We start from the raw sequence: 57,261 nt of genomic DNA on the forward strand, positions 1-57,261 counted from the left end.
GCACCGTCTGCCCCTGGAAGATGCGCAGGTTGCGGTCTCGCTTCATCGGCCACAGGTCCGGCTCCACCGTCAGCTGGTAGACCGCGTAGCGGGTGCCCGTCAGCTCAACGGCGCTCACCGCCACGCGGGTCACCTTGCCGTTGATGTAGCGGGAGGTGAGCAGGCTCTGCGTCGGGATGGTCACCGTGACCGGCTGCCCGAGCAGTTTGCTGCGGTCGATGCGCGCGTCCGTGCCGAGCAGGGTCAGCGTCAGGGCGAACGACTCGGACATCGCCTCGCGGCCGGAAAGTTTCCAGAAGAGCAGCCCCTCAACCGGGAGCTGAACGGTAATTCGGTTGAGCATAATCGTTAATCCATATGGCTTATGCGATGAAAAGTATTACGGCAACAGACAAGCATGAACAGGCGCTGTTCCGGTCAATGCTCTGCAGGGTCGGCGGGCTGTTTTTTTATGATAAAGATGAGCGTTCCTATTTTTAGTAATTCAGAAAATACAAACAGCACAATATTTAGGGGAAGAATGCTTAACCCAGTACCGACAATAACAACAGGGAATAACGTCACTGAACAACTTACAGTGAGAACGCGCAATGCTTCCTGCGAAAGGGCAAAACGGACAGCGTATCGGTGGTTTGTGAAAAAAAACCAGGCGGAGAAAAACATCGAAATGGGCAACAGAAAATATGCGAGATAGAAGATTCCTGTCAGAATGCCATTTACCCCTCCAGCAATGACCATAAAGACGATCATCCCCAGATTTCCTCCGGTGGCGTCCCACCAGGACTCAAGCAAACGTAAAGGCCCCATCGAATAAAACACAATCCCGATGATATCCATCACGCCCCAAAAATAGAAAACCTTTTCTTTTGAGATCATCAACGCCAGCCTTACTTCACGGGTGCAGGAGGCCATTTACCGCCATGCTGAATAAGCGCATCTTTGATTTCAGTCAGTTTTTGATATTCGTCACTGCCCTCTTTCGCCCGGTTCAGATAACGCTGCAGCTGGTTGGCCATTGTCCAGCCATTATCCGCCTTGATCTCAGCGTTTGCGCCACGCTCCAGCAAAAGCAGGACATGGTCGTAAGAGTGAAAGTCCAGCGCGGCGATCAGCAACGTATTACCCAGTGAATTGGTAATATTGATGTCTGCTCCACCGTCAAGCATCGCTTGCAGCGTATCGGTGTTTTTTGCTTCGAGGGTTTCGAAGATAATCGGTTCCCCAAACGTTTTATCCTTCGCATCCGGCGATAATCCGCCTTCCAGCATCGCCTTTATCCAGACCCCACTATCTGCTTTCAGCACATATTCGGCCGGACTACTCTCCCCCTCAGGCCTTGGCTGGAGCGGATCCGCCCCCGATTTAACCAGAGCGGTAATAATTTTTAGCTGATCCGGTGTTTTTTTATCGTTAATTGCGTTCATCACCGCCCAAAACAAAAGCGTCATGTCCTCTTTACCGGGTTTATTAAGGTCTGTTTGCGACGCTAATTTAACAACCTCATCCCTCTCACCGGCTTCAATTGCACGCGCTACGGTGAGCTGCTGACCGCTGAAATAATTGTCTGGTTTTAAATCCATATTTTGCTTGCACCCCTGAACCATTAACATTAAACAAAGCGCTATCCAGCCTGTAATCAATGATTTCACGCGCGACTCCCGATAATAGCGATGTCTTCATCCTTCTGTTGTTCAATACATTTTATCGCCTGATCGATTCCATGCCGATCGAGCGCGCCCCCCGTGCCACCCGGAAGATCGTGTGCAATTCCGGCAGCGTTAGGCATGACGGCAGAAAGTTCCTCTTTGGCTATCAGTGTCGGTATATGTCCTTTTACCGTTTTGAGATCTTCCCAAAGATTAACTTCCTGGATCTTTGTCAGCAGTTCGCCTTCAACACGGTAGGCCTGAATATTTTCGGTACTGCCTAACAAACTTCCGCCGTATTTCTCTACGGTGCCTGAATTCAGACCGGCCGCGTTGAAGGTCCATCCTGGCATACCGCTGGCCATCGCGGTAGCAGACGCTAATCCGCCTCCCAGAGAGTGGCCCGCAATGTCCACCTGTTGGCCAGATTTAGAGAGTTGTTCGCCAAGACCCACCGCTCTTTTATAATAATCTGACGCCATTCCGAGCCCTTGCGCACCATTATTTTTCCAGTCAGCCATGTTCTTCATGGGGAAAAATTCGGGTTGCCGTGACCCTCTGAAAACTAACGTTGGGTTCATCTCGCGACCAAAAACCTCAGGGTCGGGTTGATAAACGCGGGCCAGAAAATCCGGAGAGCCTGAGTTGTCGAACAGTGATTTGCTGTTTAGCCCAAGCTTCTTCAGCGCGGCCGCATCATTACTGATATCCGTCCACCCCTCCGGCACGCCCGGCGTCGTTTCCAGCGGATTTACCGTCTTGTAGACGTTCTCAGCAAGCTTCGCTTTTTCGACCGCAATATTATTCGCCGCTAACCGCTTAGCCGCTATCTGCGCATCCGGGTAGAGACTGTTGCTGCCCTTTGCAATCAGCTCCTTACGCGCCTGCCAGCGTTCGGCTTTGGTCATATTTTCCAGCTGTGCCGCATAGGTTTTACCGTCTTTGCCCGGCGTTGGCGCATCCGGCACCTGCGCCGCTTTAGACTTCACCACCTGCTTCGGCAACACCGTTGGCGCAGGGCGAGAACCATACGCTCTCACCATGGTTTCGTAACGATCGACAATCGTACTCACCGGGTACCAGCCCAGACCAACAAGGGAGGCAGCCTGCAGCTGCCCTTTGGCATTGATATAAAAAATCTCCGTTACCGATGACCAGTCGCGGAAGCTTTCGTCGATGGCCACTACCCTGCCGATATCCAAATCCTGAGCGATCAGCTTGCGCGTATCGCGGCCGGACTGATAAGGATTCGCGCCGGTGATGTTGCGCAGCAAATCGTAGCGCGTGAAGAGCGAGCGCAGCGAATGGTCGGGAACCGACATAATCCACTGCCCGGCAACGGACGGGCGGATAATTTTCGCAAACAGCGCCGGTGAAACGTTCTCATGAAAAAGATAGACAAACTTGATGTTGTACATGCGCTCCGTCCTGTTACCCGCTGGCCTACGGGTTCACCAGCCAGGTACCTGGCTTCGCAATATCCAGCGTCTGGGTACGCGTTCTTCCATTCCCTTCCAGCTCGATACGGGCCTCGCCCGCCGGCAATTTCAGCGATGCGTAACCGTTATTTCCCGGACGCAGCGCTTTCGGCTCACCGTTAACCTTCAGCGTCTCGCCGTCGAGCATGCGGATATAGACAAGCGCGACGGGGCTGGCGGCAACGGGCGGCGTACCCTGCTGTGCGGCAGCAGGTGGCGCAGCAGGCTCGTCGGCCTCTGCCGTTTCCGGTGTGGTATTCGCTGCGGCAGTGGTCCGTGCAGGGGGAGTCGCGGCAGGCGCTTGCGCCGTCTGCTCTGGCGCGCTCTGACCGCCGCCGAACAGCATCGCGCCGGCAACAACCCCAACCAGCACGCCCGCGGCTACCAGTCCCGGCAGCTTGTAGCGCCGCCAGTCCAGCGCGGAAGAAGACGTCTCCTCTTCAACCGGCACCAGCATCGTGCCCGTCTTTTTCGCGGTCAGCACGTCGCCAATTCCGGCGACGGGCATTTCGATCAGGGCCGCAAACTCCTCGATGGATTGCGGGCGATCTTCCATATGCAGCGCCAGCGCCCGGTCAATCGCCTGCAGCAGCGGAATGGAATAGCCCTGCGGCATCAGCTCCACCAGCGGTTTACAGGTGTCCTGAATGGAGCGCACCACGCTGACCGGCGGCGGAGAGCCTACGATCAGGGTACGCAGCACGGCGCCGAGAGCGTAGATATCCGTCCACGGCCCCTGCTCGCTTTCATTGTCGTCGGTATACTGCTCGATTGGCGCGAACCCCGGACGCAGCATGGTTTCCGTCTCGTCCGAGAGATTACCGATGGTGCGGCGCGCCGAACCGAAATCAAGCAGCACCGGCAGGCCGTTATCCTGAATCTGAATGTTGTCCAGCGAGATATCGCGGTGCAGATAGCCTTCATCGTGGATCGTTTTGATGGCGCCAAACAGCATCGGCAGCATGCGACGGATCCACGTCTCGTTAATCAGTTCGGGCTTCTCTTCGCGCAGGCGAGACAGCGTGGTGCCGCTGTAGAACAGCGTTCCCATGTAGGCCGTGTCGTTTTGCACCCAGAAACGCAGGACGTGCAGCAGGTTCGGGTGGTTAAACCGCGCCAGCAGGCGGGCTTCCTGGATGAAGCTGTTCAGGCCCGCGGAAAAGGCTTTGCCAAAGCGCTCGCTGCGCAGCACCAGCGTCATGTCCTCGCCGCGCACGGCGAGGGAGGAAGGCATAAACTCTTTGATAGCGATAGTGCGTTCGAGCTGGTGATCCCAGGCGCGATAGACGATGCCGAATCCGCCGCCGCCAATCACCTCTTTAATTTCAAACTCGTTGAAGCGATACCCGACCGGGAGCGCGTTTGGGACAGTCCGATTGTTATCATTATCCGTCATCTTTTACAGTTCTCTTGATGATTATTACGCGGCAAACTGACAGTGAAACTCGCCCTGCTCGCAGGTGACATGCAGACGTCGGTACTGCTCGTCGCTGCGGCTGGCGGTAAGTAATATCTGACTCATCTGAGGCAGCAAGGTGTTGGTCAGGATCGCATCCACCATACGTCCACCTGATTCCACCTCGGTACAGCGCTGAACAATCTGTTCTACAACGCTGTCATCAAACTCGGAAATAATATTGTGATTCTCTTCCAGCCGACGCTGAATGCGTTTGAGCTGCAGGCGAACAATTTGCCCCAGCATCGCGTCGCTCAGCGGATAATACGGCACCACCAGCAGACGGCCCAGCAGCGCCGGTGGGAACACCTCCAGCAGCGGCTGGCGCAGCGCTCCGCTTAACGCCTCCGGCTCCGGCATCAGTTCCGGATCGGCACACATGGCGCTGATAAGCTCGGTCCCGACGTTAGACGTCAGAATAATAATCGTATTACGGAAATCAATGTGACGACCTTCGCCATCCTCCATCCAGCCTTTGTCGAAGACCTGGAAGAAGATCTCATGTACGTCCGGGTGCGCTTTTTCGATTTCGTCCAGCAACACCACGCTGTAAGGACGGCGACGTACGGCCTCGGTTAAGACGCCGCCTTCACCATAGCCCACGTAGCCCGGAGGCGCACCTTTTAACGTCGATACGGTGTGCGCTTCCTGGAATTCGCTCATGTTGATGGTGATAACGTTCTGCTCGCCGCCGTACAGGGACTCCGCGAGCGCCAGCGCGGTTTCGGTTTTGCCGACGCCGGACGGCCCGCACAGCATAAATACGCCGATCGGTTTGTTCGGATCGTCGAGCTTCGCCCGCGAGGTTTTCACCCGACGGGCGATAAGCTCCAGACCGTGGCGCTGGCCGATAACCCGCTGGTTCAGCGTGTCGGCCAGGTTCAGCACCGCGTCAATTTCATTTTTCACCATCCGGCCCAGCGGGATCCCGGTCCAGTCAGAAACTACCGCGGCCACCACGTTTTCGTCCACCGCGGCAAACAGCAGCGGTTCGTCACCCTGTAAGGCCGCCAGCGCCTGCTGCTGCTCTGCCAGCTGGCCGCGCAGTTCAGCCGTGTCCTCGTCGCCCGCCGCAAACAGCGCGGCGCGCAGGCGGATAATCTCCTGTACCAGATTGCGCTCTTCTTCCCAGCGCCGGGCCAGGGCTTCGCGCGTGGTTTCAAACGCGTCACGCTCGGCGGTTAAGGTCGCCACGCGCGCCGGATCGCCTGCCCCGACCCGCGCCTCACGTTCAGCAATCTCCAGCTCCACGTCCAGGGCGGCCAGGTGACGCAGGCAGTCTTCCAGCTGGGCAGGCGGCGCGCTCTGGCTGACGGCCACGCGCGCGCAGGCGGTATCCAGCAGCGCCACCGCTTTATCGGGCAGCTGGCGCGCGGGGATATAGCGATGAGAAAGCTTCACCGCCGCGCTGACCGCTTCGTCGAGAAGTAAAACCTGGTGATGGGTTTCCAGCGGCGAAACGGTGCTGCGCAGCATCAGAACGGCTTTCGCTTCGTCCGGCTCGTGGACCTGTACCGTCTGGAAACGGCGGGTGAGCGCCGGATCCTTCTCGATGTATTTTTTGTATTCCGCCCAGGTGGTCGCGCCCACGGTGCGCAGCTGCCCGCGCGCCAGGGCGGGCTTCAGCAGGTTAGCGGCGTCGCCGGTGCCCTGCTGTCCGCCCGCGCCGATAAGGGTATGGATTTCATCAATGAACAGAATAATCGGCGTGGCGCTGGACTGCACTTCGTTAATTAAGGCCTGGAGGCGCGCCTCAAACTCTCCCTTCATGCCCGCCCCGGCCTGGAGCATGCCGATATCCAGCAGCCACAGCTGAACGTTTTGCAGCGGTTCCGGCACGTCACCGCTGGCGATACGCAGCGCCAGCCCTTCCACCACCGCCGTTTTCCCTACGCCGGCTTCCCCGGTCAGCAGGGGGTTGTTCTGGCGGCGGCGCATCAGAATATCGACCATCTGGCGGATCTCTTCATCGCGCCCTACCACCGGGTCAATTTTTCCTTCCCGGGCGCGCGCCGTCAGATCCTGACCATACTGCGCCAGCGTCCCCTGCGCGGCAGGTACCGCACCGGCGGGCGCCTCTACCGCGGCGGCGGCCTGCTGGCTCTCTTTGCTGCTGGCACAAATGGCGTCGAACTGCTCGATCAGCACCTCAACGTTAAGCCGGGTGAACTGTGCCGAGATGCCTTTCAGCACGTTGGCCAGATTCCATGTTTTCAGTATTCCGATCAGCAAATGACCGCCGCGGATCCGGCTGACGCCGAACTTCAGCGAGCCGTAGACCCACGCGCGCTCGACGGCGCTGTCGATATGTTCGGACAGATCGGAAACGGAGCTTGCGCCGCGCGGCAGGGCATCCAGCGCCGCCACGATATCGCGGGTCAGCTGCTGTTCATCAAGCGCAAAGTGACGGATGACCAGCTGCAGATCGCCATCCTGCTGCTGCATAAGCTGATGCAGCCAGTGCACCAGCTCAACGTACGGGTTGCCGCGCAGCTTGCAGAAGGCAGTCGCGCTTTCCAGAGAGGTAAATAACAGCGTATCCAGTTTGCCGAAAAGCACGGCACGGCTAATTTCTGACATGTTAGTTTCCATTAACAATGATTCGGTATACGAAGGATTATCGCTCTGCGCGATACACCAGATCGCCACGCGGAACAGGCTGTGGCTGAATGCCCAGCCAGGTGTTGTACCCTAATCGCCCGGTGCTGCCGAGCGTGGCGCCCTGCACCGCATCGGCGCGCAGGATCGCCCGTGTTTCCCATTCAAATTCTACCCCGACGTACTGCCGCACCCAGTCGCGCAGCTCGGTCACCCACGGTTCGCCGGGCAGAAAACGGTTGTACTCGTCGGCGCTCAGCGGCCCTATTTCCAGACGAAACTTGTGCTGCACGTCGCGTACCGCAATGCCGAGAAAGGCGGATTCGCCCATGCGCGGCAGGCGACGCCCCTCGCCCAGCTGCGCCTGCTCACGGGGGGAGAGCGGCATCCACTGCGGCACGTTGGCCACCAGCCTGACCGGGACGTTGAAATAGTTACGCAGGATTTTTTCAAGCCCTTCCGGGTCCCGCCCGTGGCGGGTCAGGTGTCCGGCGTGAGTAAAGCGGGCATGCGCGCTCAGGCTGCCTTTGGTCATCTGGCCCGGCTGGCCCATGCCGATCAGCGACGCCAGATAGCCTTCGAAGCGCTTGTTGTCATCGCGATCGAGGGAAACGGCTGGCTGCGCGTCCGCCCAGGCGCGGTAAAACAGCAGCGTCAGGCGGTGGTGAAAGAGGTCGGCAAACGCGCTGAGGCTATGGTCCTGATGATGATGGATACGCTCGCGGGCATACTCGGTCATATGCACCGGCAGCGGGCCGTTCGGACCAAACAGCCCGAAGCTGAGAATCGAAACCTCGTGCAGCCCGTTCTCTTTGCGCTGCCGGACGTCGGCAACCGTGGATGGCGCAAACCCCATCGAAGGCTGCTGACCAATGCGCAGCGGCTCAAATTTCGGCAGCGGCGCACGTCCAAGCGGATAGCGTTCACCGCCCTGGGCATCAATGCGCCTTAACAGCTGAAACAGATCGTAGCGCCACGGCGTCTCGCGCACGCCGCGCCAGAAGGCATCGGGCAGCGGCGTCAGGCGATGCACGCGAAGCGTTGCAGGGGCAACCTCACTCATACCAGCGCCCTTTTACCCATGCGCGGCGCCCAGTAGCCGATCTCGCCGCGCTGCTGGCTCTTGAGCGTGAACTCCGTAAAGCTGTTGATGGAGACCAGGCGGGCAAAGAGACGCTCCAGCACGCTGCCGAAAAGCCACGGGCTGGCACCGGAGAAGGCGCGTTCGTCCACCGTCAGGGTAATGCCAATCCCGCGGGCGAACACCACCGGGCCGGGTTCCGGCACGCGGCGGTGCACCGGCTCCAGCACGCAGTGGCGAACGCCGTCCACCTGACGGGCAACCGGCGTCTCTGCCAGGTTGGCATACAGCCCTAACAGCTGGCGCAGCGCGGCGGCGCCCTCTTCGTTTTCACTGTCCATCAGGCTGAGGTAATTCATTTGCAGCTGGCTGATAAGCCGCCAGGTGCTGAACCCTTCCGCCAGCGCCGGACGCGGCGGCGTCGGGCCTTTACGCAGGTTGAGGGTCTTCACCGGCATGGAGTCGGCCATAATGAACTGCCCGAGCTCCTGCTGGAGCATCAGCGGCAGGTCGCGGCTGGTGCACAGCACCTCGGCGGAAATGTAGCGCAGGTTGTCCTGCCACGGCGCGTGCTGCGCATCCACCAGCGAGACAAACACCTCCGAGCCGATATAGCCGGTGCGGGTACCGTAGCGAAGCGCATGCTCCGAGAGGACGCGCTGCTCGCGGCGCAGGGAAAAATAGGCGCCGTAGTTGCCCGCGTCGCCGCTCCAGGTGCTCCAGAACGGGCGAAACGTCTGGTCGTCCCGTTGTCCGTCCGCGCTGGCATAGATTTTTTTCACCGCATAAATCTCATAATCCAGCGGCCGGATGTTATCCACCACCAGATGGTATTCATGCTGGCCTTCGCTCAGCTTCTGCCGCGCAGCCACTTTCGGAAACAGGTTGATCACCGGCGTGCAGTGCAGGGCCAGATGGCTGGCGTCCACCACGCGCTCCAGCTGATCGTCGCTCTTGTCGAGCAGAATGAAGATATCAAACGCTTTTTCGTCTTCGCAGCGCTGGATCAGCTTGCCCAGCCCGCTCAGGCTAATAAAGCGAAAACGTGCCGGGAACGCAAAGTACTCCTGCAACAGGCGATAGCCGTCAAAGTTACGCAGATCGTCCGGGAGCAGCGCCTGATCCGCCTCAAAGCCCTCCTGACGCAGGGCGTCGGACGACAGCAGCTGGCGCCGGGGCTGGCTGTTAACCGTCTGGCAGACGATACCCGCATGGTGCTCCATCACCAGCTCCAGCAGCTTCAGCGCCTCTATGTCCGGGCCGCTTAAGAAGAACTCCAGACGGTCAAAATCCAGATGCCCGAGATGCTGCGGGCCATCGCAGGCAATGCGGATCCGTAACGCGCTGCTGATCCCCCTCTGGCTCAGGCCCAGCTGCGCCAGCGGCAGGTCGGCAGGCACGCCGCCCAGCTCGATGCGGTCAATTTTCAACGGCAGCAGGTTGACCTCGTGCGCCGTGGTGTAGCTACAGGTGACGCCGGTTTTTTTCAGCGCCAGGCTGTCCATCATGGTGCCGCGCGGCACGATAAAGCCTTTGCTCAGGTCGCCGCGGCTGCTGTCGGGCTGAATTTCTGCGATCGCCATCGACGGCGTGGGCGCCAGATAGTTCGGCGCAATCATCTCCAGCATGCGCTGCGAGAAGCGCGGAAATTCCGCGTCCATTTTCATCTGCACGCGGGAGGTCAGGAAGGCAAAGCCTTCCATCAGGCGCTCGATGTACGGATCCGCCACTTCGATGCCGCGCATGCCGAGCCGTCCCGCCACTTTCGGGTAGCGCTCGGCGAACTCCGCGCCCATCTCGCGCAGGTAGGCCAGTTCACGGTTGTAATATTCGAGCAGCTTGCTTTCCATAATTACCCCGCATCCTTCAGTTCAAAATGCCCGTTTTCCAGATCGACGTCCGTGCGAAAGAGAAACTCAAGCGGATACGGCACGCACCACAGGCGGCCCTTGATTTCGATAGACAGAACGTTGTGCAGATCCAGCGACGAGGTATCGGACACGCAGCGAACCTGCAGCCCCTGCGGGAGGATCCGCGGTTCAAAGTTAATAATCGCCTCGGTAAGCTTGCGCTGAATGTCATGCCATTCGATATCGGACATTCTTTTCCCGGCCAGCGGCGCAACGCCGAAGTTAACGACGGAACGGCTCACCTGCGTCAGCCCGCTTAAGTCGCTGGAGGCATCGTGGTTGATGGTATTAAACAACCACTGTAAATCCCGCAGCACGTTGCGGCGCAGCGCGGCGTGGGTGATCAGGTTGCTGTTGGCGGACTCGCGTTTCTTTTCCGGATCGTTATCGGTCAGGCGATCCAGCAGCGAGGGCTGCATTTTGTCGCGCGCCCCCACTTTCTCCTGCCTGCTGCGGGCCTGCCAGCCGCTGCGCAGCAGATCGCCTTCGCCAGCAGGATTACTCATCAGCACCATCCGCGGCAAACGTCACCAGGCTCAGGGTGAGCAGCGGGCTTTCGCTTTGCTCGCTGATCCAGGCCTTCTGTCCCATGCCTTCATACAGCGTGCCGTCATCGTCGAGGGGAAGCCATTCGGTGGTACGTCCAAGCCTGACGCTGTCGGGTGCCCCGTCAGTAAACGGATAGCGTGCCGGGATCTGACAAACCTGCTCGGTGCCGTCCGTCAGACGAACCAGCGCATGACGCCATACCAGATCGGTCACGCTGGCCGGAGCCTGAAAGCGGATGGTGTCGATGGCGCAGAACGGCACCCAGAAGTAGCGGCCATTGACCAGGGTTTCACACACCGGCCCCAGGCGGGCATCGCCGTCCATCAGCCACTCGAAGGTGTGCTGTTCGTCATTCTCAAGCGTAAGCTGGCCTGCGCCTGCCGGCGCCTGCTCCAGCGCGGCAAGGCGCAGGGCTTGCGCGCGCTCGCCGCCTTCCGTCAGCGCCTGGGCTAAGATCGCCATCCACGGCCACTGCGCCTCGGGCATCGCCGGGCGCGCCTCTCCCGCAAACACGCGCGCGCGCTGCTGTTCGCCCTGAATGGCCTGCTCCAGCAGCGTGACGGTCGGTTTTGCCTGCGGCTTTAGCGCCAGCCAGCTTTTCAGCTGGGTCAACGCGCGCGCCCAGTTGCCGCTGAGGATCAAAAACTGCACAAACGCGGCGCGCAGATCGGCATCCGCCGGGCGGGCTTTGATATCGGCTTCCAGGCGAAGCAGCGCGTCGCTAATCGACTCGCCCGCCAGATGTTGATAAAGCGTATTCATAGCCACTCCTTAATTAGCCGCGCGCCATGCGCCTACTGCCGGATCGCGAAGCTGCGGGCGCAGCGTATCAATCAGAACAATGTTCAGCTCCGCGCCTGGTGCAACCCATGCGCTCCAGGTTTTCTTCACCGCCGCAATGCGCGCCTGGAGCCTGGCGTCGTCGCTGGCGATCTCACGGGAGATCTCCACCGCCACCGTGCCGTTGCTCTTCCAGCCGTTCAGGCTGCTGTCGTACGGCAGGATCATCCAGCTCTGGTCGCTGTTCTGGGTGCTGAAGACCATGCGCTCCTTGTTGACGGAGGTGATCAGCGCGTTTTCAGGATCGACACTGTTGTTCAGGCCCATCACCGGGAAGCCGTGAATATAGGTCACCGGGATCGCTTTCTGCGTCCCGTTGCGGTTCTGGGTGACGACCGTGTGGCCGCTTAGCCAACTGCCGTTGCCGCAGCGGGTGGTGTCGGAGTCCGGGATAAACAGCGCAGGCGCGGAGGCACCGCCCTCCCAGAAGGTGCGCAGGTGGCAACCGTCCTGAAGGGTGAACTCCTGCCACGGGGAGCGATCTGCCGCCACGGTACGCGTTTCCGGGTTCTGGTCAGGCGGCAGCAGCGCGCCGGAGGTCGCGGGCGCCGTGGCCGCCGTTTCCTGCTGCTTCACCACCAGCGCCCAGTCCTGCGCTTTGGCCGCCGTACCCCGGGCGAGCGTCGTCCCTTCGGGATCGTTTAGCGTCCAGTTCAGGGTGTTGAGCCTGCTGCACTGGTGCTCCAGCAGCGAGCCCAGGCGCGGCACGAAGTTTTCCAGCACCGAAACCTCTTTCCTGCCGTTGGCCACGATACGCAGCGCAACGTCCGACTTACACCAGCTTTGCGGCGTATTGTCTTTAATGTTGTCGATCCAGATATCCAGCTTCTGCGCAGGAGACTGCACGATGCGGAAGTTTTCAGCCTGTGCGGTGGTCGCCACCGTCAGAAGAGCCAAACCCGATAGCCAAAGTTTCATATCAATCCTTGTGTGTCTAATCAGTTCCGCAGGGAAGAAATTGCGCTGCGTCAGAGAGCGTATGCAGCAAAGTGGTGTCCTGAGGGTTGCCCATCCACACCGCAACGGCGGTATAGTTATCCTGAGCATTGCCCTCCTGTTCGCCATTCTTTTGAATGATTTGGTTCATTAAGGTCAGCCACTCCTGTGGCGTATTGACCATGTGCAGCGACTGCTTCATCTGCTCTTCGCTGACGCCGTGCCAGAAACCGTCGGTGCAGAGTAAAAAGGCATCGCCGTCTTCAACCTGAACAACATCGCTGTAGCTCGCCTCCGGTCCGCCGTTCTCAATACCCAGCGCCAGATACAGCAGGTTGCTGTTGAGATCGTCGGTCTGGTGCCCGGCGTCCTTCATCTGCTGAACGAGGCTGTGATCGGTCGTGACGTGCCACAGCCAGCCGCGGCGAAACAGGTACAGGCGGCTGTCCCCGGCGTGCGCCCAGTAGGCCAGGCGGTAATCCCTGTCGATAAACAGGCTGACCAGCGTGGTGCCCATCCGGCGGTAGTCCTGTACGGCCTGCTGTTCGCTGAGGATGGTGCGGTTTGCCGTTTGCACGTAGTCACGAATATGCTGCGCGTTCAGGTGCTTATCGCCGTCGAAACGGGAAATGATGCTGTTGCGGGCCAGTTCAGCGGCCACCTCGCCGCCCGGCAGGCCCGCGATGCCGTCACAGACGACAAAGCAGGCTGAACGTTCCCCAATGGTTTCTCCCGTCTGATCCTGGTTGCTGGCGCGCGTCCCCTGGCGGGAGAGAGAAGCCGTTGCGATATTCATTTGTCTTCGGATCCGCTCTGTGAGTCTTTGTACTGATTGACCTCCATGTCATAGGCATGGAGGAAGGCTTCGCCAAACAGGGTATGGAAATCGTCTTCGATCTCCCCTGCCGTCTCGCCATAGCTGCGTACAAAATAATCCCACAGCGCGGCTTTACGGCTGCCCGGCAGCGCCAGGCGCGACGTCATCCCGTTCTGCTTCGCCTGCTCTTCGAGCTGCTCCGGGTTAAAGGATTGCAGCATGGCGGCAATGATGGCGCGGATACCGGAGATCATCCCCAGCTGGTGCGCCTGGAGATCGATCAGCGCATCGCGCACCGATTTGGTCGGCGGCATAAAGCCAGGCATCGGCGTGCCGAACATCTGAATCAGCACCGTTTTCCCGGTCGGCAGCAGCTTGAACGGGTTGTTGGCATCGTCGAGCACCATGGTCATATCGGCCTTCACGCCGCGCTTGAGGATAGAGCGCGACGAGAGCAGCGCCACGGTTCCCTGGGAGAACATGCCCAGGATCTGGCCCAGCTGACGCATATTTTCCCGATCGAACTGCGGCACCGGCTGCATTTCGCTCAGCCCCATCCCTTCCAGAAGCGCCTCCAGCAGCTCGCCCTGCAGCACCTCGCCCTTCTCGCCGTTCTGCACGGTGGAGGCAGGTGATGCAGCGTTTTTAACCGGGTCGATACGCAGGCGGCCTTTAGGCGCCTGAGCGTTGCTGCGCGCCACGGCCTGCGGCGTTGGCATGGTGAAGCCGGCGTAGTCGGTACGCGCGGGCTCTTCTTCTTCCGCGCGCGGCGCCTCCTGCGGTTCCGGGGCGAAGAGCGGAGAATCGGCAAGGGGATCCGCTTCCGGCTCGGGCTCGGATACCGGCTCTGGCTTCGGCTTATCGGCCGAGATCTCATCCGGATGCGTTAACGGCGCGCCGCCCATCAGGCCGAGCGGGTCATCATGGCGTGCAGCAGGCGCGCTGGCCGTCCCGCCAAACAGGGCCAGCGGATCGAGTTCATCCGCCGCCTCCTCCTTTGGCTGGGCAGGTTTGCTTTCGTCCGGCTGCACCAGCGCTGAAGGGGTGACATCGTCAAAGATGCTCTCTTTTTTAAACAACGCTTCATCGCTGAACAGCGTGTCCGGGTCAACGTTCTTACGCTCGAGCCTGGGATCGCTGTCGTTGAACATTGCCAGCGGATCTTCGGCGTTGCGCTCCGGGGCCGCAGGCTGGGAAAACGGGTCGTGAGAAGCCGCGGGCTGTGGTTTTGCGCGGTTACTGGAGATGCTGTCGGAGATGGAGAACTCCTGCATCAGGCTGTCCCAGATTTCCGTCGGCACGGCCGTCGGCTCGGCTTTGCCGCGCGGCGCGGCGCTTGCAGGTTTCGGCTGCGGTGCCGGAGCAGGTGTCGCCGCCGGACGCGCCTGCTGCATGCTGGCCGCCATACGGCTTACGGGCTGGGTATCGTGAATCAGTTCGCTGACTTCGATGCGATACTCATCAATACCGAGAATATCCCCATCCTGAAGCTCAACCTGACGCCCACGCTCAAGAGGAATGTCATTTAATACCACGCGGGTAACGCTGCCGCGGTTCGTGACGCGGCATTCGCCGCTGGCGTCGACGTGAACGATGGCCTGCAAACGCGAGATAGTGCGGTCATTGTCCGGCAGCACCAGATTGTTATCCGTACCGCGCCCAATGGTGCCGCCCGGGGCATAAAAATCACAGCTGCTTTGCGGCGGCTGATGACCGGGTTTCGTAGAAATAATCGTGAATCGCATGGCGTATTCCTGCTGGTATGATTAGCGCTCAAACGCTGCCGCTCTCGGAGGTGAAAACGGCGGGGTTTGGGGGTTAAGGCATCCTATTCGGTCTGCGTAATCTTTAATTGGCCTGACGCATTTTCTTCGAGCGTGAATCGGGCAGCATAACGAACAGAATCGTTTTTTCCCGAGACTTTCAGGGCGACATCATATTCCCCGGTCTGCCACGCAATACCGCTCCATTGATGACACTGCTGGGTATTCAACGTCACCACAGGGCTATACGTAGATGGCGGTGATATCGTTTTCCATTCATTCCCCGCCCGTTTCATAATGGTGGGCGAATGGCTGGTAACAGGCGCATCTAATCCGGAATTAGCAGGAATTGCGAAGCAGGGTTCGTTGTTTTTAAGCGTAACGGTAAGCGACTGGTATTGTGCGGGATGAGACACGCAGGCACTCGCCATTAACGTAACCGATAATGCACCGAATACTTTTTTCATAACCATGCCCGCCGTTCCTTAGGGTTTTTAATAAACAAAGACAATGCTTGCTGATACTTATCCCTCAGATCTGGTCCGATAATACCTTCAAAACCTGCAATATTGCGAAAATCACCCAAGCCGTAATTTATCAGAAAATAATAATCTGAAATGATTGAAGCCTGCTGCTCCATCCCAAAGTTCGAGAGTTTTTTATCCGGCGGTAACGAGTAATTATAGCTTGCGGCCCAACTGAATGCGCCTCGGGTTCGTACATTCATTCCAATCTGGTGTTGCAGCACATGAACCATTTCATGAATAAACCAGTGTTTATACCGAGGGACTTCCGTGGAGAAATCATCACGGTAATGGGGTTCCCGGAAATAGAGTTCACCATTAGGCGTCATTGCAACATTGTTAGATTGCATATTAAATGGCAGATAGCTTTTATTATGCACTTTTACTTCTGAATATTTTATGGCGTCACCAAACACGGTTCGTGCGAGGGCGATTTCGCCAATAGTCAGAGGACGAGAGCTTCCTTCCTGCAAACTTGCCATACTATCTTCCCTTCCGGTTGATAATGACCGGGGAAAACTCCCCGGCCATACGGGCAATTACGCTTCTTTGTTCTCTTTGATGTTCCAGCCAGCGCTGCTTTCAGCACCTTTACCACCGGCAGTGGTCTGCTCCCAGTACTGCTGTTTCACTTTCGCAGCCTGGAATGCATAGGTCACGCCAACGGTATCGCCGTTGTCGGCACCGGTGTACTGAACGGAAGTCACGAGAACGTCTTCCAGGGTGATGCGGGTATATTCAACCTGCTGACCACCCGCCTTACAGACGGACAGTTCAACTTTGGTCAGGTGCTTACCGCTTGCGCAGTGTTTCAGGATTGCTGTAGTGGATTTGTCGATCAGAGCGTTAACGTGCAGATCGTTAAAGTTAACTTTACCGGCACCGCCGCCGCCACCAACGCTCATATTACCCGGCTGGGACGCGCCCCAGGAGAAGGAGGTAATATCAGTCCAGCCGGTGTGGTTAGAATCTTTAGATTCGCCCGTAACACCCTCGACCTTCAGAAACATATCAATAGCCATAATATCTACTCTTCGTGGATGAACAATATTGCTTTCGAAAAAGCCCTTATATGGCAAACAGGAAAGCATGGGGCTGAATAAAACCGTCCATATTTTACCTCTGCCTCATATCAAACGACCCGTGTCATTTGACAGTCTTACATTCCCCCTGAATGAACGGAAAGAATGTGAAGTCTTTTACTACTGCGGATTATCCTGAATCCAGGTACGCTCAGGATCGCCAATGATGAGCTGCGGAACCAGTTTATTCAGTTCGTCGCTATGATAAAGACGTAGACAATTTAAGGTTACGCCTTTTACATCAGGTTTGCGCTCCGAGTGGAAACCATTAATTTGGTGTTTATACTTCCCAATGATGGCGTTAACTTTGTCAGTACCGTTTTCAGCATCAAACGGTATCCACTCAATAAATGCACTCGCACTGCGGGCCGCATCAGCAGAAAATTGACTGCCTTTATCTGCCACCTGCGCAAGGCAGCGCGCCAGGACCAAATCTTTTACCACCTGCCGGTATGTTTGCTGCTGATAAAAATCAACGTAAGGGTTGTCACCGCGAGCAGAAAAAGATAAGCAAGTAAGCAAAAGAAATGCGGTCTGTAGAAGCCTGAATATAATTATTTTAATTCCCAAAACCAGATTTCCTGACAGTACGGAAAGCAATCGGAGTTACATATAAACGAATTATTACTCAGAGGCTCGATAAGGTCGATATGACCACCACCATACCCATCAATTTTATTGAAGAAAACAACACCTTTTCGGCCCAACATTGAGCGTGCACCAGCCTCGCGGTCTTTAAAGATTTCTGCCTTGCCAAACACATGGGATTTATAAAGCTGATCGGCAAGTAATTTTGCGCCAGGCTCGATTGTTTTTCCCTTATAGGGACCGGTCTTTATGGGTAAACGCCCTGTAAATTCAACATTGCATTTTAACAATGCCAGGCTCATTCTTACCGCACAGGTATTTTCGTATGCCGGTTGTTGCTTGATAATCGTCGAATAATCGTAGCCAATTTCTGAAAATACCTGTTCACCCGAGGCAAAACCCGCGCGTGTGTGATTTGAAGAGTAATGCTGACGTTTAAGTTGTTCGTATAATGGTCTCATCTGTCACTCTCCTTTTTTGCACGGGCGTAATTCTTTCATGCCGTCAATGATGATTTTTGAAGCGCGCTCCTCGCCTTGCTGTTTCGATAAGTTCGCAAAACGAGAATAGAGAAACTCATGTATTGTATTTGGCAAAAAAGGCCTGCCCTTGCACCATGCGGTGCCCTCAGACGCGTCGACTACGCCGAGAAGATACATATTTGCCTTAATGCGTTCACGTTCATTCGTTTTCGACAGCCAGGCTTTAGCAAATCGCTCTGCACTCAGATTTAAATCGTACCCTGTTAACAGCGTCGGATCGCGTTGGAAGTTTGATGTGTCATCCTGAGGCAATGCTTCCGCTTGAGGGTATTTGTAATTTCCAGCGTCCGCGCTTGCGAGAGTAGAAACTGCCAGCAAACTGGTCGCGATCAAAAGTATATGTTTCACCATCTATCCTTATTCACTGACAGAAATAAGCTAAGCTCTTCCGCTCAGATGGCCGGCCCCTTCGGGCCGGCAATCGTCATTACGCGTCTTTCGTCTTCAGCGACGGCAGTTTAGATACCAGGCGCAGGGAAACGGTCAGGCCTTCCAGCTGGTAGTGCGGACGCAGGAAGAACTTCGCGGCGTAGTAGCCCGGGTTGTCTTCGATCTCCTGCACCTGCACTTCCGCAGCCGCCAGCGGTTTACGGGACTTGGTCTCCTGCGAGGAGTTCGCCGGGTCGCCATCCACGTAGTTCATGACCCAGTCGTTCAGCCAGCGTTCCATCTCTTCGCGCTCGCGGAAGGAGCCGATTTTGTCGCGCACGATGCACTTCAGGTAGTGGGCAAAGCGGCAGCAGGCGAACAGGTACGGCAGGCGAGAGGCCAGACGCGCGTTCGCGGTGGCATCCGGATCGTGGTACTCGGCCGGCTTTTGCAGCGACTGCGCGCCGATGAAGGCGGCAAAGTCGGAGTTTTTACGGTGAACCAGCGGCATAAAGCCGTTTTTCGCCAGCTCGGCTTCGCGACGGTCGCTGATGGCAATTTCGGTCGGGCACTTCATGTCCACGCCGCCGTCATCGCTCGGGAAGGTGTGGCACGGCAGGTTTTCAACCGCCCCGCCGGACTCCACGCCGCGAATAGAGGTGCACCAGCCGTACTCTTTGAAGGAGCGGTTGATGTTGGCCGCCATCGCATAGGCAGCGTTCGCCCAGGAGTAGCTGTTGTGGTTCGCGCCGTCGGTCTGCTCTTCGAAATCGAAGCTGTCGACCGGGTTGGTGCGAATGCCGTACGGCAGACGCGACAGGAAGCGCGGCATCACCAGCCCCAGATAGCGGGCATCTTCAGATTCACGCAGTGAACGCCAGGCGGCGTACTCGGTGTTCTGGAAGATTTTCGTCAGATCGCGCGGGTTGGCCAGCTCCTGCCAGGACTCCATCTGCATCACGCCCGGCGCGGTGCCGGTGATGAACGGACAGTGGGCCGCGGAGCCAATGCGCGCCATCTCGCCCAGCAGCTCAACGTCCTGCGGGCTGTGGTCGAAGTAGTAGTCGCCCACGATGCAGCCAAACGGCTCGCCGCCAAACTGACCGTACTCCTGCTCGTAAATTTTCTTGAAGATCGGGCTCTGGTCCCAGCCCACGCCCTTGTAGCGCTTCAGGGTACGGCCCAGCTCCTGCTTGGAGATGCTCATGAAACGGATCTTCAGCATCTCGTCAGTTTCGGTGTTGTTCACCAGGTAGCTCAGCCCGCGCCAGGCGCTCTCCAGCTTTTGGAACTCGTCGTGGTGAATGATCTGATTCACCTGCTGCGACAGCTGCTCGTCAATACCGGCAATCAGGTTCTGAATGGTGCGGTAGGTGTCGTTGGAGAAGGTCACGGTATTTTCCAGCGCCTGCTGCGCCAGCGTTTTTACCGCGCTCTCAACGGCAGAGCGCGCCTGATCGGTTTTCGGGCGGAACTCTTTATTCAGCAGCGCGCTGAACTCGTCCTGGCTGAACGCCTGGCCCGCCTGCTGATCGTGTTGTTGAGTCTGGTTGCTCATCGATTATTCCTCGCTACCTTTCGCACTTTCGTCATTTTTTGGCATCTGGCTCAGGGATTTGAGCAGCGTCGGATCCTGGAGAATTTTGGCGATCAGCTCTTCCGCACCGTTTTTGCCGTCCATGTAGGTCAGCAGGTTAGAGAGCTGGGTACGCGCTTCCAGCAGCTTGTTCAGCGGCTCTACCTTGCGCGCCACCGCGTCCGGCAGGAAGTCGTCCATGCTGTCAAAGGTCAGATCGACGTTGAGCTTCCCTTCGCCGGTCAGGGTGTTATCCACCTGGAACGCCACGCGCGGCTTCAGCGCCTTCATGCGTTCGTCGAAGTTGTCGATGTCGATTTCCAGGAACTTACGCTCGTCAACGGCTGGCAGGTTTTCCACCGGCTTGCCAACCAGATCGGCCATAACGCCCATCACAAACGGCAGCTGAATTTTACGTTCTGCACCGTAGATCTCTACGTCGTACTCGATCTGCACGCGGGGAGCACGGTTGCGTGCGATGAATTTCTGTCCACTGTTACTCATTGCCATGATGTTCTCCATCAAAGATGCGCGGTGAAGGTGAAACGGCAGACTCCATGCCTGTCGTCATAATGCCAGGACGCGTCATTCGCGGCGTCCAAAGATGTTTTCCAGTTGGTTAACGCCGTCTGGCGCCAGGTCGCGAATAATGTCCATAAAGTTGAGTTCAGACAGCCGCTGCACCCGTTCAATCATGAGCGGTGCGGGATGGCTCGGTTCGTACTGCGCAAAATACTGCTTCGCTTTTTCCAGCATCAGCTGGGCGTCGGCGCGGCTGGTCACCTGCACGCTGCGCCAGTCCGTTACCTGCTGGACAGGCTGCGCGGCAGCCGGCTGCGGCTCCGCATGCTGTTCAGCCTGCGCCTCGCGGTTCGGCAGCAGCTTGCTGATGTCGGTCACCTGGCAGGCGCTGGCCACCAGCCCGACGGTTTTCAGCAGCTGTTCCATCTCCGGTACGCCGCTTTCTCCGAGATAGCCGATAAGCAGCTCGCGGATGGCCAGCAGACGCGCGCTGATCTCGATAACCGCCGCGGTGCCGGGCTGGTCGCCGCGGGCCAGTTCGTCAATCAGTCTTGGACGTCCGCCGGGATAGTCCGGGCATTCGGTTTTACTGCCGTCGAGCAGCGCCTGAGCGTCACGCAGCGAAATTTCATCGCCGTTTGAGCGCAGCAGCGAGGCGTTGCGTACCGCGACGGTCAGCTCGGACTTATCGCTCAGCCCGGCGAGGGCGTTAATGCGGTAGAACGGATCGGTCTCGCCATACTCTTCCAGCAGGGGGTAGAGCTGCTCCCAGTACCGGGACAAGGCTTCCTGCACCAGCAGCAGCCCGTCGGCGTAACCCGCGAGCCCGCGGCGACGCGTCCAGGCGTGGGTTAATGCCAGCATGACGCGAAGATCTTTGGTGCGCCCCAGCAGGCTGGTAGCGAGTTTTTCTACCGTGTTCCAGTCGGCGGGCTCCGCCGGAATAATGGTGTCGCCAAACTGCTGCTCGGCTTTGCCCTGGCTTGCCTGCCCCATGGCCTGGAAATCGGCGTCGTACTCCAGGTTTTCCCCGCAGGGGTTTTCAGGGCTTATCGGCGCGAGAAATTCATCGATATTCATAAAGTCCCTGCTTATTCAAACATGGGCGGATAAAGACCGTGGCGGCCCGGTCGGGCGCCGCCTGCCGGATCGAACAGCAGCGTAAACAGCTGCCCGGTGAAGTTCCCGCTGTGTACGTGAGTATAAAGCGGGTAGCCGTCGCAGCGGTTCGTCCACCAGTAGCTGGTCTGACGCAGCGGATCGAAACACTCCGCCGCCTGCGGCCAGCCCAGCGTGTTCTGACCGTCGTCCTCATAGCCAATCACGTCCAGAATGTCGGAGCGCTTCTGCGGCTCAACCGGCTGCGGCGCCGGGATCGTCATTAACATTTCATCAAGCTGCGAAGCTGAATAGCCGTTACGCACCGCGTGCAGCCCCAGGCGGCCAAGCTGCTGGTACCAGCCTTCAGCCTGCCCGAGCAGACGGGATGACCATTCGGCCGGGGTAAAGCTCAGCTGAATGCAGACCGGATAGTGGCGACCTACGCTGTCGCGGCCCGGAAGCAGGCAACCCATCTGAATCATCTGGCTGCCGAGCATCGGCGGAACGACAAAGTTCCACACCGGCGCTTTGGTAAACTGGCGCTCGCCGCTGCGCTGCTCTTCCTGTTGCCAGGCCAGCAGGCCGACCTGAAACCAGTGCGACCACTGGCGTTGCAGGGTGTCCGGAAAGCGACGCTGCAAAAAATCTCCGGCGCTGGGCAATTTGCCATACCAGCTGTAGCGGTTCATCGCAGGGGTATTCGTCATACGGCTGTCCTTGCGGTTATGGGCATGAGAAACGGGGAAGCTGGAACGGGTTGCGGATGCTGTTCGGCGCAAACTCCAGCGTGACCTGATGTCCGTCGACGCTGAAGGTAGCCTGACGGCTCAGGCTACCTGCGCCAGGGCTGGTGCGCGCCTTGTCGAAAAAGCGGTTGAGCGCCCAGGCGCCGTTGGTTACCAGCGTCGCGGTACTGCCGTTTGCCAGGCCGAGCTGCATACGCACCTGGTTGGTACCGCCCGGCCCCGGCCAGTTCATGATCTGCACCGCCTGCGGGCCGTGGCTATAGCGCAACAGCTGCCCGTCCACGTCCAGGGTGAGGTTCAGAATGGTGTTATCCATCCGCACGGTGCGCACCGTGACCTTAAAGGATGGCGTCGTGGCTCCGTTGGCAAAGAAGGCATCGCGGATGGACTGCGCCTGCTGGAACGGACGCAGCAGCCCTTCGCTGCCCGGGAGCGTTTTGCCGTCGATGCCCGGCATAAAGCGCCAGTTTGCCTGAGTGGTGTCCACTTTATTGGTCAGGTTATCGCGGAAAAAGGTGTCCATCAGCCCGGTTCCCGGGGCAAACATGCGGGCGAGATCGTCCGGCGTCACCTCGGTGCTGGCGCTGCGCACCAGCGGGTAGCGCCCGGCAATCGCCTGACGGCAGAACCCGCCTACCTCCACGTTGATTCGCTTACGCACGTTCTCCAGATCCCGGCGCTGGGTATCGCTGCTGGCGCCCACGGCCATATTGCTGAACATGGTTTGTAGCCCGCCCGGAAGACGGCCCGCGCTGGCCTGCAGGCGGCTGATTGCATCTCCGCCCGGGGCAGGCATACCGCTGTTAGCCGCATCCTGAACGGCGGTCAGGTAGCGATAAAGCTCGTCAACCTGCTTGAGAAAATCATCAAAGACGATGGTCTTGCCGCCCTTCTCCAGCGGCTGCGCCAGCTCAATCATTGGGGCAAAGTGGTCGGTCACCAGCTGCTCGGGCGCCTGGTTTACCACCGCGCCCTGGGTTGGGGCATTGTCGTCGTTGCTGAAGAGCGCCTCCAGCGTTCGGGTGGCGCGGTTGCTTTGCGCTTCCGCTTTCTGCGCATCTTCAGGTGCCGGAGCCGTGCGCGACAGCGTCAGCACTTTGCTCAGGTTGAGCACCAGACGGCGCAGCGGCGAGTTGGTGCCTGAAAGCAGGCGCGCGGTATTGATGCGCTGGGAGAGATCGGCGCTGTTATTGAGCTGAATGTCCGCGAGGAAGCGATCCCAGTTGACGATAAAGTCGCGCATATAGAGCTGACGCACGGCGTTGTCGATCTGCTGTTTATCTTCCTCAGCGCTGGTGGCGCCCAGCACCCAGGCATCGTCTTCGTGCAGGGCGGTGGTAACGCTGTCGATCTGGTCGTTAAAGCTTTTCCAGTAGCCGTCCGGGGTAAAGAGCCCCGGCACGCCTTCGCTCACCGGCTTGCCGCTTTTCCGGGAAAAGACCAGCTCGCTCTGCGGGCCGCCGAGGTCAGAAAGCGAAACCGGCTTCAGGCTCTCGTCACGCTCCAGCAGACGCTTCAGGCGGCCGTAGACGCGGGTAGAGAGCGGCTGCTGGTTGATGAGCGCCCTTTCCCGGGCCACCAGGTCTTCGTCCTGCGCATACGGTGAGGCCTGAATTTTCGGCTCCAGCAGCTGCGTCAGGTGCCACTCCAGCTCCTGGAGCTGCGCCTGCGTAACGTTCTGCGGCAGGTTGCGCTGCAGGTTAAGCATCACCCACGAGTGCAGGAATTTGCCGTCGTAGTGCTTCGGCTGGTAGAGCATCTGGTAGGCTTTCAGCGCCTCATAGCTGTACTCCACGTCGCTGCCGTTGTCGTTACGCAGCCAGGTGGTGATGTGCATCGCGACGGCAGGCAGCAGCAGCTGGTCCAGCGCTTTCTGATAAAGCGACTGGGACGCATCGCTGACGTCATCCCCGCGATAAAGCCCCATCCGGCGGGACACAGGCGGGTCGGTAACGTCAAACGCATCGCTTTTCGGCAGATCCACCAGCCCGTTAAGCAGCGGCAGAAGCGCAAACAGGTCGCGCTGGGGCTGATTTTGCAGCGCCTTGCTCTGCTGCTCCAGCATCGGCACCTTGGCGTCAACCTCTTCCAGATACGCTTTGTTTTTGGCGTAGCTGGTCAGCCACAGGCCAGCCAGGATCGCCAGCAGGGCCAGCAGCGCCGCATAGCCGGACCACATTACGGCGCGGTTACGCAGTTCCCACCAGCGGTTTTCGCCGGCGATGCCCGCTTCCTGGAAAATCACGTTTTGCAGCAGGTTCTTGATGAAGAAGCTCTGCCCCTTCGCCCCCGGTATCGGCGCGTCTTTGCTCACCGAATCCCAGCTGTCGCTCTCGCCTCCTTCCGGCAGCGAAAGCGCGCGGTTCAGCTCGCCCATCACCCGATCGAACGGCATGCCTTCCTGCGTGCCGCTGGCGAAATAAATGCCGCGCGGGGAAAATTCCGTTTCAAAGTTTGAACGGGCAAAGACCGTGCTCAGGTAGTCTGCCAGCAGCGGGCGCAGCGCGGCGAATTCCTGGGGGAAGAGATACGCTTCGGCGCGCGTTTTTGCGTCGTGCTCCTTAAGCATGGTTTCCGGCAGGCCAGCGTCCAGACGCTGTTGCAGCAGGGAGAACTCCTGCTGGAAGTTCCCCATCAGGTCGTAATCGGCGTGTCGGGTTTGCTCCCACGGCAGCGTAAAGCCCCAGATCTGGTCGCGCTGGGCTTTGTCGTAATCGGCAAACCAGGCGCGGAAGCCTTTGAGCAGGTCAGCCTTGGTGACCATGACGTACACCGGGAAGCGGATACCCAGCTGTTCGTGCAGCTCGGAGAGACGCTGGCGAATGTTCACCGCCTGCTGGCGGGAGGCCTCCGCGGACTGAGACAACAAATCGGAAATGCTGATGGTGATAATTACGCCGTTGATCGGCTGGCGGCGGCGGTATTTGCGCAGCAGGTTGATGAATTCCAGCCACTCGCCGGCGTCCTGAACCTGCTCGCTCTCCTGGGTGGTGTAGCGGCCAGCGGTATCCAGCAGCACCGCCTCGTTGGTGAACCACCAGTCGCAGTTACGCGTGCCGCCAATGCCGCGCAGGGCGGTTTTACCGAAGCGGTCCGCCAGCGGGAACTGCAACCCGGAGTTGGCCAGCGCGGTGGTTTTACCGGAACCCGGCGCACCAATAATTACGTACCACGGCAGCTGATAGAGATACTGCGTGCTGAAGCGCTGCGTCCACTGCGCGCCGTGCCCCGCCTTGCTGAAGTGGGCTTTTTTCAGCATCTGGGCGGCTTCGTCGAAGCGCCCGGCCAGGATCTGCTCCTCGCTGTTCAGTCGCTTCTGCGGATCGGCCGCTTCCGGGCTGGTGGTGTTTTCGTTGAGCTTGTCCATCAGCTTGCGGTTCAGCCACGCGTTATACAGCCGCGGCAGAATGTGGCTCTGGGCCCAAATCAGGTAGACCACCGCAATGCTGATGACGCGGTTTTGTTCAGATTCGAGGGGGCGGGTATCGACGATGGACAACAGCGGGCCAATCATCCAGATCACCGCCGCGAGCGCCGTTACGCCGAGGAAGCTCCACAGAATGCGATTGGTCAGTATGGAAAGAAGAGTAGTCAGCATCCTTAGTTTCCTTGCGGCAATCCGTTCAGCTCGGCCTGCGTATTTTCAGGCGACACCAGCAGAGTGATCTCTACGCGGCGGTTACGGGCGCGATTTTCAGGCGTAGTGTTTGGCGCTACCGGGTTGATCTCGCCTCGCCCTTCGGCTTTCACGCGTTCTGGCTGCGAGAGGCTGCCCTGCAGCTGTTTTTGCACCGAGCGGGCGCGCTCAAGCGAGAGTTCATAGTTGGAGGCGAAGCGAGCGCTGCGGATCGGCACGTTGTCGCTGTAGCCCACCACCAGAATCTTGCCGCTGACGTTATTCATCGCCTGGGCGATGCGGTCAATCACCGGCTCATAGCGATCGCGTACCACCGTTGAGGCAGAGGCAAACAGTCCGTCTCCTTTGAGGATCACCACGCTGCGGTCCGCCTCATCCTTAACGGCCACCAGGCCGGCTTCAATTTCCGGCTTCAGGAAACCACGCAGGTTCAGCACCGCCGGAAGCTGGCGCGCGGGCTGCTGGATGGTGGTTTCAGGCAGCTGAGACTGGTAAATCTTCGCCAGCACCGGGCTGGTGTTATCACCCAGACGCCAGTTGAGAACGATATAGAACAGGCAGGCGATAAAGCCGACCAGCGCCACGCACGCCCACAGGGGGATCATCGGACGCCAGAGCTTACGCAGCACCGGACGATCTTCCGGGTGGGGCGAAAGCGGCGGCGGGTAGCTGCCGCGCACGCCACGGATCATCTGCCACAGGCGCTGTTTGATGGTTTCTAGCTGGGTGCGGCCATTGTCCAGCACGCGGTAGCGCCCTTCAAAGCCAAGCAGCAGACAGTAGTTGATCATCTCCAGCAGCAGAATGTGCTCGCGCGGGTTTTGCGACAGGCGCGCCAGCAGCTGGAAGAACTTCTCGCCGCCCCAGGTTTCGTTATGAAACGTTACCAGCAGGCCATTGCTTGACCAGACGCCGCTGCTGCCCCATGGCGTCAGGGCGGCCGCTTCATCCAGCGCCGTACAGAGGCAATAGCGCGCGCCGACGATCACCTCATAGGGCAACCCCGCCTGCTGGCACCGCACTTCGAAACGGCGAATCTCATCAATCAGGCGCTGGCGCAGCCCAACCTGGTCGTCGTGGGAAACCGAATGACGGATTTGCGGAATCGCGTTGAGCAGCGGATTGGCGGCCGCCACCAGCTGATTATTGCCACTGGCTCCGGTAAACACGGCATCACTGCCGGTATCCTGTCGTTCCTGCATATTAAGCGCTCGCTTTATTATTCTGTCGGGCTACGGATGGCCCAGAACTCCATATCGAGACCCGGGAATTCCCCTGCAAGATGCAGAGCGAATGCGCCGGACTTGTCCATCTCGTGCCACAGCTCGCTGCCCCTCTCCAACTCGAAATAGCTGTAGCCCGCATGCCACGGGATCTGCGGCGGGGCAACGGGCATTGCGCGGAGCATAATGCCCGGCAGCTGGAGCTGTACCAGATCGCGAATTTTCGAGACCGGCGCTACCTTCATCTGGGCAGGGAAATGGGTTTGCAGGTGTTCGCCGGGCACGTTGGCTTTGACCGCCAGCACGAAGCCAAACTCCCGTACCATGCTGGTTTCCGGCACGGTGGCGATATTCAGCCCGTGGGAACGCTCGTGCAGCGGCAGCTGAATGGCGTGGTCTTCCATCACCAGCGACAGTCCCTGGCGCAGCATCAGCATCAGCTTGCTGAAGCAGACGGCAAGATCGTCATGATCGTATACCGGCAGAACGCTTTCGGCGGTGCGCTGCGGTGTCCAGGTGGCGAGCTCCGTCGCAAACGGCAGCCAGCTGCGCCAGAGCGCTTCCGGGTGAAGCAGCGGCAGCGTTTTAAGATGCGACACGTCTCCCAGATGACGGTTGATCAGCGAAAGCAGCGTAAATTCAATCATCTCAGAGGTGTTGAAACGGCCCGGCTGGCGCAGGCGCCCCCCAATCTGCTGGCTACGCTGGACCAGCAAACCGTGCAGATCGTTGATCATGCCGTACAGCTGGGGGCTGTTATTGGCGTTCAGCATCGGCGGGATGTAGCTGTTATCGAGCCGCACGAGGTTGTCGTTGCGTTTTTCGGTCACGAACGCCACGCCGATGGCGGTCCACTCTGCCGTCAGATCTTTTTCCAGCATCAGCGTCAGGCGCAGACGGCCAAACTGGACCGTCGCCTCCCCCACCGCCATGGCGTTATCGTCTTCCACCTCTTGTTCAAAGGTAATAAAACGCGCCAGTGAAGCCTGCTCCTCGCTGAAGATCACCTCTTCCCGGCCGCCGCGACGAACCGGCAGCGCAAGCACCACCTTTTCATTGGTGAGATTATCCGGGATCCTGAGCGGAGCCGGACCGTTACGATCGTTGCGAACCTGGAAAAACGTGCCGTCAGGCAGCAGGCCGCTACAGTAGCTCAGGGCGATGCAGCCCTGACGCAGCATCGCCTCGTCCAGCTCAAGGTCGAGAAAGCCCCAGAGATACGATCGCTGCAATGCTCCCCACTCACGAACGTGGTTGAGCAGGTAACTTTCTGCCCGCTGAAAATGGTGCGGACGCAGGAACATACCTTCGGTCCAGACGACCTTTTCTGCTTTCGTCATGATGATCTCTTTCCTGTTATGTAGGCCGTTACTGGCTGATGACCCGGATTCCATTTACGTCAAGAAAGACGCTGGCCTGAAGTTCATCTGCGGACCATTTCCAGAACTGGTAAATCGCGTTTTCGCCGGGAACAGGCAAAGGGAGTGAGACGCGCCATTTTTTTCCGTCCAGCGCCTGATATTCCGCCATCACGCCGATATAGCGCGCTTCCGGTGAGCTTTGTCCGCTCAGGGTTTTCGAAAGCTGGCCCGGCATCAGGAAGAATACATCGCTGTTCAGCAGATTCGCGCCAAGGGTGGCTGACGCGTTGTTCTGCAGGGAATAGAAGTCGCTGGACATGAAATCCGCATCGGATTTCAGCAGCAACACTCTGACCTTAAGCGGCGCAGAATCATTGATTTGAGGATGAGCCTGAAACTGCAGATTGTAGCGGGAGGGGTCGCTGTGTGAAGACGACGTACAACCACCGATCGGAGCGAAAATCACCGCCAGAAAAGCGAACCACATCAGATGTAATTTTTTATTATTCATAAAAATACGCTCTTGAAACCCGTTTAGTTCAGGATCCACGTACCGTTCGCGCTGTCTTTGCAGGCTTTGCTGTTGCCATCGACGTCAACACAGGTGGCTTTTTTCCGCGCTTTAGGACGCAGTGCCTGTTTACGCACGGTGGCCTCGTACTGGTCAGCCTTGATCACGGCACGCATCGGCACGTAACCAATCAGCTGTTCATTCCCTTCATCGGCCAGCGCCATCCAGAAATGTTCAACCTGACCCAGCACAACATAGGTTTTGCCGGTTTCCAGGGTACGGATCACTTTTCCGCCGTAATCAGGACGGCTCATCAGGGACGCGGGATACATGGCACGGTACGGTTCATTCACCTGGGTGAACTCCGCCGGAGGGGTAACGGCATGACGGTGCGTCAGCGTGACGCCGTTAACCTGGCTGGTGACGATCGTATCGTCGGTGATCGCTGGTTTCTGCGGCGCCTTACAGCCCGCCACCGCCATAACAAACAGAAGTGATAACAATACGCGCAGTTTCATATGCTTTTCCGTAGCGATATTTAGAGGATGAAGAGAGGGGATAAAATTTGACTTAGGTGCTATTGTTAAAATAGTCAGGATATTTTCGGCATGTAACTATTTAAGGGCATAGCTACCGCACGAGCCTAACAGAAATAGGCCCAACGCGTTCCTGACATATTTTGACAAACGGTAGACAAGTTTACATGAGCTTGTCATCAATTCAATATTTCCCGCCTGCTTAACGGCGTTTAATGATACGCCCAATGCATTATAGGATTAATCTCATAAAAAAAGAGAACTTAGCTGAAATTGTTTTTTTTCGCAAGAAAAAATCCACACAACTAATTGATTAAAAAGACATATCCTGCAAAAGAGAACCGCTATCATTAACGTAACCACCCTATTAGCGCCACTACCATATTTAGTAGATTTTCATTTTTTCTGTGCGCCGTGGGATATATTTAGGATTATTTCTTTGTTGCATTCTGAAGGTATCTTTCACACAACAGGAGCTGCGCCCATTAACAAAAAGAGGGGGTAAAAAAGGAGTAAAGTTAATTTCGCAATGCGAAATAATGCCGCGACTTTTATCTTTTTGGGTTAACTTTTGGTCGTTAACAATTAAGTCCCACTACATCATTTTGTTCTATTATTGCTCAGCCGTATGCCCCCTCCCTCCAGAAAACGGGAATTTAAGGGGCATCGGCATTGCGTCGCTCAAAGAATGTTTTACCGTTACTACATATCTCTATAAAATCTGAGTAACATCTTTCGGGTTACTCCTTCACCCGTGCACGCTTAACTCTCGCCTCCTCCTCCGCCCCGGCGGCCTTCACCAGCGTGAAGCTAAAGCTCACTTCCGTATGCGGCTCATGTATATCCCTCTCGCGGGCAAGCGTGCTGTCGGTGACTTTCACCGGATCGGCAATCAGCTCCTCACGGGTGGCAAAGGCAAAGTCATCCCACAGGTACCGATCGCCGTTAAGGTTGATCTGCGTGGTGAGGTGTTTAAAGCCCGGCGCGGAGACAAAGAAATGAATATGCGCCGGGCGGTTGCCGTGACGGCCCAGCTCGTTCAGCAGCTTTTGCGTCGGACCATCGGGCGGGCAGCCGTAGCCACAGGGAACAATGCTGCGCACCGCGTAGCTGCCATCGGCAGCCGTTTTTACCCGGCGGCGGAGGTTATATTCAGGCTGCGACGGGTCAAAGAAGGAGTAGCCCCCGTGCGTGTTGGCGTGCCAGATATCGACAATCGCCCCTGCGACCGGTTTACCGTCAATATCGGTCACGGTGCCGTGCAGCCACATGGCTTCTGCCCGCTCGCTGCCGTCGTCCATGCGTGCAAAATGGTCGCTCAGCGGCGCGTTCGCGACGTACAGCGGCCCTTCAATGGTGCGCGGCGTCCCCGCGCGGCTGACGGACGCGGCCTCTTTTTCATCGGCGCGCATGTCGAGGTAGTGTTCCAGCCCCAGCCCTGCGGCCAGCAGCGCCGCCTCTTTACGCTCGCCGAGCTCGTTCAGGTAGTTTACGGCGATCCAGAATTCTTCGTCGCTGATGTCGAAGGTTTTGATGGTATGGCACAGGTCGTGCAGCAGCTGATGAATAACGCGCTTAACGCGCTCGTTGCCGCCGTCGGTATTGAGGCCGCTGCTGATGGCAAGTAAGGTCTCAAGCTCTGACTGCTGGGAAGGGTTTTTAGACATTGCGGATTCCTCATTATCGTAGGGTATTTACCGTTTATCGTTATCAATTGACGATGGATGGCCGCAGAGCGGCTGAACGCTTATTGCCATGTACGGATAGAGCGGCAGCGCCGTTAACAGGGCGTGCAGCTCCTCGTTGTCCTTAACGTCAAAGATGCTCACGTTGGCGTACCGCCCCACTACCCGCCAGATGTGCAGCCATTTGCCTTCACGCTGGAGCCGCTGCGAGTAGGCCTTCTCTTTTGCCTTAATCTCATCCGCCTGCACCTGCGGGAGTGAAGCCGGGATGTTGACCGTCATTTCAACTTTGAACAGCATATGAACTCCTTACTGGCGTGCGTAGTGGCGTAATTTATCGTCGTCGATCTCAATGCCCAGGCCTGGTCCGTCCGGCAGCGTTACCTGCCCGTCGCTGAACGCCAGCGCGCGTACAACGACATCATCTTTAAGAAGCAGCGGGCCGAACATCTCGGTGCCCCACTGCATCTGAACCGTCGACCAGGCATGCAGGGAGGCGACCGTGCCGATCGTTCCTTCCAGCATGGTGCCGCCGTAAAGCGCAATGCCCGCCGCCTGCGCTACGCTTGCCAGCTTCAGCGCCTGAGCCGGGCCGCCCGCCTTGGCGATCTTGAGGGCAAACGCCCCGCGAAAGCCGCCGTTCGCCAGGGTAAAACCGTCATGGCCGGTTGCCACCGCCTCATCCGCAAGAACCGGCACCTCGAAGCGCTGGCTCAGGGCAATGAGCCCCTGCCGGTCCCACTGCGCAACGGGCTGCTCCACCAGGTCTATTCCCCCGTCCTGCAACAGGCGCATACCTTTTATTGCGGTCGCCAGATCCCAGGCCTGGTTGACGTCGACCCGGATGCTGACCTCATCCCCGAGCGCGGACCTGATCGCCAGCGCATGGCGGACGTCGGTCATCAGATCGCGCGCGCCAATCTTCAGCTTGAAGGCGCGGTGTCGCCCTGCCGCCAGCAGGCGTCTGCCCTCTTCAATGTCTTGCCCGGTATCCCCGCTCGCCAGCGTCCAGAGCACCGGCAGCCGACTGCTCAGCGCGCCGCCCAGCAGCGTGCTGACGGATACGCCCAGCGTTTTGCCCTGCGCGTCCAGAAACGCCGTTTCGAGGGCCGATTTCGCAAAGGTGTTGCCCTTCACGCTGGCATTCATGGCCTGCGCCAGCGCCGCCGGGCCGCTGAAGGTTTTGCCGCACAGCAGCGGCGCGAGATAGGTGTCGATGGCTGACCTGATCCCCTCCGGGCTTTCGGCGCCGTAGCTCAGGCCGCCGATGGTGGTCGCTTCGCCCCAGCCGACCACGCCCCGGTCGCAGGTCATACGCACCAGGGCCAGCGTCTGGCAGCCCATCGTCGCCATCGACAGCCTGTGTGGACGAATCGTCGGAATATCCACCAGCCAGCAGGCGATGGACTCAATCGTGATGCTCATGCGGAACTCCTGCGGTTAAAAAAGTGATGAGATGCTGATTGAACGCCTGCGCACAGGCCGTACTGGAGAGGTGTGAGGCGGGTAAGGCCAGGTATTGCGCGTCCGGGGCGGTCTCCACCAGCCATCGTGCGTCGCGGGTCGTTGTCACCGGATCGTGTTCCCCGGCAATCACCAGCATCGGGCGCGGCATGAACTGTACGTCGTCACGCAGGTCGGCATATGCCAGCGCCTCGCAGCAGGCGGCATAGCCCTCCGCAGGCGTATCTGTAAGCCCGGCGATCAGCTCCGCCACTACCTCCGGATGCGCCTGGCAAAAGTCAGGCGTGAACCAGCGGTCGGCTGCCGTGGCCGCGACGGGCGCCATTCCCTGCTCGCGTACCAGAGCCGCACGCTGTAGCCACCCCGCCGTTTCACCAATTCTGGCGGCGGAGTTTGCCACCACCAGGCGGTGAAAACGTTCCGGGGCGTGGCGGTTCAGCCACAGGCCCGTCATTCCGCCCAGGGAGATCCCGCAGAAGCAGGCTTTCTCAACGCCCAGGCGATCCAGCAGAGCGATCGCGTCCTGGCCCGCGGAGGCGAGGCTTATCGGCCCCCGCGGCAGGGGCGAGCGCCCGTGGCCGCGCGTGTTGTAGCGCAGCACGCGAAAATGCCGCGTCAGGGCGGGAAGCTGCGCCTGCCACATCGCATAGGTCGTGCCGAGCGAATTAGAGAGCACCAGCAGCGGCGCATTGGCCGGTCCGTCCAGTCGAAATTCAAGATCCATAGCGTTTTCCTCAGGCCGTGGCGTCTTCACCGCGTAACGCAAACGTCAGCCCGACGGGCGTGACGGACTGCAAATAGTCCGGGGTGACGTCGCCAAACAGCTCGCGCACCACGATGCCGCTGTCGGTAATATCCATCACCGCCATATCGGTGTAGATCCGGTCGATGCAGGCCACACCGGTCAGCGGACAGGTGCAGGCTTTGACGATTTTGCACTCGCCTTTTTTGGTCAGGTGTTCGGTCATCACAAACACCTTTTTGGCGCCAATCGCCAGATCCATCGCCCCACCGACCGCCGGGATCGACGACGGCTCCCCGGTGCTCCAGTTAGCCAAATCGCCGCGCTCGGAAACCTGATACGCCCCCAGCACGCAGATATCGAGATGGCCGCCGCGCATCATGGTGAACGAGTCGCCGTGGTGGAAATAGCAGCCGCCCGCCAGCAGCGTCACCGGCTGTTTACCGGCATTAATGAGCTCCGCATCCTCCAGTCCTGCCCGGGGCGCCGGTCCCATGCCGAGAATGCCGTTTTCACTGTGCAGGACGATCTCACGATCGGCAGGCAGGTAATTGGCGATGCGGGTCGGCATGCCGATACCGAGGTTGACGTACGCCCCTTCGGGAATATCGTCGGCAATACGCTGCGCCAGCTGCTGGGGGGTAAGCGTAATCATGCGGACTCCTTAAGCGCTGCCGCCACCCGAACCACGCGCTGCACGAAGATCCCCGGCGTGACCACCGCTTCAGGATCCAGCTCTCCCAGCGCCACCGTCTCGCTCACCTGCGCGATGGTGCAGGCGGCGGCGGTGGCCATAATCGGCCCGAAGTTGCGCCCGGTTTTGTCAAACGTCAGGTTGCCCCAGCGGTCGGCCTTCAGCGCCTTAATCAGCGCGAAATCGGCCTTAAGCGGCGTTTCAAACACGTAATCTTTTCCGTCGATGCGACGCGTCTCTTTGCCTTTAGCCAGGTCGGTACCGAAGCCGGTGGGTGTGAAGATCCCGCCCAGCCCCGCGCCTCCCGCCTGAATGCGCGCCGCAAGGTTGCCCTGCGGCACCAGCTCCAGCTCAACCTCTCCGCGTCGGTAGAGATCGTCGAACACCCAGGAGTCCGCCTGGCGCGGGAACGAGCAGATCACCTTCCTTACGCACCCGGCCTTCAGCAGCGCTGCCAGACCGTAATCGCCGTTGCCCGCGTTGTTGCTGATGAGCGTCAGCGCGCGCGGCCGTCGGCGAATGAGGGCATCCAGCAGCTCTGCGGGCTGTCCCGCCGGGCCAAATCCGCCGACCATCACCACCGCGCCGTCAAAAACGTCAGCAACCGCGTGGTCGGTATCGGCCATCCGTTTATCAATCATTCTGTCACCTCTTGTTTTGCCGGCAGGCTGCGCAGCGCGAACCACGCCAGAATCGCGTAGAGCATCAGCAGCAGGGAAACCGGCCAGTAGGAGTCAAATTCAATCAGCAGCGCTACCGCCAGCATCGGCCCTAATCCCCCGGAGAAGATCGACCCAACCTCGTGCCCGAGCGCCAGACCGGAGTAGCGCACGCGGACCGGGAAGAGATCGCTCATGATGCAGGGCTGAGTACCAATCATCGCTCCGTGGCAAAACGGCAGACCGAGAAACATGCCGAGCAGGATCCAGCCATAGCTGCCAGTAGACAGCAGCCAGAAGAACGGGAACGCCATCACCAACAGGCCAATAACGCCGACGTAATACACCGGCTTAAGGCCGATGCGATCCGAGAGCGCGCCCCAGAACAGAATCGAGAAAAACTCCACCAGCATTGCGAGCGTCACGGCGCTGATGATGTCCCCGGTGCTGATACCGATGTGTCTGGCGTAGACCACCGAGAAGGTAAAGAAGATGTAGGACGCGCCGTTTTCCGGCAGGCGCAGGGCAATCGCCTGCAACAGCGCTTTGGGGTGATCGCGCATCAGTACCAGCAGCGGAATTTTCTCGTGCTTCTCTTCCGGCTTCGCCTGGGTGAACGCCTTGCTTTCGCGGATGTTTTTACGGATATACACGCCGACTAAAAAGATGACGATGCTCAGCAGGAACGGCACGCGCCAGCCCCAGCGCATAAAGTCCGCTTCCGGCAGCTTCTGCACCAGATAAAAGGCAAACGCCGAGAGAACGAACCCACCGGAGACCCCCATCTGGCTCCAGGCGGTGTAGTAGCCGCGACGGGATGCCGGCGCGTTTTCACTCAGCATTAATACGCCCCCGCCCCACTCGCCGCCCGAGGCCACGCCCTGTAAAAAGCGCAGGATGATGAGCGTCAGCGGTGCCCAAATCCCCATCTGCGCGTAGGTGGGCAGCAGGCCGATAACGAAGGTGGTCGCCCCCATCAGCGTTAAGGTCATGATCAGGGTCATCTTGCGGCTGTATCTGTCCCCCAGGTGCCCGAAGAGGATCCCGCCCAGCGGTCGCGCCAGAAAGCCGACCGCGAAACCGGAAAACGCCAGCAGAGTGCCCTGCAGGGGATCGCCTCCCACCGGAAAGAACAGCGGGCCAAACACCAGAGCCGCCGCGGTGCCGTAGAGGAAAAAGTCATACCATTCCAGCGCGTTGCCCAGCACGGACGCGATCACCAGCTTACGCATCTGGTTTGTATCCTGGCTCACGTCGGTCGTGATTTTTTGTTCTGTTACGACATTGCTCATTACGCATTACCCTGTTGGCGGGAAAAATGGCTAGGCCTCAACGTCGTGCCCGACGGCATGGTAACGACGGTTGAAGTAAACCAGCCCGCGAGGCTGGTCGCTGATGCGGATCGCCTGCACCTGGCAGTAAAAGACCGAGTGGCTGCCCACCTCGTGGCAGTCGGCGATCCGGCAGTCGAAGCTGGCAACGGATGAACTCAGCACCGGCGCCCCGCTGCTCATCACCTGCCAGCTGTCGTGCAGGAAGCGCTCTTCAGACCGCAGGCTGGCGTTGGCAAACACGCCGGACAGCGCCTGATGGCTGCTGGAAAGCACGTTCACGCACAGCACGCCGTTGCGGCAGAAATGTTCATGGGCGTATGAGTTGCGGTTCATGCAGACCAGCAGCGTCGGCGGCTGGTCGGTCACGCTACAGACCGCCGAGGCGGTGAAGCCAAATTTGCCCGCCGGGCCGTCGGTGGTTATCACCGACACGGCGCTGCCGAGCTGGGCCATTGCGTTACGAAATTCAGTTTGCAGCGTCATGGTTTTCTTCCTTACAAATCGATGACTAAACGACCGCATCTCGCGCGGGAGCAGCACAGCAGAATCTGGTCGCCATCCGCCTTCTCTTCATCGGTGAGGTAGTGGTCCCGGTGGTCCGGCTCGCCTTCGAGGACGTCCGTCAGGCAACTGCCGCAGATCCCCTGTTTACAGGAGACGTTGACCTTCAGCCCGGCCTGCGCAAGCGCCTCGACGATGGTCTGATTTTCCAGCACGGTCACGGTGATGCCGCTGGCGGCCGCGACAACGTCAAACGCCTCGCCTGCGGTGGCGACGTCGGCGCTAAAGCACTCCTGGTGGATCCGATCCGGGGAGACCCCCTTCGCTAGCGCCTCCGCCTTGACCGCCTCCATCAGGCGCGAAGGGCCGCAGACGTAAACGTGGGTATCCGGCGGCACGTCGCCCAGCACCGCCGCCAGATCCAGGCGCCGTTCATCGCTGAAGTGCAGATGCGGCGCATACGCCGAGGCTTCGAGCTGTGCCGCAAAAGCCGCCTGCTTGCGGGATCGCGCGCAGTAGTGCAGCGCGAACGATCGTCCGGCGGCGTGCAGTTCGGCGGCCATCGCCAGCAACGGCGTGATGCCGATCCCGCCGCCAATCAGCAGGCTGTGCGCCGCGCAGGCGTCGAGGGCAAACAGGTTGCGCGGCTCGCTGGCGGTCACCAGGTCCCCTTCTTTCAGCGCGTGAACGGCCAGCGAGCCGCCCTTCGACTGCCCCTCTTTCAGAATGCCCAGCTGATAGTGGTGCCGGTCCTGCGGATCGCCGCACAGGGAGTACGGACGAATCAGATCTTCGGCGAGATGCAGGTCGACATGCGCGCCCGCGCTAAACGGCGGCAGCGCTAGCCCTTCAGCATGCGTCAGCGTCAGCAGGACAACCTCCCCCAGCAGCTCGCGCCGTGTAACCCGTAAAGTCAGCATGTTGCCTCCTTAGCGCATAAACAGGCCGCCGTTGATGTCCCAGGTTGCCCCGGTGACAAACGACGCCTGGGGTGATGCCAGCAGCGCCACGGCCTGCGCCACAAACCCCGCCTCACCGAGCCTGCCAACCGGGATGGTTTCCAGCAGCCCGGCCATTTTCGCCTCCGGCACCAGCGCGTGAACGGTGGGCAGATCCATGGGCCCCGGGGCAATGGCGTTGACCGTCACGCCTGATTTCGCCAGTTCCCGGGCAAATATTTTGGTGAGGGTGAGGATGCCGCCTTTAGAGGCCGCGTAGTGCGCCCCCGACGCCGTGCCGCCGTTCTGCCCGGCGAGCGAGGCCAGGTTGATAATCCTTCCGTACCCTTTACCGGCAAAGTAGCGGCCAACGGTCTGGCAGCCGATAAAGGTGCCGCGCAGATTGGTGGAGATAACCCGGTCGAACTCGTCGACGTCAATTTCCATCACCGGCGTGGCGAGCGTCAGCGCGGCGTTGTTCACCAGCACCTCCAGGCTGCCGAAGCGGGCGAGGATAGCCGTCAGCGCCCGTTCAAAGTCCTGCGGCTGGCGGATGTCCAGCCCGAGCGCCAGCACCCTGCCGTTATCCAGCTCGTCCGCCGCCTGCCGCGCCCGGCCAGCGTCCACGTCGGTGAGCACGACCTGAAAGCCCTGCTCCAGCAGGCTGGCGGCAATGGTTTTGCCCAGACCGGAGGCCGCGCCGGTCACTAATACGGTTTGCGTCATGCGTGGCTCCTCACAGGATGTAGCCGATGCTGTGCAGCACATCGTCGCTGTTAACCAGGCGGATCACCTTCTGCTGGATCAGCCAGCGGTCGCCCTGCTGGCGCAGGTGCCAGGTGATGTCTGCGGCATAGTGTCGGCTGTGCCCCTTGCGGTGCTCCCACAGGGATTGCGCCCCGCGCACCACGATGGTGTTGCTGTCCGACTCAAGCACGCGCAGACGCGACAGGGTGCGCAGGGTGCGGGCGCGCGGCGTGGTGGAGATCGACTCCCCGCTGTAGAGGCGTTTCACCCGCTTCTCCCGCATGTGGCTATCGTCGCAGGCGTAGTTGAGGGTGTTCTTAAAATCGGTTTCGGCGGGGTCGATGGGCACCACGTACAGCCCGTCGTGCAGCCACAGATCCAGCCAGGCGTTAAATTCGCCCTGGTCGAGCAGATCGCCTTCGAGGTTAACCACCGTCATGGCGGTAAAGAGTGCAGGATCCGGCATCATCATTATTCGGTCTCCGTCATGAGTTTTTTCCACTGGCGATAGGCAGCGCGCATGCCGGTTTCGGCGCTTACGTCACTGCGCAGCCCGTCATCGGTGCGATACTCCCCGGCCAGCCCGCGATTAAGCATGATCCACAGGTCATCACCCGACGTGGCCCCGCGCTGAACGCGCTCCCAGGCTTCGGAGTCATCCGGCGTACCGAATCCCATCGGCCCCTGGAAGTGTTCGTGCAGACGCAGGCGCACCTGATTGGCGATTTCCGGGCCGCCCTCCATGGTGATCGCCGCATGGTGAATTTCGGTTTCGTTCACGGATACCGGCTGGAGGACGCGGAAGAAGGCCATCGAGCAGGCGATGTTAGGGAAAATATTGAGGTTAAAACCGGAGCCGCCGACGGCGCGAACAATGCGGCGCACCTGCGTCTCGTCGTGCTCGGCGCGCAGGGCGTCAGCCAGCTCGATGAAGCGCTCCGGGATGGGGGCGTCGGGAGTAGCGTCCAGGTCCACCAGCTCCGGGATCATCACCATCACGCTGTGGCCGTTGCCGAGATCTTCAACGTAGCCGCTGCCGTCGACGAAGTTGAGCATCTCTTCGGTCTGCTTATCGACGGAGCTTAAGAACGAGCGGTGCACCACCGGAAAGTGGTAGCCGTCGGTGGTATTTTCGAGCTGAATTTTCCAGTTGCCGGGAAAGCGGAAACGGTGCGCGGGTCCGGTTTTTATCGGATAGCCCGCCCCCTGCTTCATAAACAGATCCATCCACTTTTTAGCCGCCCCGAGAAAATCATCCAGCGGTTCAATCTGTTCATTAAAGGTGGCGAAGATCATGCCCGCGTACTGCTCGGTGCGCAGGGATACCAGCCCCAGCTCGCCCTTCTCCAGCTGGTCAGCGTAGCTTTCCGGATGCGGCACGCCGCGCAGGCTGCCGTCCAGCGTGTAGCCCCAGCCGTGGTACGGGCAGACAAAGCTGTTGGTCTTACCGCTGCGGTGTTCGCATACCGTGGCCGCACGGTGGCGGCAGCGGTTCAGCAGCGTATGCACGTTGCCTTTACGGTCGCGCACCACGATCACCGGCTGGGTGCCGATCTCGGTGGTTTTGAAGCTGCCCGTTTCCGGGATTTCGCTGACATGGGCAACCCAGACCCACGTTTTGCTGAAAATTCTCTCCAGCTCCAGGCGGAACAGCGCTTCCGAGGTATAAAGCGACGTATGCACGCGGTCGTGCTGCACGAGCGCCGCAATCGCCGAGCGCGATGGCGCGGTATCGATATTTTTAACGTTGATGAGGTGGTCGCATTGCATATCCAGTCTCCTGCCGATTTAGTTGTTATCCGGTACGGGTAAGGCATCCGCGGCGTGCCAGCGGTCGACCGGCCTGCTGAACAGATTCCGGGTGGTGAAGTGGGTCATTGCCATCCCGCTCTCCTCGCTGGCAAAGCTAACCTCTATTTCAGCCGCGTTAAGGTGCGCGCCGCCTGCGCTGAACGCAGACGTTTGCAGCATCAGCCAGCGGCCCTTAAGCTGCCCGTCCGGCTCGTGCCACAGTGCCTCCGAGCACAGAAAATGGGCGTTAATGGTGAAATGCGCGGGCTTTCGCACGTAGGCCGCCATCATCGTCATAATTGCCTCCCGCCCCCGGTGGCGACCGAGCCGGGTAGCGTAGGGTTCACCCACCCCTTCCCAGCAGGCGTCGACGGTAAAGAGCGCGCCTATGGCCTGCACCGTTTCCGGTGAATCGAGGCGATCGCACAGGTGCATGTAGTCGCTGATGCAGACCCGTGCGGCCTGGTATGCTTCAAGCTGCCGCAGTCGCAGCGCGTCCCGGGCGTTCATGGTCAGCTCTGAATAATCAGTTCGCGGCCCACGCGGGCTTCGATTTTGCAGTACTTCCACAGCCTGCTGCCGCTGTCGCCAACCGGCGTGGTGCGAAACAGGTTGCAGACCGCCGCCACGTTTTCGAGGCGCTCCGCGTCCGCCAGCACGTAGGTGGTCCACGGCGCGGCGGTGGACGGCCCGACCATCAGCTGGTCGTCGTCCATGTTGCCAAGCACGCGAATGCCCTGCGTCTCCTCAATACCCTTCATCATTACGCCGAAGGCGGCCCATACCTGCCCGGCTTCTGCCGCACTCGCATCGAAAAAGTTCTGATTGACGCCGATGCAAAACAGCACGCGTAAGGTTGTTGTCTGGCTCATCCGTTACTCCTTTAGGTAAATGTCACAGGTAACCCGGCAGCGGTTTGCCGCCAAAAAAGACCGTCCCGGCATTCAGGTACGAGAGGTCACCCATAAAGGCATGCTGGGTAATCACCATCGTGTCGCGCACATAGCGCTGGAGCGGGCTGGTCATGCTCACCCCACCCATACCGTTCAGCGCCAGCGCCTGACGCGCCACCTCCGCGGCCACGCGGGTGGCATGGGTAGATGACAGGCGCAGGGCGTTGATTAGCCCGCAGTGCGGATCGTCCCCCGCCAGCAGGCTCTGCCAGACGTCATCGATGGCCTCGTAAAACCACGCGCGGGCGGATCGCAGTTCCGCCTCGCAGCGGGCGATTTGCATCTGCGCCTGCGGGCGTTCAGCCAGGCGCGGTGCGCCGGTGACGGACTGCTGACGATGCGCAAGGGCGTAAATTTCGCTGAGCGCGGCGCGCGCCACGCCGAGCGCCACCACGGAGAGCACCTGCGTGGCAAGCGACAGCACCGGGTAACGGTAGAGCGGCCCCTCCAGATTCAGCGCCCCGCCCCGGACAAAGGTCCATTCATGCGGCACGAAGGCATCGTTGACCACCAGGTCGTGGCTGCCGGTTCCCGCCAGCCCGACGGTGTCCCAGACCGGATCGATCTGCACGCTCTGGCGCGGCAGCACCGCCATCCGCGGCAGGGGGTGGTCATCCTCCGGCAGGAACCCGACGCCCAGCACCGACGCCCCCATGCAGCCGCTGGCAAAGCTCCAGCGGCCGCCAACGCGGTAGCCGCCGTCGGCCCGCTGCGCTTTTTGCGTCGGGAAGATCCCCCCGGCAAAGACCACGTCAGGTCCGTCGCACCACAGCGCCTTCAGCGTGTCTGGCGGAAGCGCGCCGAGATAAAACGGGCTCATGCCGAAGCTCGCCACCCAGCCCGCCGAGCCGTCGGCGGTTGAGATCTGTTCAATCAGCTCGCAAAACTGCGCCGGGGAGCATTCGTCTCCGCCGTACTCTCTGGGCACCAGCGCACGGTAGACGCCTGCCTGTTTGAAACGGGCGATCACGTCGTCAGAAATATGACGCTGATGCTCAAATTCATGGCTGCGGGCAGCAATATCGCTCAGCAGCGGGACCAGCTCCTCACGGACGGGTACGGCAGACATAGCATCCTCCGGATAGTTATCAGCGGCATGCTCGGGGCGAGCGAGGCCGCAATGAGACGAACTCACTGGATCTTCAGGGTGAAAGCAGGAACGTAAGGGCTAGTGACGTCGTCGCGCGTTCAGCCACCCGGCGGCCTGCACCAGCAGCCCGTCATCACCCCTGCGGGCGATAAGCTGGAGCGCCACCGGGCGACCGTCGATTTCGCCCACGGGCAGCGTTATTGCAGGATGACCGCTAAGGTTAAACGGGCGCACCAGCCGGGTGAGATTGACGACGCTGAGCGGCTCTTCTGCTTCCCGCAGCGTCGGCGGCAGCTCCGGCAGCGTCGCCATCGCCAGCAGCGGCGTCATGTTAAGTAAGTCATCCACCTGTTCGGTGAACGCCCGGCGGATTTGCTCCGCGTGGCGAAGCCCCTCTTCGCTAATATCAGCCCCGGCGCGTATGCGCGACGCCACGTCTGGCGAGACTAAATTGCTTTTCAGAAGCGGGCCTGACGCCAGCCAGTTTTCATGGCTGATAAGCGTAAGCCCGGCGCGATGGGCCTCTTCGAGCAGCGGCAGCGCGGCTTCCTGCGGCGTTACGCCAGCCTGAGAGAGAAACTCGTCAATGCAGGCGTCAATATCGGGCTCTGCCGCCAGCACGTACGCCAGGGACGGAAAGGCCTCCAGCGGCGGGCCGACGGGAACGGCCAGGCGGGTCATCACCTTACGCAGAACATCAGCATCGCGGGCGAATACGCCGACGCAGTCAAGCGAACTCTGTTCCGGCATGACGCCGCTGCGGCTCAGTACGCCAAACCCCGGCTTAAGGCCAATAATTCCGCAGCAGGCGGCAGGCATACGCACCGAACCGCCGGTATCCGTCCCGAGAGAAAAATCCACCTCACCGGAGGCCACCACCGCCGCCGAACCGCTGGAGGAGCCCCCGGGGATCAGCGTCGGATAATGTGGGTTTAGCGGTGTGCCGCAGCGCGGATTGATGCCGGTTACGCCGAAAGCCAGCTCGTGCAGCGTTGTTTTACCGGTCAGCACGCACTGCGCCTCCAGCAGCCTGGCGACCACTTCCGCATGGCGCTGCGCAACCGGTGCATTAGCCAGTGCCGGCGATCCCGCCCGCGTACGGTGCCCGGCAACGTCCAGCGTGTCCTTGACCGCAAAGCGGAGATCGCCCTCGCCGAGGGTAAACTGCTCGATATAACCATTGCTCTTGAATACTGGCTTCATGATGAACACCTTAACCAGAAAAAATGAATCACATTCAGGCGGAGCGTCGTTGCGCTTTTTTTGTGCTGAATGACGGTAGGTCAATCATGGAAGATTTAGATGAATATTCAAGTAATAATTCACGTTAATTTTACTAATGCACAACATTTGATTAACCTCTTAACAAGCAGGGTTAATGCTTCATGGCGATGAAAAATAAAACAAAACGGTGGGAAACGGCAGCGACGCAGGCGATATCGCTTTATCGCCACACGTCCTTAAAAAGTGAGTAATTACAGTAAATTAGGAAGAATGGCTACGCGGATCACAAATTTAGTATGCGGTTAAAGTTCGTTGAGGTTATCCAGAACTTTTGCCAGGGAGGCGTTCATTTTCGTTACCTGGCTGGCGGTCATTCCCTTAAAACCTTTCTCAAAAACCTTGCCTGCCTGAGCCATCGCTTCCTCCACTTTCTGGCGACCGGCGTCGGTGAGCTGGACCACCGTCACCCGCGCGTCCTGTTCGCTGCTTGCGGTGGTGACCAGCCCTTCGTCACGCAACCGACCGACGATTTTCGTCACGGTGGGCATCTTGGCCATTGCGTATTCGGCGATCTGGGAAATGCTGGCCCTGCCGTACTGATGCGTCACCATCAGCACCCGAAAGCCGGAGACGTCCAGCTGGGCTTTTTTTAACGTAATCTCCAGGATTTGCGTGTAGCGAGCGTGGACGTTAACGATCCAGTAAAACGGAAACTCTTCGCGGTGAAAGGCAGCGTCAGCGGCCTGACCATCAGTGGTTTTTTTTATCGTCGACATGCGTTTCCTTACCAAAACAGGCGGCAGATGAAGCGATTATACCCTGCGGCCCGGTGACGGACATAGCAGCAATGCGCGTAACGCTGGCGTTTCAGCCCTTTACCGCCGGGCATTAGCGATCCGGATCGCAATATGTTTCATAAATGCTATGCAATTAACAATTATGTATCATTTTTCGAACATTAAATTGACGTCCTGCCTGGCTATTTTCTATACGTTAGCCGACCTGCACTCTCATTCTAATAATCGCAATGTGGAGCTTTTCATGAACGCACCTCCCGCTCAACCGCCTCTGGATCCGCGTCAGCAAGCCGTTATCAAGAAACTGTTCCGTCGTTTAATCGTTTTTTTATTTATTCTGTTTGTTTTTTCCTACCTCGACCGCATCAACATCGGCTTCGCCGGCCTGACGATGGGCAAAGATCTGGGGCTGACCAGCACCATGTTTGGCCTGGCAACCACGCTGTTTTACGTGATGTACGTGATTTGCGGCATTCCCAGTAACGTGATGCTGAGTATCGTCGGCGCGCGCCGCTGGATAGCGATCCTGATGGTGATCTGGGGCATTGCCTCTACCGCGACCATGTTCGCCACCGGACCAAACAGCCTGTACGTGCTGCGCATGCTGGTGGGGATAGCGGAGGCGGGCTTCCTGCCGGGGCTGCTGCTCTATTTAACCTACTGGTTCCCGGCCCACTACCGCGCCCGGGCAAATGCCCTGTTTATGATTGCCATGCCGGTAACGATGGCGCTTGGATCCCTGGCTTCCGGCTATATCCTGAACATGGACGGACTGTTAAATCTCAAGGGCTGGCAGTGGCTGTTCCTGCTGGAAGGTTTCCCGTCGGTACTGCTGGGGCTGGTGGTCTGGTTCTGGCTGGATGACAGCCCGGCGAAGGCCAAATGGCTTACCGAGGACGATAAGGCCTGCCTGAACGAGATGCTGGAAGCCGATAAGGTAGCGCTGCAAACTTCGCAGCTGGCGGCAAGCGCGGCTGTCCTGCCTCAGCGTAGCATGGCGCGGGAGCTCTTTACGCCAGTCATCATTTTGTACACCGTAGCCTATTTCTGCCTGACAAATACCCTGAGCGCGCTGAGCGTCTGGACGCCGCTGATTTTGCGCAGCTTTAACGAAAGCAGCAGTAACGTCACAATCGGTATTCTGAGCGCCATACCTCAGGTTTGTACCATCGTCGCCATGGTGTGGTGGAGTAAGCGATCTGACCGCCTGAACGAGCGCAAGGCGCATACGCTGCTGCCTTATCTGTTTGCCGCCGCGGGCTGGATATTGACCGCCACCAGCACTACCCCACTATGGCAGTTTGCCGGGATCGTTATGGCCTCGGCGGGCGCCTTTGCCGCAATGGTCATCTTCTGGACTACGCCGGATCGCTATATCTCCCTGCGCGCGCGGGCGGTGGGTATCGCGGTCATTAACGCCACCGGCATGACCGGCGCGGCGCTCGGTCCCCTGCTGATGGGCTGGATGAAAGACGTCACGGGGAACTTTAACGCCGGGATTTTCATGGTGGCCGGATTCCTGGTGCTGGGGGCATTGATTATCGCCGTTATTCCAATGAAAAAGGTCAGCGCGCCCGAGGCGGCGCCATCACCGGCCGCTTGACTTATTTTGCAATAAATGTACTTTTCAGGACATGGAGAAGATCCTGATTATCGTCCCTGACGGCGGCATGCTGTTCGAAGCCGCCGGTATCGCAGACATTCTGATGCAGGCCAACCGGCTGCACCCGGACGGCCTTGCGCAGCCCCGCTATCGCATCATTATCGCCACCACGCAGCCGCATCAGGTGATCCACGGCCAGTCCGGATTAAACCTGCTGGCGGACTACCGCCTGCCGGAGCTGGATCCGCGCGAGCCGCTGGACACCATCATCATTACCGGACGCGGCATGAATGAGCAGGAGAGCACTGCCGTCGTGGACTGGCTGCACCTTGCCGCGCCGCATGCGCGACGCGTTGCCTCCATATGCGGCGGCGCCCTGCTGCTGGCACAGGCGGGGCTGCTCGACGGGCGGCGGGCAACCACCCACTGGCGTCTTCTGGAGACGCTGCAAACCCTCTATCCTGCGGTTAACGTTGTGGGCGGCCCGCTCTATATTCAGGATGGTTCCGTCTGGACCTCTGGCGGCGTCAGCTCCGGTTTTGACCTGACCCTGGCGCTGGTGGAGGACGATTACGGCTTTACCCTGGCACGCAACGTGGCGCAGGACATGGTGATGTACCTGAGACGTCCCGGCGGTCAGCTCCAGTTCAGCCGCTATAGCCTGGAGCAGTCCGCCGCAGCCGGCCCCGTCAGCGAGCTGCAAAGCTGGATCCTGGAGCATCTCACCGCCGATTTGTGCGTCGAAAAGCTGGCAGAACGGGTAGCGATGAGTCCACGCAATTTCACCCGCGTGTTTACCCGTGACGCCGGCGTGCCTCCCGCCCGCTACGTCACGGAGGCTCGCCTGGCCGCCGCCCGACAGCTTCTTGAACAGACCCACGATTCACTTGAAGCCATTGCCGAAAAAAGCGGATTTGGTACCAGCATTAACCTGCGCCGCGTTTTTGAAAAGCAGCTCCACCTGACGCCGGGAGAATACCGCCAGCGCTTCCACTGTCGCAAAATGGCGTAATATGATCCTTTTTTGTCATTTACGCCATCCCGACCGACGCCTACAGTGACTCCAGACAACACAGATAAGGAGTGCATCATGGTTAAGGTCGGTATTAACGGTTTCGGCCGTATCGGACGTAACGTCCTGCGCGCGGCGCTGGGCAACCCTGACCTTCAGATTGTGGCCATTAACGATCTGACGGACAGTAAAACCCTCGCCCATCTGCTGAAATATGACTCACTGTTGGGCACGCTGCCGGTGCCCGTTGAAGCGGCGGACGGCGCGCTCCAGGTGGACGGCCAGCGCATCACCGTATTTAGCGAACGCGATCCGGCCAACATCCGCTGGAAAGACGCGGGCGTCGAGGTGGTAATCGAAGCCACCGGATTCTTTACCGAGCGAGAAAAAGCGGCGGTGCATATCTCAAGCGGCGGCGCGAAACGCGTCATCATTTCCGCGCCGGGCAAAAACGATGACCTGACGGTGGTGATGGGCGTGAACGACGGGCTGTACGATCCGGCACAGCATTTCGTGGTCAGCAACGGGAGCTGCACCACTAACGGACTGGCGCCGGCCGCGCAGGTGCTGCACCAGCAGTTTGGCATTGAGCACGGTCTGATGAACACCACCCATGCGTACACCAACAGCCAGGCGCTGCACGACCAGCCCGAGAAAGATCTGCGCGGCGCACGCGCGGCGGCGCTGTCGATTGTGCCTTACTCCAGCGGCGCGGCGAAAGCGCTGGGGAAAGTGATCCCCTCCCTCGACGGTAAGCTGACCGGGTACTCCCTGCGCGTGCCGGTTCCGGTGGTATCGATTGTCGACCTGACCGTAACGCTGAGCCGCGATGTGACCGCCGGGGAGGTCAATGACGCGTTCCGTCAGGCAGCCGCCAGCGGACCGCTGAAGGGCATTCTGGGCTACAGCGATGAACCGCTGGTCTCCAGCGACTATCAGGGCGACCCGCGCTCTTCCATCATCGACGGGCTTTCCACGCTGGTTATTGGCGGGAACATGGTGAAAATCCTTTCCTGGTATGACAACGAGTGGGGATTCTCAAATCGCCTGGTGGATCTGGCGGTACTGATGGATAAGAAAGGGTTATAAGATTTAAGCCGGGGGGCGCTTGGGTCCCCCCGGCCTGTAGGGTATTTAGTTGATTAATGTGTTCCGCAATATTTATCTTATCAATTCTTAAAGGCCACTCATCACCTGATAAAATATATAAGCCCTTTGGTTTTAATAAATATCAGTCCTGAGAGTGCGATCACTTTTCTTTTTTTGCATAGCAGTCATTATTTATCCCACCAACAACAGGGATAAATAATGCATTACAGCAAATCAATTATAGAAAAAATAGGTTCCGATAAAGATCTTGCTTTAAGGCTAGACTATGCTGTTGCAGGGGTTAAAGATGGAGCCATTGAATATTTAAATAATCTTGGCGATGCTACTACACGTTTACTCTATTATACCTCTTGCTTCACTGATAATTACTTTGATGTATGTAAAAAACTGGCTTCCGAAGACAAAAGATTCATGCTAGGTATTGTAGAATTAGTTAAACATAGAGATTTAATATTCCGCATGGTTAAGATGTATATAGAAACAATGCTGAAAAATAGAAGTGAGCATGAGAAACAAAGTATACTCGAAAAAGTCATTCCCTTCACGACAGGTTATTCAATAAAGCAAGTCTCTAAAACAGGCCTGATTTACGTTGTAGCAAAATATATATGCTATGGCAATAAAATGAACACCGCTGTACAAAATGCCTTAATGAAAAAAGTTGCCGGGCGAATGGGAGGTGCATTTTTAGTCTTAAACGCCTATGCCCTGGTTCAACACGCGGCTGAAAGCGCAAATAACCTTAAGACATCCCTGCCATTATTTTACCAGGCTTTATATTTAGAGAGAATTGAAATGATGTATTTTCTCATCGAACCGGTAATTATGAAAGCTGGTTATTTGAATATTTACACAGCATCAGACGATGATATCACTAATGCATTTATAAAATTATTCCGGTAATGAAAAAGTTCATCAAGAGCCTTATTAGAATCATCCTGGAAGACTTGAAGAATGATTTTAAAGCCTATACCTCTATTTTTGTTATTGTGGTTTTATCCACGATACCAGCAAACTTCATTGAGAATGATATAACCGCAATCCTTACCATAGGGGTGATTGCTGTAGTTGTTCTTTACGTTTTCTATTTCTACGAACCCAAAGGATAAATAAATATCTACCCCAGCACATATTTGGTTTACGGATGAAAACAATGCCCCCATTCCAGGAGAATGTTTAATGCCTTCAAGATTGGGCTCTACCGAACTTAAATGCTTTAACCATTCTGTCTGGATACCCACCTGTTCGAACACCGGGAAATTGACAGGAACACGACTACATATTCCTGTTACCTTTGAGAAAGAAATAGACCGCATCACTCCCTATCTCTTTCGAGCCGTATGTACAGGGAGAATGTTCAAAACGGCATTGATTAAAATTTATAAAATTAATGACGCCGGGATGGAGTATGAATACTTCAACATAACGCTGGAAAATGTGAAGATAACCCGGATCTCCCCAGTCCTGCATCCACTTGGTATCGCCAGCGCGCACATGGAGGAGGTTGAAGTGCGTTATGAAGCCATTGAATGGAAATATTGTGACGGAAATATCAGGTTTAAAGATACCTGGAATGAGAGGGCGACGGCATAATACCAGTACAGCCGATAATCCCCTCTCCCGCAGGGGAGGGGAAGTAATTACTCCGCTTTAACCTTCACACCCATAAGCACAATGACCATCGCCGTGACCAGCAGGAAACCGCTTCCGGCAAAGACCCCGCTGGCACCGTTAAGATCAAACACCGCCCCGCCACCTGCCGCGCCCGCGCCGATGGCAAACTGGATGGATGCCACCAGCAGGCCCCCTGCACTTTCCGCTTCATCCGGAACGGTGGTAGCAAGCCACGTTGACCAGCCCACCGGCACCAGACCAAAGGCAAAGCCCCACATCGCCACCAGCAGTCCGTCCAGCATTGCCAGATGGCCAAACGCCACCATAGCGAGTGCCAGCATCCCCATGGCGAACGGGACCAGCGCCAGCGTCAGGCGCAGATTGCGCGCCAGCAGGTGTCCGGCAACGGAGGTGCCGATAAAGTTGGCAATACCAAAGCCCAGCAGGATCAGCGAGATGCTTTCTACGCTCGCCTGCCCCACCGTTTCGAGGAACGGACGCAGGTAGGTAAAGAAGGCAAAATGGCCGCTGAAGATAAGGATCGTCGCCAGCATTCCGCCAATCATCCCCGGACGACGCAGCACGCGGAACAGCGTACTCAGGCTCCCGCTGCTCTCCGGCTTCATGGACGGCAGGACCCAGAGCTGCCACAGCAGCGCCAGCATGCTCGGCAGAATGCACAGGATAAACACGTTACGCCAGCCGATCAGGCTGCCAAGATAGCTCCCCAGCGGCGCCGCAACCACCGTAGCAATCGAAACGCTGGAGAAGATCACCGCCAGCGCTTTTGGCACTTTATCGGCAGGGACCAGACGCATCGCCGTCGCGGTCGACATCGCCCAGAATCCCCCGATGGCAATGCCCAGCAGCAGGCGCCCCATCAGCAAAACGTGAAGCCCGGGCGCAAAGGCCACCAGCAGGCTGGAGACGATTTGCAGCACCGAGAAAAACATCAGCACCCAGCGCCGGTCGATACTTTTGGTCGCGGGGGTAATCAGCAGCCCGGTCACCAGCGCCACGAGGGCGGTGGCGGTAACGGCCTGTCCCGCCATTCCCTCACTCACCTCCAGGCTTGCGGCCATCGGCGTTAACAGACTGGCGGGCAGAAACTCTGCCGTTATCAAACCGAATACCCCCAGCCCCAGGGAATAAACCGCCCGCCAGGCAGGTTTTGCCGGCGCTACGGCCTCTCTCGCCGCGACACATGAGTTCATCTGTTGTACTCCCGTTATAGAAATGTGACTAATGTCGCAAAAGCATAGAGAGTTCAGCATGGACGATCTATGACATATAATCTCCACTTATTGATTATTCGTCCGGAGTTATGCCATGACCGTTACGTCACCCGATTTGATCAGCGAACTGCTGCGCGGCATGCGCCTGTCGGGCGTGAAGTATCGACGGATTGAAGCCAGCGCGCCGTTTGGCGTGGCCTTCCATCAGGCCGCGGGGAAGGCGCAATTTCATTTTGTCAGCCACGGCACTGCCCTGCTGCGTATGGAGAGCGGCGCGACGTTCCCGCTTAACGGCGGCGACGCGCTGTTCATCCCAAACGGCAACGCCCACGCCCTGCTCTCGGATGAACGCGCCGACATCACCCCGGTCAGCGCCTTTCCGGGAGAACCCCTTTGCGGTTCGGTCTGCGCTATCACCTGCGATCCGTGTCCGGACAAGGAGAAAACCATCATCTTCAGCGGATGTATGGATTTTGAACTAGGGGGCATGCAGCCTCTGATCAAAGCCATGCCGGAAGTCATGATGGTGAGCCGGCTGATGTCAACCTGGCCGGAGATCCACCCGCTGCTTGCGGCGATGGAGCGCGAATCGATGACGCGCCAGGCCGGATTCGCGGGGATCCTGGCTCGCCTTGCGGACGTGGTCGCCGCGCTGATTGTTCGCGGCTGGGTGGAGGCGGGATGCGGCAACGCCACCGGATGGGTGCAGGTGCTGCGTGACCCGCGCCTGAGCCGGGCCATTTACGCAATGCACCAGCAGCCGGGCCTGAACTGGAGCGTGGCGGACCTCGCGAAGGAAGCCGGCACCTCCCGGTCCGTGTTTGCCGAGCGCTTTCTCGCCGCGACGGGCACCACGCCGGCCAGATACCTCAGCGAGCTGAGGATGCGGCTGGCCATTCAGTATATTCGTCATGAAAATCAGCCGATTGAAGCGGTCGCGCTGCGGCTGGGTTACGGCTCTCTGGCGGCGTTCAGCCGGGCGTTTAAGCGGATTATCGGGCATGCGCCGGGCACGCTGCGGGAAGCCAGCCAGGCCCCGGAGGAGGCCTGACTGGCGAACGGCATCAGAAGTAGTATTTAAAGCGCACGCGTCCGCCGTAGCGATCGTCATTCCGGTCATCGCCGTCGTTCGGATGCGCTTCCACCCAGGAGGCGTAGGCGCCAAGATAAATATTGAAGTTTTTCATCTTCATGACGTTCGGGATCAGGTATGAAGCATGCAGGGTGTGAATATCATAATCCCCGGGATCGGTGACCCAGCAGTCGCCGTCGCAGTCAGCGTCAAAGTTAGCGGCGTTGAAGCTATCGATCTGGTTATGCGCATAGATATAGCCCAGCTCAAAATTACGCCATAAGGCATTCACGCCCGCGGTGAAATCCTTCTCGTCCGTGGCATCCATATATGCGGTGTTCAGGTTCGCCACGATGCCGTTATCCGGGTCGGTTTTCTGCCCGTTCCACGTCATGGTGAAGCCGTAGCCAGTGCGGTCAGACTGATCCACCCAGTTCCCCGATCCGTCGCGGTAGCCGTAGGCGTTGTTGACAAGGTTGCTCTCCATCGCGAGGGCCGTCGAGAAGTTGCCCTCCTGCCAGGCAATAACCGGGCGAACGTAAGCGACGTTCTTATCGTTATCCAGATCCACGCCGTGATACTGCTGGTCTACAAACAGCGCGCTGCCATCTTCCAGCAGGGTGTTAACCTCGAAATACCAGTTACCGAGGGTTTTGCTCAGCAGGAAGTTACCGCCGCTGTCGCTACGCCCCCGCCCCTCTTTCATCATGTAGATGTAGCCATAGCCGTCGCTGTAAAGATCGTTGGCCGTGTTGCCGGAATATTCAACGAAGGTGTCCTGATTCAGCGGGAACATGTCGTAGGCTTCGAAGCGGCCGACCTTCACCTGCCAGTCGTTTTCCGTGCCGAAGAAGAAAACGGCATCATCCAGATTCATTTTGCCCGTCAGGTCCGCCAGCGGCTGCACGGAGAAACCGGCAAAGTTGCCGTTTTCCATGCGCCTGTAGCCGTCAAAGCCCAGCAGAAGGCGTCCGTTAATATCCCAGCGTTCGTGGCTGCCGGGTGCCCAGTCCTTATTGGCCGACGTTTTTACAGAGGTTAAGCTGCCGGTCCTGCTGGCCGCGTCCATATTAAATTCGACGTCACCATAAAACTTAATATCCCCGTAGCCGGATAACGTCAGCTTCGGCGCCGCTTGCCCTGCGGCAGGCTCGGTGGATTCAACGACCACCGGATAAGTGGTAACGCCAATCCGCTGTTGTTCCAGAGCCTGAATTTGTGCTTCCGCCTTTGCCGCCCTTGATTCGGCCTTTTCGAGACGCGCCTCGAGCTGCGCCAGTTTATTTTCCAGCTGCCCGGTCTCTTTTGCTGCCATTGCTCCGGTAGTACAAAACGCACTGATAATAAGTGCAAGATATTTCACTTTCATCGACTCCATCCTCGTGAGTTAATCATTATTTCCTGACGGACACAGAGAACCTCACCGATAATTCGCATGAATTATCGGCTTACTGCTTCACCCCTTAAGAATGCGCAAACTCGCCTTTATTTAAATCACGCACCACGCCGTTCATGACGCTTTCGGTTAATTTATAAAATCTAATCGAGAAGGCGGTAAGTAAATAAAAGAATGACGGGATCAGCGTAAACAGCAGAATGACGCCCTGAACGGCGGTTTCCGATTGTACGGTGCTGTTCGACTCATAGTTGAACCAGGCCAGCACCCATCCAAGAATGGCACCGCCGACGGCGACACCTAATTTAATTACGAATATATTGGCCGCCACATTCATTCCAGTAATACGACGCTGGGTTTTCCATTCGCCATAATTATTTGCATCGGTAATCATGGACCACTGGAGCGCGCCGTTGCCGCCCTGCACAATTTGAATAAGAATGTGGGCGATCAACGGAATCGCCCAGAACTCCAGCGGCAGCCAGAAGCAGGCCACGCCCAGTGCCGCGTTCAGAATATTGATCCAGAACGAGAGTTTGACCTTGCAGAAGCGGGTGCCGAACGGTTGGGCCAGCACGGAGCCAAGCATGGAGGCCAGCATCCCGCCGAGCATAAAGAACGAGATGACGTCCGCCCCCTTGTTGAGCACGGTATTCACGTAATAAACCACCGCGCCGCCGCGGATCACCACCGCCACCAGCATCATAAAGTTGTAGAGGGAAAGAACGCGCCACTGATCGTTACGAAAAAGAATCTTAACGTCGCGGGCGATGTTCAGATTCTCCTCTTTGATGGGCTGCACGCGCTCTCTGGTGGTTGCAAAGCAGACGATGAACATCAGGCACCCAATCGCGCCAAAAATCGCCATCGCCACCTGAATGCCGGTGGCTCTGTCACCGGGGCAGAGATAGTCCGCCAGGGGCAGAATGAGGGCGGTTCCAAGCGCACCGCCAATGGGGGTGATGGCAAATCGCCATGACTGTAGCGAGAGGTTTTCACGCGGGTCGGAGGTCAGCGCGGCGCCCAGGGAGCAATATGGAATATTAATGGCGGTATACATCAGCGTCATAAATATATATGCCCCGACGGCGTAATAAATTTTGCCGGTTTCGGTGAAATTCGGAATGGAATAAACCAGTACACAGCTCACCGCAAAAGGAACGCATATCGCCAGTAGCCAGGGACGAAAACGCCCCCAGCGCGTTGAGGTTGCGTCGGCAATAGCCCCCATCACGGGATCGGTAATGGCGTCTAATAAACGCACCAGCAGAAACATGGTGCCCATTACGGCCGGCGGCAATCCATATATAGCCGTATAGTAATACGCCAGAATGGCCACCGAAGAGTCAAATACAATATGACTCGCTGCATCTCCCAGGCTATAGCCTATTTTTTCTTTGACCGGAATTTTTTCAGCCACCGACATCGCTTACTCCTCGTTAATGAAACCGCTTTCTTTTATCGCGGTAATGTCGCCCGAGAGTGGCGCCACGTTCCATTATGTTTTTTCATCCCTTAATTATGTTTTTTGCTTTATGTGATCGTGACAATTAAAAGAAACCATTTGCCGACCACATTATGCGTAACGGATCGCACTTTATTTTTATATTCATCTGAACATTCACAATATCAATATTTCTCCGCATCGTCGGGGCTTTAAGCGCAGCGGTAAATAATCTGTATTTGTGCAAAATGCGACGTTCGACACGCGAAGCGCGGAATATTCGACTAAGGTTTTCAGGTGATTGACGACAGCGTGACCGCTGCTCAGCGAAATAAGGAGAAGTAACGATGATAACACCTCAAAAGCTGCGCCCTCGCCTCTTACCTCTGATCCTGGGCAGCGCGTTGCTCACGGTTGGCGCAGCAGGCAATGCGGAAGAGAAAACCTCTGGCCAGATCGCTTCACCTGATATCCTGCTCGGCCCCCTTTTCAGCGATGTTCAGAGCGCTAAACTGTTCCCGGATCAGAAAACCTTTGCGGATGCCGTTCCGAAAAGCGACCCGCTGACGATCCTGGCGGATTACCGGATGCAGCATACCCAGTCCGGTTTCGACCTGCGCCACTTCGTGGAGATGAACTTTATTCTGCCAAAGGAGGGTGAAAAATACGTTCCTCCCGAGGGCCAGAGCCTGCGCAAACACATTGACGATCTGTGGCCGGTTCTGACCCGCACAACCGATAAAGCCAACAAGTGGGATTCGCTCCTGCCCCTGCCGAAGCCGTACGTGGTGCCCGGCGGACGCTTCCGCGAGGTCTATTACTGGGACAGCTATTTCACCATGCTGGGGCTGGCCGAGAGCGGGCACTGGGACAAGATTAGCGACATGGTGGACAACTTCGCTTACGAGCTTGACAGCTGGGGCCATATCCCCAACGGCAACCGCAGCTACTACCTGAGCCGCTCGCAGCCGCCGTTCTTCTCGCTGATGGTGGAGCTGCTGGCCACGCACGACGGCGAGGCGTTAAAGAAATACCGTCCGCAGATGGAGAAAGAGTATGCCTACTGGATGGAGGGGGCGGATGGGCTTCAGCCCGGCCAGGCGAACAAGCGCGTGGTGAAGCTGGACGACGGCTCCCTTCTCAACCGCTACTGGGACGATCGGGACACCCCGCGCCCCGAGTCGTGGCTGGATGACGTTACCACCGCCAAAAATAACCCCGACCGTCCGGCCACGGAGATTTACCGCGATCTGCGCGCCGCCGCCGCGTCGGGCTGGGATTTCAGCTCCCGCTGGATGGACGATCCGCAAAAGCTGGGCACCATTCGCACCACCAGCATCGTGCCGGTGGATCTGAATGCCCTGATGTTTAAGATGGAAAAACTGCTGGCCCGCGCCAGCCGGGAAGACGGCGATGCCGCCAGCGCAGGTAAATATGACGCGCTGGCCTCGGCGCGCCAGAAGGCCATGGAGAGCCACCTGTGGAACGATAAAGAGGGCTGGTACGCGGATTACGATCTGAAAAGCAGGAAGGTGCGCAACCAGCTAACGGCCGCGGCCCTCTTCCCGCTGTACGTGAAGGCGGCATCACAGGATCGCGCGGATAAGGTGGCGGCCGCCTCATCAGCGCGCCTGCTGAAGCCGGGCGGTATTTCTACCACGACCGTCAACAGCGGACAGCAGTGGGATGCGCCGAACGGCTGGGCGCCGCTACAGTGGGTGGCCGTGGAAGGGTTACAAAACTATGGCCAGCAGAAAGTGGCGATGGACGTGACCTGGCGTTTCCTGAAAAACGTTCAGCATACCTACGATCGCGAGAAAAAGCTGGTTGAGAAGTACGACGTCTCTTCCACCGGAACCGGCGGTGGCGGCGGGGAGTATCCGCTGCAGGACGGTTTCGGCTGGAGCAACGGCGTGACGCTCAGGATGCTGGACATGGTCTGCCCGAAAGAGAAGCCGTGCGACAGCGTGCCGGAGAATCAGCCTGCGGCAAACGACGATGTGGCGTCCGAGAAGCAGGCGGCGCAGTAGCGCCCCCTGGCCCTCTCCCCGGCGGCGCGAGGGTCAGGATCCGTTCCGGCTAGTGGCCCGGTAGCGTAACCGGGCTTTTTTCAGAAGCTATAGCTTGCCCCGACCTGGAACGTCCGGTCACGGCCTATCCAGCAGTTGGCGGCGTCGTAGCAGGTGAGCGTCTCTTTGTTGGTCACGTTCTGCGCGCTGGCCTTCAGCGTCAGCCCCTCCAATGAGGGAGTCATTTCGCCCATGCGGTACGATGCCGCCAGGTCGTACTGCGTGGTGCCCCCCAGCCTGCCCGCGTCGTTGGCGGGCGAGATCTCCATCGGCCCGGTGTAGCGAGCGCCGACTCCCAGCGTTACTCCCCTCAGCGGCGTGCCCTCAAAGGCGTAATCGCTCCAGAGATTAAAGGCGTTCTCAGGCACCTGCGTCGGTCGTTTGCCCCGGTATTTGTCATCTTCGGTGTTGATGGCATGGGTGTAGGCGTAGTTGGCAATCAGCGTCAGGTTATCCGTCGGACGGCTGATGGCGGACAGCTCCGCGCCTTCAGATTCCACTTCCCCGGTCTGGCGATAGTTGAGGAAGCCCGGATCGCTGGTGACCACGTTTTTCTGACGAATTTTAAACACCGAGGCGGTAAAGGTGGTTGCGTATTCCGCCAGCAGGTATTTCACCCCGCCCTCAACCTGCCTGCTGGTGGTGGGCTTAACCGCCTTCGCGGTCAGCGTGCCCTGCGGCGATACCGGAGCGAA

Annotated in this window: 56 protein-coding genes (1 of these 56 only partly in view); 7 read left to right on the top strand and 49 right to left on the bottom strand. The window is 58.5% G+C overall.

The annotated features are described in order from the left end of the window. The 45 genes from OWK27_RS08885 to OWK27_RS09105 all read right to left on the bottom strand — a co-directional run. Window positions 1-343, bottom strand: a 343-nt coding sequence (locus tag OWK27_RS08885) for a contractile injection system protein, VgrG/Pvc8 family (protein ID WP_267590250.1), incomplete at its 3' end; no start/stop codon positions are given. Window positions 344-417: 74 nt separating this feature from the next. Then, window positions 418-912, bottom strand: coding sequence for a hypothetical protein (locus OWK27_RS08890; protein WP_252003856.1), 495 nt, complete (start codon window positions 910-912; stop codon window positions 418-420). Beyond that, a complete protein-coding gene (locus tag OWK27_RS08895; protein ID WP_420712944.1) occupies window positions 888-1,610 on the bottom strand; it encodes an ankyrin repeat domain-containing protein in 723 nt (240 codons plus the stop codon). The genes OWK27_RS08890 and OWK27_RS08895 overlap by 25 nt, the downstream gene beginning before the upstream one ends. A 35-nt stretch (window positions 1,611-1,645) precedes the next feature. Next, window positions 1,646-3,064: an alpha/beta fold hydrolase gene (locus OWK27_RS08900; RefSeq protein ID WP_252003858.1), complete on the bottom strand. Its 1,419-nt coding sequence runs from the start codon at window positions 3,062-3,064 to the stop codon at window positions 1,646-1,648. Between the two features lie 25 nt (window positions 3,065-3,089). After that, on the bottom strand, window positions 3,090-4,520 hold the full coding sequence (locus OWK27_RS08905; protein ID WP_252003859.1) for a serine/threonine protein kinase: 1,431 nt from the start codon (window positions 4,518-4,520) through the stop codon (window positions 3,090-3,092). A gap of 24 nt (window positions 4,521-4,544) precedes the next feature. Next, entirely contained in the window at window positions 4,545-7,160 is a 2,616-nt protein-coding gene (tssH, locus tag OWK27_RS08910) for a type VI secretion system ATPase TssH (protein WP_267590252.1), read from the bottom strand. Window positions 7,161-7,197: 37 nt separating this feature from the next. Further along, window positions 7,198-8,241 (bottom strand): type VI secretion system baseplate subunit TssG, encoded by a 1,044-nt coding sequence (gene tssG / locus OWK27_RS08915; RefSeq protein WP_148417976.1) that lies wholly within the window; start codon window positions 8,239-8,241, stop codon window positions 7,198-7,200. Next, window positions 8,238-10,109, bottom strand: a complete 1,872-nt coding sequence (gene tssF / locus OWK27_RS08920) for a type VI secretion system baseplate subunit TssF (protein ID WP_193354576.1) — start codon at window positions 10,107-10,109, stop codon at window positions 8,238-8,240. Before tssF ends, tssG begins: the two co-directional genes overlap by 4 nt. Before the next feature lie 2 nt (window positions 10,110-10,111). Next, window positions 10,112-10,675 carry a type VI secretion system baseplate subunit TssE gene (tssE, locus tag OWK27_RS08925; protein WP_015570336.1) on the bottom strand — a complete coding sequence of 188 codons (564 nt, stop codon included), beginning with the start codon at window positions 10,673-10,675 and terminating at the stop codon, window positions 10,112-10,114. After that, window positions 10,668-11,480 carry a type VI secretion system accessory protein TagJ gene (locus OWK27_RS08930; protein WP_267590253.1) on the bottom strand — a complete coding sequence of 271 codons (813 nt, stop codon included), beginning with the start codon at window positions 11,478-11,480 and terminating at the stop codon, window positions 10,668-10,670. Before OWK27_RS08930 ends, tssE begins: the two co-directional genes overlap by 8 nt. A gap of 9 nt (window positions 11,481-11,489) precedes the next feature. Continuing rightward, entirely contained in the window at window positions 11,490-12,476 is a 987-nt protein-coding gene (locus tag OWK27_RS08935) for a hypothetical protein (protein ID WP_242172414.1), read from the bottom strand. Window positions 12,477-12,492: 16 nt separating this feature from the next. Further along, window positions 12,493-13,290 carry a PP2C family protein-serine/threonine phosphatase gene (locus tag OWK27_RS08940; RefSeq protein ID WP_063449579.1) on the bottom strand — a complete coding sequence of 266 codons (798 nt, stop codon included), beginning with the start codon at window positions 13,288-13,290 and terminating at the stop codon, window positions 12,493-12,495. Further along, complete coding sequence (gene tagH / locus OWK27_RS08945; protein ID WP_252003862.1) at window positions 13,287-15,056, bottom strand: type VI secretion system-associated FHA domain protein TagH; 1,770 nt, start codon at window positions 15,054-15,056, stop codon at window positions 13,287-13,289. Before tagH ends, OWK27_RS08940 begins: the two co-directional genes overlap by 4 nt. 83 nt (window positions 15,057-15,139) lie before the next feature. Further along, on the bottom strand, window positions 15,140-15,547 hold the full coding sequence (locus OWK27_RS08950; protein WP_242172412.1) for a putative T6SS immunity periplasmic lipoprotein: 408 nt from the start codon (window positions 15,545-15,547) through the stop codon (window positions 15,140-15,142). Beyond that, on the bottom strand, window positions 15,538-16,080 hold the full coding sequence (locus tag OWK27_RS08955; protein WP_252003864.1) for a hypothetical protein: 543 nt from the start codon (window positions 16,078-16,080) through the stop codon (window positions 15,538-15,540). Before OWK27_RS08955 ends, OWK27_RS08950 begins: the two co-directional genes overlap by 10 nt. Window positions 16,081-16,137: 57 nt before the next feature. Next, on the bottom strand, window positions 16,138-16,620 hold the full coding sequence (locus OWK27_RS08960; protein WP_014884229.1) for an Hcp family type VI secretion system effector: 483 nt from the start codon (window positions 16,618-16,620) through the stop codon (window positions 16,138-16,140). A 180-nt stretch (window positions 16,621-16,800) separates the two neighbouring features. Then, window positions 16,801-17,250, bottom strand: a complete 450-nt coding sequence (locus OWK27_RS08965; protein WP_252003865.1) for a T6SS amidase immunity protein Tai4 family protein — start codon at window positions 17,248-17,250, stop codon at window positions 16,801-16,803. Further along, on the bottom strand, window positions 17,235-17,729 hold the full coding sequence (locus tag OWK27_RS08970) for a T6SS effector amidase Tae4 family protein (protein WP_022648411.1): 495 nt from the start codon (window positions 17,727-17,729) through the stop codon (window positions 17,235-17,237). Before OWK27_RS08970 ends, OWK27_RS08965 begins: the two co-directional genes overlap by 16 nt. Before the next feature lie 3 nt (window positions 17,730-17,732). Further along, window positions 17,733-18,161, bottom strand: coding sequence for a Rap1a/Tai family immunity protein (locus OWK27_RS08975; RefSeq protein ID WP_252003866.1), 429 nt, complete (start codon window positions 18,159-18,161; stop codon window positions 17,733-17,735). A gap of 76 nt (window positions 18,162-18,237) precedes the next feature. After that, complete coding sequence (tssC, locus tag OWK27_RS08980; protein WP_063868514.1) at window positions 18,238-19,737, bottom strand: type VI secretion system contractile sheath large subunit; 1,500 nt, start codon at window positions 19,735-19,737, stop codon at window positions 18,238-18,240. Between the two features lie 3 nt (window positions 19,738-19,740). Then, window positions 19,741-20,265 (bottom strand): type VI secretion system contractile sheath small subunit, encoded by a 525-nt coding sequence (gene tssB / locus OWK27_RS08985; protein ID WP_022648413.1) that lies wholly within the window; start codon window positions 20,263-20,265, stop codon window positions 19,741-19,743. Between the two features lie 75 nt (window positions 20,266-20,340). After that, entirely contained in the window at window positions 20,341-21,357 is a 1,017-nt protein-coding gene (tssA, locus tag OWK27_RS08990) for a type VI secretion system protein TssA (protein ID WP_267590254.1), read from the bottom strand. Between the two features lie 11 nt (window positions 21,358-21,368). Next, the gene (tagF, locus tag OWK27_RS08995; protein ID WP_148417986.1) at window positions 21,369-22,085 is read right to left on the bottom strand and encodes a type VI secretion system-associated protein TagF; all 717 of its coding nucleotides are present in this window, start codon (window positions 22,083-22,085) and stop codon (window positions 21,369-21,371) included. Window positions 22,086-22,101: 16 nt separating this feature from the next. Continuing rightward, the gene (gene tssM, locus OWK27_RS09000; RefSeq protein ID WP_267590255.1) at window positions 22,102-25,722 is read right to left on the bottom strand and encodes a type VI secretion system membrane subunit TssM; all 3,621 of its coding nucleotides are present in this window, start codon (window positions 25,720-25,722) and stop codon (window positions 22,102-22,104) included. Window positions 25,723-25,724: 2 nt separating this feature from the next. Further along, entirely contained in the window at window positions 25,725-26,963 is a 1,239-nt protein-coding gene (locus OWK27_RS09005) for a DotU family type VI secretion system protein (RefSeq protein WP_148417988.1), read from the bottom strand. Window positions 26,964-26,980: 17 nt separating this feature from the next. Beyond that, window positions 26,981-28,324 carry a type VI secretion system baseplate subunit TssK gene (tssK, locus tag OWK27_RS09010; RefSeq protein WP_267590256.1) on the bottom strand — a complete coding sequence of 448 codons (1,344 nt, stop codon included), beginning with the start codon at window positions 28,322-28,324 and terminating at the stop codon, window positions 26,981-26,983. Between the two features lie 28 nt (window positions 28,325-28,352). Further along, window positions 28,353-28,856 (bottom strand): type VI secretion system lipoprotein TssJ, encoded by a 504-nt coding sequence (gene tssJ, locus OWK27_RS09015; protein WP_193354581.1) that lies wholly within the window; start codon window positions 28,854-28,856, stop codon window positions 28,353-28,355. Window positions 28,857-28,879: 23 nt separating this feature from the next. After that, the gene (locus OWK27_RS09020) at window positions 28,880-29,374 is read right to left on the bottom strand and encodes an SH3 domain-containing protein (RefSeq protein ID WP_148417991.1); all 495 of its coding nucleotides are present in this window, start codon (window positions 29,372-29,374) and stop codon (window positions 28,880-28,882) included. A gap of 758 nt (window positions 29,375-30,132) precedes the next feature. Then, window positions 30,133-31,059, bottom strand: coding sequence for a catechol 1,2-dioxygenase (gene catA, locus OWK27_RS09025; RefSeq protein ID WP_267590257.1), 927 nt, complete (start codon window positions 31,057-31,059; stop codon window positions 30,133-30,135). A gap of 27 nt (window positions 31,060-31,086) precedes the next feature. Further along, window positions 31,087-31,377 (bottom strand): muconolactone Delta-isomerase, encoded by a 291-nt coding sequence (gene catC / locus OWK27_RS09030; RefSeq protein WP_267590258.1) that lies wholly within the window; start codon window positions 31,375-31,377, stop codon window positions 31,087-31,089. A 9-nt stretch (window positions 31,378-31,386) separates the two neighbouring features. Further along, complete coding sequence (locus OWK27_RS09035) at window positions 31,387-32,502, bottom strand: muconate cycloisomerase family protein (RefSeq protein ID WP_267590259.1); 1,116 nt, start codon at window positions 32,500-32,502, stop codon at window positions 31,387-31,389. Continuing rightward, a complete protein-coding gene (gene pcaD / locus OWK27_RS09040) occupies window positions 32,486-33,265 on the bottom strand; it encodes a 3-oxoadipate enol-lactonase (RefSeq protein WP_267590260.1) in 780 nt (259 codons plus the stop codon). Before pcaD ends, OWK27_RS09035 begins: the two co-directional genes overlap by 17 nt. Window positions 33,266-33,275: 10 nt before the next feature. Further along, on the bottom strand, window positions 33,276-33,938 hold the full coding sequence (locus OWK27_RS09045; protein WP_252003872.1) for a 3-oxoacid CoA-transferase subunit B: 663 nt from the start codon (window positions 33,936-33,938) through the stop codon (window positions 33,276-33,278). Then, window positions 33,935-34,618 (bottom strand): 3-oxoacid CoA-transferase subunit A, encoded by a 684-nt coding sequence (locus OWK27_RS09050; RefSeq protein ID WP_252003873.1) that lies wholly within the window; start codon window positions 34,616-34,618, stop codon window positions 33,935-33,937. The genes OWK27_RS09045 and OWK27_RS09050 overlap by 4 nt, the downstream gene beginning before the upstream one ends. Continuing rightward, entirely contained in the window at window positions 34,615-35,928 is a 1,314-nt protein-coding gene (locus OWK27_RS09055; protein ID WP_148417998.1) for an MFS transporter, read from the bottom strand. Before OWK27_RS09055 ends, OWK27_RS09050 begins: the two co-directional genes overlap by 4 nt. A 30-nt stretch (window positions 35,929-35,958) precedes the next feature. Then, window positions 35,959-36,453, bottom strand: coding sequence for a flavin reductase (locus tag OWK27_RS09060; RefSeq protein ID WP_252003874.1), 495 nt, complete (start codon window positions 36,451-36,453; stop codon window positions 35,959-35,961). Between the two features lie 11 nt (window positions 36,454-36,464). Continuing rightward, a complete protein-coding gene (locus OWK27_RS09065; protein ID WP_267590261.1) occupies window positions 36,465-37,391 on the bottom strand; it encodes a PDR/VanB family oxidoreductase in 927 nt (308 codons plus the stop codon). Between the two features lie 9 nt (window positions 37,392-37,400). After that, window positions 37,401-38,135 carry an SDR family NAD(P)-dependent oxidoreductase gene (locus OWK27_RS09070; protein ID WP_148418001.1) on the bottom strand — a complete coding sequence of 245 codons (735 nt, stop codon included), beginning with the start codon at window positions 38,133-38,135 and terminating at the stop codon, window positions 37,401-37,403. A 10-nt stretch (window positions 38,136-38,145) separates the two neighbouring features. Then, on the bottom strand, window positions 38,146-38,625 hold the full coding sequence (locus OWK27_RS09075) for an aromatic-ring-hydroxylating dioxygenase subunit beta (protein WP_148418282.1): 480 nt from the start codon (window positions 38,623-38,625) through the stop codon (window positions 38,146-38,148). Between the two features lie 2 nt (window positions 38,626-38,627). Next, window positions 38,628-39,926, bottom strand: a complete 1,299-nt coding sequence (locus tag OWK27_RS09080; protein ID WP_267590262.1) for an aromatic ring-hydroxylating oxygenase subunit alpha — start codon at window positions 39,924-39,926, stop codon at window positions 38,628-38,630. Between the two features lie 18 nt (window positions 39,927-39,944). After that, window positions 39,945-40,457, bottom strand: a complete 513-nt coding sequence (locus OWK27_RS09085) for a nuclear transport factor 2 family protein (RefSeq protein WP_148418003.1) — start codon at window positions 40,455-40,457, stop codon at window positions 39,945-39,947. 2 nt (window positions 40,458-40,459) lie between these two features. After that, window positions 40,460-40,819 carry an IacB protein gene (locus tag OWK27_RS09090; RefSeq protein WP_148418004.1) on the bottom strand — a complete coding sequence of 120 codons (360 nt, stop codon included), beginning with the start codon at window positions 40,817-40,819 and terminating at the stop codon, window positions 40,460-40,462. Window positions 40,820-40,841: 22 nt separating this feature from the next. Beyond that, window positions 40,842-41,969: an acyl-CoA dehydrogenase family protein gene (locus tag OWK27_RS09095; protein WP_267590263.1), complete on the bottom strand. Its 1,128-nt coding sequence runs from the start codon at window positions 41,967-41,969 to the stop codon at window positions 40,842-40,844. A gap of 99 nt (window positions 41,970-42,068) precedes the next feature. Next, window positions 42,069-43,193, bottom strand: a complete 1,125-nt coding sequence (locus OWK27_RS09100) for an amidase (protein ID WP_267590264.1) — start codon at window positions 43,191-43,193, stop codon at window positions 42,069-42,071. 323 nt (window positions 43,194-43,516) lie between these two features. Beyond that, window positions 43,517-43,990, bottom strand: coding sequence for a MarR family winged helix-turn-helix transcriptional regulator (locus OWK27_RS09105; protein WP_267590265.1), 474 nt, complete (start codon window positions 43,988-43,990; stop codon window positions 43,517-43,519). Window positions 43,991-44,255: 265 nt separating this feature from the next. On the opposite strand from OWK27_RS09105, the gene hpaX reads away from it, so the two are divergent. The 5 genes from hpaX (at window position 44,256) to OWK27_RS09130 (ending at window position 49,329) form a co-directional block, all read left to right on the top strand. After that, window positions 44,256-45,614: a 4-hydroxyphenylacetate permease gene (hpaX, locus tag OWK27_RS09110; RefSeq protein WP_242172372.1), complete on the top strand. Its 1,359-nt coding sequence runs from the start codon at window positions 44,256-44,258 to the stop codon at window positions 45,612-45,614. Between the two features lie 31 nt (window positions 45,615-45,645). Continuing rightward, the gene (locus tag OWK27_RS09115) at window positions 45,646-46,626 is read left to right on the top strand and encodes a GlxA family transcriptional regulator (protein WP_267590266.1); all 981 of its coding nucleotides are present in this window, start codon (window positions 45,646-45,648) and stop codon (window positions 46,624-46,626) included. A 78-nt stretch (window positions 46,627-46,704) separates the two neighbouring features. After that, complete coding sequence (gap, locus tag OWK27_RS09120) at window positions 46,705-47,715, top strand: type I glyceraldehyde-3-phosphate dehydrogenase (protein ID WP_193354593.1); 1,011 nt, start codon at window positions 46,705-46,707, stop codon at window positions 47,713-47,715. Window positions 47,716-47,934: 219 nt separating this feature from the next. Then, a complete protein-coding gene (locus OWK27_RS09125; RefSeq protein ID WP_267590267.1) occupies window positions 47,935-48,639 on the top strand; it encodes a hypothetical protein in 705 nt (234 codons plus the stop codon). Window positions 48,640-48,849: 210 nt separating this feature from the next. After that, window positions 48,850-49,329: an Hcp family type VI secretion system effector gene (locus OWK27_RS09130; protein WP_267590365.1), complete on the top strand. Its 480-nt coding sequence runs from the start codon at window positions 48,850-48,852 to the stop codon at window positions 49,327-49,329. A 47-nt stretch (window positions 49,330-49,376) separates the two neighbouring features. On the opposite strand, the gene OWK27_RS09135 is transcribed toward OWK27_RS09130, so the two are convergent. Further along, entirely contained in the window at window positions 49,377-50,564 is a 1,188-nt protein-coding gene (locus OWK27_RS09135) for an MFS transporter (protein WP_148418011.1), read from the bottom strand. 115 nt (window positions 50,565-50,679) lie between these two features. Here OWK27_RS09135 and OWK27_RS09140 point away from each other — a divergent pair, with 115 nt between their 5' ends. Next, window positions 50,680-51,636, top strand: coding sequence for an AraC family transcriptional regulator (locus tag OWK27_RS09140; RefSeq protein ID WP_193354600.1), 957 nt, complete (start codon window positions 50,680-50,682; stop codon window positions 51,634-51,636). Between the two features lie 13 nt (window positions 51,637-51,649). On the opposite strand, the gene OWK27_RS09145 is transcribed toward OWK27_RS09140, so the two are convergent. Both OWK27_RS09145 and OWK27_RS09150 read right to left on the bottom strand, forming a co-directional pair. Further along, entirely contained in the window at window positions 51,650-53,026 is a 1,377-nt protein-coding gene (locus OWK27_RS09145; protein ID WP_267590268.1) for a carbohydrate porin, read from the bottom strand. 94 nt (window positions 53,027-53,120) lie between these two features. Beyond that, window positions 53,121-54,479 carry a glycoside-pentoside-hexuronide (GPH):cation symporter gene (locus tag OWK27_RS09150; protein WP_267590269.1) on the bottom strand — a complete coding sequence of 453 codons (1,359 nt, stop codon included), beginning with the start codon at window positions 54,477-54,479 and terminating at the stop codon, window positions 53,121-53,123. A 365-nt stretch (window positions 54,480-54,844) separates the two neighbouring features. On the opposite strand from OWK27_RS09150, the gene OWK27_RS09155 reads away from it, so the two are divergent. Next, the gene (locus tag OWK27_RS09155; protein WP_267590270.1) at window positions 54,845-56,527 is read left to right on the top strand and encodes an alpha,alpha-trehalase; all 1,683 of its coding nucleotides are present in this window, start codon (window positions 54,845-54,847) and stop codon (window positions 56,525-56,527) included. A gap of 80 nt (window positions 56,528-56,607) precedes the next feature. On the opposite strand, the gene OWK27_RS09160 is transcribed toward OWK27_RS09155, so the two are convergent. Continuing rightward, window positions 56,608-57,261, bottom strand: partial view of a TonB-dependent siderophore receptor gene (locus tag OWK27_RS09160; RefSeq protein ID WP_267590271.1) — the end only. The gene runs 1,449 nt beyond the window's last position; the window shows 654 of its 2,103 coding nt (coding positions 1,450-2,103); its start codon lies beyond the right edge, outside the window; its stop codon occupies window positions 56,608-56,610.

Origin of the sequence: Enterobacter cloacae complex sp. 2022EL-00788, from assembly GCF_026627565.1 — a bacterium.
Classification (GTDB): Bacteria; Pseudomonadota; Gammaproteobacteria; order Enterobacterales; family Enterobacteriaceae; genus Enterobacter; species Enterobacter pasteurii.

Coding starts and splice junctions, on each gene's coding strand:
- OWK27_RS09140 (WP_193354600.1), top strand. CDS start 50,680: ATGACCGTTACGTCACCCGATTTGATCAGCGAACTGCTGCGCGGCATG.
- catA (WP_267590257.1), bottom strand. CDS start 31,059: ATGTCTAAAAACCCTTCCCAGCAGTCAGAGCTTGAGACCTTACTTGCC.
- OWK27_RS09060 (WP_252003874.1), bottom strand. CDS start 36,453: ATGACGCTGCAAACTGAATTTCGTAACGCAATGGCCCAGCTCGGCAGC.
- OWK27_RS09145 (WP_267590268.1), bottom strand. CDS start 53,026: ATGAAAGTGAAATATCTTGCACTTATTATCAGTGCGTTTTGTACTACC.
- OWK27_RS08895 (WP_420712944.1), bottom strand. CDS start 1,610: ATGTTAATGGTTCAGGGGTGCAAGCAAAATATGGATTTAAAACCAGAC.
- OWK27_RS08905 (WP_252003859.1), bottom strand. CDS start 4,520: ATGACGGATAATGATAACAATCGGACTGTCCCAAACGCGCTCCCGGTC.
- OWK27_RS08975 (WP_252003866.1), bottom strand. CDS start 18,161: ATGGTGAAACATATACTTTTGATCGCGACCAGTTTGCTGGCAGTTTCT.
- OWK27_RS09095 (WP_267590263.1), bottom strand. CDS start 41,969: ATGTCTGCCGTACCCGTCCGTGAGGAGCTGGTCCCGCTGCTGAGCGAT.
- pcaD (WP_267590260.1), bottom strand. CDS start 33,265: ATGGATCTTGAATTTCGACTGGACGGACCGGCCAATGCGCCGCTGCTG.
- OWK27_RS09050 (WP_252003873.1), bottom strand. CDS start 34,618: ATGATTGATAAACGGATGGCCGATACCGACCACGCGGTTGCTGACGTT.
- tssE (WP_015570336.1), bottom strand. CDS start 10,675: ATGAGTAATCCTGCTGGCGAAGGCGATCTGCTGCGCAGCGGCTGGCAG.
- OWK27_RS09070 (WP_148418001.1), bottom strand. CDS start 38,135: ATGACGCAAACCGTATTAGTGACCGGCGCGGCCTCCGGTCTGGGCAAA.
- OWK27_RS08935 (WP_242172414.1), bottom strand. CDS start 12,476: ATGAAACTTTGGCTATCGGGTTTGGCTCTTCTGACGGTGGCGACCACC.
- OWK27_RS09115 (WP_267590266.1), top strand. CDS start 45,646: ATGGAGAAGATCCTGATTATCGTCCCTGACGGCGGCATGCTGTTCGAA.
- OWK27_RS08955 (WP_252003864.1), bottom strand. CDS start 16,080: ATGGCAAGTTTGCAGGAAGGAAGCTCTCGTCCTCTGACTATTGGCGAA.
- catC (WP_267590258.1), bottom strand. CDS start 31,377: ATGCTGTTCAAAGTTGAAATGACGGTCAACATCCCGGCTTCACTCCCG.
- tagF (WP_148417986.1), bottom strand. CDS start 22,085: ATGACGAATACCCCTGCGATGAACCGCTACAGCTGGTATGGCAAATTG.
- OWK27_RS08960 (WP_014884229.1), bottom strand. CDS start 16,620: ATGGCTATTGATATGTTTCTGAAGGTCGAGGGTGTTACGGGCGAATCT.
- OWK27_RS08940 (WP_063449579.1), bottom strand. CDS start 13,290: ATGAATATCGCAACGGCTTCTCTCTCCCGCCAGGGGACGCGCGCCAGC.
- OWK27_RS09125 (WP_267590267.1), top strand. CDS start 47,935: ATGCATTACAGCAAATCAATTATAGAAAAAATAGGTTCCGATAAAGAT.
- OWK27_RS09080 (WP_267590262.1), bottom strand. CDS start 39,926: ATGCAATGCGACCACCTCATCAACGTTAAAAATATCGATACCGCGCCA.
- OWK27_RS09075 (WP_148418282.1), bottom strand. CDS start 38,625: ATGATGCCGGATCCTGCACTCTTTACCGCCATGACGGTGGTTAACCTC.
- OWK27_RS08900 (WP_252003858.1), bottom strand. CDS start 3,064: ATGTACAACATCAAGTTTGTCTATCTTTTTCATGAGAACGTTTCACCG.
- tssA (WP_267590254.1), bottom strand. CDS start 21,357: ATGAATATCGATGAATTTCTCGCGCCGATAAGCCCTGAAAACCCCTGC.
- OWK27_RS09105 (WP_267590265.1), bottom strand. CDS start 43,990: ATGTCGACGATAAAAAAAACCACTGATGGTCAGGCCGCTGACGCTGCC.
- tssC (WP_063868514.1), bottom strand. CDS start 19,737: ATGAGCAACCAGACTCAACAACACGATCAGCAGGCGGGCCAGGCGTTC.
- OWK27_RS09035 (WP_267590259.1), bottom strand. CDS start 32,502: ATGAGCATCACGATTGAGTCCATCGCCTGCTGGCTGGTGGATATTCCG.
- OWK27_RS09065 (WP_267590261.1), bottom strand. CDS start 37,391: ATGCTGACTTTACGGGTTACACGGCGCGAGCTGCTGGGGGAGGTTGTC.
- gap (WP_193354593.1), top strand. CDS start 46,705: ATGGTTAAGGTCGGTATTAACGGTTTCGGCCGTATCGGACGTAACGTC.
- OWK27_RS08950 (WP_242172412.1), bottom strand. CDS start 15,547: ATGGTTATGAAAAAAGTATTCGGTGCATTATCGGTTACGTTAATGGCG.
- OWK27_RS09150 (WP_267590269.1), bottom strand. CDS start 54,479: ATGTCGGTGGCTGAAAAAATTCCGGTCAAAGAAAAAATAGGCTATAGC.
- OWK27_RS09135 (WP_148418011.1), bottom strand. CDS start 50,564: ATGAACTCATGTGTCGCGGCGAGAGAGGCCGTAGCGCCGGCAAAACCT.
- tssH (WP_267590252.1), bottom strand. CDS start 7,160: ATGTCAGAAATTAGCCGTGCCGTGCTTTTCGGCAAACTGGATACGCTG.
- OWK27_RS08930 (WP_267590253.1), bottom strand. CDS start 11,480: ATGAATACGCTTTATCAACATCTGGCGGGCGAGTCGATTAGCGACGCG.
- tssB (WP_022648413.1), bottom strand. CDS start 20,265: ATGGCAATGAGTAACAGTGGACAGAAATTCATCGCACGCAACCGTGCT.
- OWK27_RS09005 (WP_148417988.1), bottom strand. CDS start 26,963: ATGCAGGAACGACAGGATACCGGCAGTGATGCCGTGTTTACCGGAGCC.
- tssF (WP_193354576.1), bottom strand. CDS start 10,109: ATGGAAAGCAAGCTGCTCGAATATTACAACCGTGAACTGGCCTACCTG.
- OWK27_RS09045 (WP_252003872.1), bottom strand. CDS start 33,938: ATGATTACGCTTACCCCCCAGCAGCTGGCGCAGCGTATTGCCGACGAT.
- tssK (WP_267590256.1), bottom strand. CDS start 28,324: ATGACGAAAGCAGAAAAGGTCGTCTGGACCGAAGGTATGTTCCTGCGT.
- OWK27_RS09090 (WP_148418004.1), bottom strand. CDS start 40,819: ATGAGCCAGACAACAACCTTACGCGTGCTGTTTTGCATCGGCGTCAAT.
- OWK27_RS09020 (WP_148417991.1), bottom strand. CDS start 29,374: ATGAAACTGCGCGTATTGTTATCACTTCTGTTTGTTATGGCGGTGGCG.
- tssM (WP_267590255.1), bottom strand. CDS start 25,722: ATGCTGACTACTCTTCTTTCCATACTGACCAATCGCATTCTGTGGAGC.
- OWK27_RS08970 (WP_022648411.1), bottom strand. CDS start 17,729: ATGAGACCATTATACGAACAACTTAAACGTCAGCATTACTCTTCAAAT.
- tssG (WP_148417976.1), bottom strand. CDS start 8,241: ATGAGTGAGGTTGCCCCTGCAACGCTTCGCGTGCATCGCCTGACGCCG.
- OWK27_RS09085 (WP_148418003.1), bottom strand. CDS start 40,457: ATGAACGCCCGGGACGCGCTGCGACTGCGGCAGCTTGAAGCATACCAG.
- OWK27_RS08890 (WP_252003856.1), bottom strand. CDS start 912: ATGGCCTCCTGCACCCGTGAAGTAAGGCTGGCGTTGATGATCTCAAAA.
- hpaX (WP_242172372.1), top strand. CDS start 44,256: ATGAACGCACCTCCCGCTCAACCGCCTCTGGATCCGCGTCAGCAAGCC.
- OWK27_RS09100 (WP_267590264.1), bottom strand. CDS start 43,193: ATGAAGCCAGTATTCAAGAGCAATGGTTATATCGAGCAGTTTACCCTC.
- OWK27_RS09055 (WP_148417998.1), bottom strand. CDS start 35,928: ATGAGCAATGTCGTAACAGAACAAAAAATCACGACCGACGTGAGCCAG.
- OWK27_RS09155 (WP_267590270.1), top strand. CDS start 54,845: ATGATAACACCTCAAAAGCTGCGCCCTCGCCTCTTACCTCTGATCCTG.
- tagH (WP_252003862.1), bottom strand. CDS start 15,056: ATGCGATTCACGATTATTTCTACGAAACCCGGTCATCAGCCGCCGCAA.
- tssJ (WP_193354581.1), bottom strand. CDS start 28,856: ATGAATAATAAAAAATTACATCTGATGTGGTTCGCTTTTCTGGCGGTG.